Here is a 56,614-nt window from a genome sequence, read left to right on the forward strand (position 1 = left end):
TGCTGCTGGCGGTCGTGGTCAGCTTCGATCCCGCCGACCTGTGGGAACACGCCGAGGCCATCGAGGCCGGCTACCCGCCTGCCGCGCAGGAGCGGCCATGAACCCGGTGCGCACGGCGGAGCAGGCGGGCGTGATGGAGTGCCCGCAGTGTTCGGCCATCCATCCGCGCCGGCGCGGCGGCAGCGCGTGCGACCGCTGCGGCGCGGCGCTGCACCTGCGCAAGCCCGACAGCCTGCGCCGCACCTGGGCCTTCCTGCTGGCCGCCATGGCCCTGTACCTGCCGGCCAACATCCTGCCCATCATGACCACCGGCACGCTGCTGGGCTCGCAGACCAACACCATCCTGAGCGGCGTCGTCTATCTGTGGCAGGACGGCTCCTATTTCGTCGCCGCCGTGGTCTTCTGCGCCAGCATCGTCATTCCCATCTTCAAGCTCGCCGTGTTGCTGATGCTCGTCATCACGGTCCAGGTGCGCTCGATCTGGCGGCCGGTCGAGCGCACCCGCCTGTACGGCATGGTCGAAGCCGTGGGGCGCTGGTCCATGGTGGACGTGTTCGTGGTCGCGCTGCTGGCCTCGCTGGTGCGCCTGGACGCGCTGGCCACCGTCCGGCCCGAGCCGGGCGCGATCGCGTTCGGCGCGGTGGTGGTGCTGACCATGCTTGCCTCGATGAGCTTCGATCCTCGCCTTATCTGGGACCCCCTAGACGCCCATGACAAACAAGCCTGATATCCCTCCCGGCGCGACGCCGGGCGAACCGGCGCGCCGCCGTCCCAGCCGGTGGCTGCCGTCGCTGGTCTGGCTGATTCCCATCGTCGCGGCCATCGCCGGCCTCTCGTTCGCCCTCAACAGCTGGTATGCCCGCGGGCCGACCATCGACATCACCTTCCGCTCGGCCGAAGGCATCGAGGCGGGCAAGACCAAGGTCCGCTACAAGGACGTCGACATCGGCCAGGTGAAGTCCATCGAACTCGCGAAAGACCGGTCGCATGTCATCGTCGAGGTCGAGCTGACCGCCAACGCCTCCGGCTTCGCCGTCGAGGACAGCCGCTTCTGGGTGGTCAAGCCGCGCATCGCCGCCAGCGGCGTGAGCGGTCTGGGCACGCTGCTGTCGGGCGCCTATATCGGCGTGGATGCGGGACGTTCCCAGGAACGCGAGGACTCGTTCACGGGCCTGGAGGTGCCGCCCATCGTGACGGCCGACACGCCGGGCAAGCAGTTCGTGCTGCATGCCGGCGACCTCGGTTCGCTCGACATCGGTTCGCCGGTGTATTTCCGCCGCGTCAACGTGGGCCAGGTCGTGGCCTATGACCTGGACCAGAACGGCAAGGGCGTGACCGTGCGCGTGTTCGTCCGGTCGCCCTACGACAGCTTCGTCACGACCAGCACCCGGTTCTGGCATTCCAGCGGCGTCAACCTCAAGCTCGATGCCGACGGCCTGAAGCTTCAAACCGAATCGATCTCCACCGTGCTGCTGGGCGGCGTCTCGTTCATCGATTCGCCCCATCTGCCGCCGGGGCGGCCGGCGCAGGACGACGCCGTGTTCCAGCTTGCCGGCAACCAGGATGACGCGCTCAAGGTGGAAGACGGTCCGCCGACCAGCGCGGTGATGTACTTCGAACAGTCGGTCCGGGGCCTGTCGCCCGGCGCGCCGGTCGATTTCCGCGGCGTGGTCATCGGCGCCGTCCGCTCGATAGGCATAGAGTTCCGCCGCGACACCAATTCCTTCCGGCTGCCGGTGGTGGTGGACTTCTACCCCTCGCGCCTGGGCCTGCGCCGGACTGGCGAGCCGGGCGCGCTGGATGAGGATGCGGAACGCCGCCTGATGGACGTGCTGGTTCGCCGCGGCATGCGCGCCCAGCTGCGCAACGGCAACCTGCTGACCGGGCAGATGTACATCGCCATCGACTTCTTCAAGGGCGCGCCGCTGCCGGCCAACATGGGCCGCAGCCAGGGCCTGGACGAGTTCCCGACGATACCGGGCGCCTTCGACGAATTGCAGGGCAAGCTGGCGGACATCGTGGACAAGATCGGCAAGGTGCCGTTCGACACCATCGGCCGCGACCTGACGGCGGCGCTGGCCGGCATGCGCGAGACCATGGCGTCGGCCGACAAGCTCGTGAAACGGCTGGACGGCCAGGTCGCCCCGGAGATCGTGGCGACGATGGAGGACGCGCGCAAGACCCTCAAGGCCGCCGAAGGCACGTTCTCGGCCGATGCCCCCATGCAGCAGGACCTGCGGCGCGCATTGCGGGAATTGATGCGCACGGCCAATTCGCTGCGTCAGTTGACCGACTATCTGGAAGAGAACCCGCAGTCGCTGCTGCGCGGAAAGCCCAAGGAAGAACGATGAAGACATTCGTGCTGGCCATGGCGGCGCTGGCCGCGGGACTGTCGGGATGCGCCGCGCCGGTCGCTCCCGACATCTATACGCTACAGGCCCCGTCCCGGGAAGCGGTCGCCGTGCCCTCGGCCGGACCGGCCATGGTGATCGACCTCGCCCCCGTGGCGCTGCCCGAACGCCTGCGCCGCCGCCAGATCGTGCTGCGCGAGAATGGCGCGAAGGTGCAGATGCTGGAGGGGCAGCGATGGTCCGCCACGCTGGGGGACGAGCTGCAGGATGCCCTGTCTTCGGCGCTCCAGGGCCGGCTGCACGCGGTGGACGTGGCCAAGGGCGGCGTGGCGGGCAAGCCCGCCTACCGCATCAACGTCGAGTTCTCTCGCCTGGATGCGCGCCTGGGCGGACCGGTGGAAGCCACGGTGGCGTGGTCGGTCAAGCCCTCGGCGGGTGGCGCGGGGCAGGTCTGCCTGGGCCGCTTCGAGCAGGCCGCGGCCGGCGGGTCGGTCGCCGACGTGGTGGCGGCCCACCAGGGCCTGGTCGCCCTGGTGGCCGATGCCATCGCCGCCAGCGTGCGCGCGGTGCCGAACGGCGGCCAGGCGCCGTACTGCGCGGCGGGATAGGGCCGGCGAACCGGCCCGGGGGCCTCAGGCGATCGTCCTGGCCTTGCGCACGCTGTCGATCAGCGAGCTGCGCAGCAGGAACTGGCGGTGCCGCTGCGGGTCGTCGGCGATCCTGCGGATGTCGTCCAGCGCCTGCGCGCGCACGGCGGGATCCTTCTCCTCCAGGCGCTTCTTGTTGTTGACCGTCTGCTGCTGCACGAACTCGATGTTCATCTGCCGGCGCCGGCGTTCGTAGCGATCGAAGACCGACGCGTCTTCCTCGCCCCGCTCGACGGCGGACAGCATGTCCACCAGCTCCATGGCATCGTGGATGCCGCAGTTCAGCCCCAGGCCGCCGATGGGGTTGTTGACGTGCGCGGCGTCGCCCGCCAGGAACACCCGGCCCTGCCGAAAGCTTGCCGCCACCCGCTGGTGGACCCGGTAGATGCTACGGTGCAGCACCTCGTAGGGCTCGGCCCTGGGGAACACGTGGGCAAGGCGGCGGGCCACCGCTACGTCGCTCAGGGCCTCTTCGTCGGTCTCGTCCACGCCTGACGGAAACACCGCGCGCCAGCGGCCCTGCATGTCGTCTCCCGAGATCTTGAACAGATTGGTCCAGGCGTCCGGGTGGGCAAGGTAGTTGCGATAGCAGCAGCCCATCAGGCGCTCGAAGTCGTCCTTGACCGTGATGACGATGAAGCGCTCGGGCCAGGTCATGCCTTCGAACGGGATGTCCAGGGCCTTGCGCAGCGCGCTGCGGCCGCCGTCGGCCGCGATCACGTAGTCGGCCTCGATGCGCACCTGTCCGTCGGGCGCCTGGGCGGTCAGGGTCACGCCGTCGTCGGTCTGCGCGACCGCCGTGATGCGGTGCTCGAAGTGGACCGCCGCGTCCGCATAGGTGCGCAGCTTCTCGATGCCCATGTTGCCGAGCTTGTGCTGCTCGGTCTGCACGACGAAGGGGTAGGGCGTCTCGTCCTTCAGGACCTCGTGGTCGAACTGGGCCACCATGGTCTGTGCGGCCTGGTCCCAGAACTGGAAGTAGCGCGCCGTCAGGCCTTCCTTGACGAAGCGGTCGATCAGCCCCACGCGGGCGATCATCTCCAGGGTCGAGCTATGAGTGGTGGCGGCGCGGGGGCTGTCGTCCACGCGCGACTCGGCTTCGTACAGCGAGACCCGGAAGCCCTGCTGCACGGCGGCCAGCGCCGCGACGACGCCGACCGGACCGGCACCGACGATGGCGATGTGCTTGCTCATTCAATGGCCTCCGGTGGAGTAGTCCTGGGGAATATCGCAGCGGGCGACGCGGACCGGGCGATTGCCGGCCGGGGTGTTGCGGCTCTTGCCGACGAAGCGCGGGACGCCGTCGGTCACCACGGCCGCCACGGCAGCGATGTCGCCGTTGCGCAGGGCATCCAGCGGATCGTCCTTGGACCCGCCCACGCAGGCGTCCAGCAGGACCACGTCGGCATCCTTGCCCGGCTTCAGGAAGCCGCTGTTGATGCCATAGACCCGGGCGTTGTTGCCGGTGGCCGCCGCGATGGCCCATTCCACCGGCATGTCGGTCAGGCTGGCCAGGTGGGTGATCGTGTACATCATGCCGAGCGGCATGATGCCGCTGCCGGTGGGCGTGTCGGTGGCGATCAGGAAACGGTCGAACTGATCGGCCTTGCGCACCATGTCGCCCAGCATGAGCGTGGTGCGCAGGTTGCCCGCGGTGCAGACCTGCAGCGCGATTTCCGATTCATACACCATCTTGGGAAAGCCTTCGTCGGGCATGGCCACGGGGCCGCCGTTGACGTGGAACGAGACATGCGGGTTCATGGCGATCAGGTGCTCGGCCCAGATGCCCGACGATCCGGGTATGGACGAGCCGCCGGTATGCACGGTGGTGATCATGCCGTGCTTGCGGGCCCAGCCTATGGCCTGCACGTAGTCGTACGGGGTCTTGACCGCGCCGAAGCCGGCCTTGGCCAGCCACACGCCCTGCGCGGCGATGTCGGCGAAGTCCTGTTCCACCAGGCCGGGTTCGATGATGATGGAGCCGGCGTACACGCGCATGCCGCCGGGACGGTAGTCCTGGAAGCAGCGCTGGGCGGCCACCGCCAGCGCCTTGACGCCGGCCGGGTCCTTGGGGCGGCCGGGCGTGTGCACTTCCGAGGCGGTGATGCCGGTGGTGACCCCGCCGTGCACGTAGCTTTCCAGGAAGCCCACGGTCTTCTGCCGCGGCGTGTAGTCGCCGAAGGTGTTGTGCACCTGCGAGTCGATCAGGCCGGGGATGGCGGTGGTGCCGGCGGCGTCGATGACCACGTCGGCGCTCTCGACTTCCGCCGGACTCAGCGTGCCGACCTTGGCGATCAGTCCGTCCTGCATCAGGATGGCGTCGCCCGAGGCGTAGGGCTCGCGCCATTCGCCGGTCAGTATCCGGCCCAGGTTGACGATGGCGAGTTTCATCGTGCGCTCCTTAAACGAGTCCGTCCTTGCCCTGCACGTCCCGCAGTCGCAGGCCGCCCACGCGGGCGTTGAGCCGCTCGCGGTTGGAGACCGCGAACACCAGCGCGATCTCGTCGGGCAGGGGGCCGTCGGCGAAATACAGCGTCATGGCGTTATAAAGCGAGCGCACGTACAGCGCATCCTTGGAGGCGAGCGGCACGTCCAGCACCGTGCCCGGGCCGCCGATCTTGGTCACCGACGAGATCCAGGCCTTGCCGCCGCCGATCTCCTTGCGCAGGGGTTCGGCCGACGCCGTCGTCAGCAGCGCGTTGGCATGTTCCTGTTCGCCGCCCAGCCCGACGACGCCGGCCTTGCCGTACGACAGGATGGGGTGGTCGCCATAGGCCGCGCGCAGCCGGGCGGCCATGCGGGCGCCCAGTTCGGGGCTGGCCTCGATCATCGGCGACAGGTCTTCGACGTATCGGCCGGCGTAGGGGTTTTCCACGAAGGCCACGATGGCCGCCTTGCGCAGCGATGCGTCGGCCGGCCGGCCGGCTTCCTCCAGCTTCTCTTCCACGATCGCCTGCCACCTGCGTACTTTCAATTGCATGTGTCGCTCCTGACGTCAGCCACCCTCGGGGCGAGGGTTCCAAATTCTTGTTGAACCGAATGTTCGACGATGTTATTGTCATACAATCATAAAGTCAATGAAGGCCAGGAGGGCTCTATGCGCGGACGCGCCATTCTGTTCTCGGAGATGAAGCCGGCCCCCGAGTGGGAAGAGAAGTTCAACCGCTGGTACGACACCGAACACATCCCCATCCGCATGGGGCTGCGGGGTTTCGTCAGCGCCCAGCGGTACGCAGCGCCCGAGCGCAACTATCTGGCCGTCTACGAAATGGACGACCTGGCCGCGCTGCGCACCGTCGCCTACCAGGCCATCAAGCAGCACCCGTCCGAGGAAACCGCCTGGATGCTGCGCAACGTCTCCGGCTTCACGCGCTACCTGTGCGAGGAAATCGGCAGCGCGGGCGATGCCTCGCCCGAAGCGCTCGATGCCCCGGTGCTGTATGCCGTCTGGTTCAACGTGCCGGGCGAGCACCTGGCCGATTTCGATGCCTGGTACGAACAGGACCACGTGCCGCTGCTGCTGGAGTGCCCGCAGTGGCGCGCGGTGCGGCGCTTCCACGTCAAGGACGGCGAGCCGGGCCGCTACAACCGGCTGGCGCTGCACTACCTGGACGACGTCGGGGCGCTGGAGTCGCCGGCCCGCGCGAAGGCCCGCGCCACGCCCTGGCGCGCGCGACTGGCCGACCAGCCCTGGTTCAAGGGCGCCTACGACCTGTTCGACCGCCATCAGGCCCGGCAACTGCCGCCGCTGTGACCGGAGACGACACCATGGACCTGAAGATATCTCCGCGCTCGGTGCAACAGGAAACGGTGCGCCTGGTCCGCGAAGCCATCACCAGCGGCTACTTCAAGCCGGGCGAGCGGCTGGTCGAGGCCAAGCTGTGCAGCCTGCTGGGCGTCAGCCGGACTTCCGTGCGCGAGGCGCTGCGGGTGCTGGCAACGGAAAAGCTCATCACCATCGTGCCCAACAAGGGGCCGTCGGTGGCCGAACTGAGCTGGGAAGAGGCCGAGAACATCTATCACCTGCGCGCGCTGCTCGAAGGCGAGGCCGCCGCGCTGGCGGCCGGACGCGTCAAGCCGGACGACCTGCGCCGCATGCGCGAGGCGCTCGACACCTTTGCCGCGGCCGTCGACCAGCAGGATTGGAAGACGCGCATCTCGGCCACGGCTGATTTCTACGAAGTGATCATCCAATGCTGCGGGAACGCGGTCATGGGCGAGGTGCTGCACGGCCTCTTGACCCGCATCAACTTCCTGCGGGCCCGGACCATGGCCAGCCCGGGCCGCGCCAAGCACAGCGTGCGCGAGCTCGAAAGCATCTATGACGCGCTGGAAAAAGGCGACGCCCGCGTGGCGCGCGCCGTGGCCGTGGCGCACGTGAAGGCGGCCGAGGCCGAAGCGCGCGACGTCTACCGGGAAATGAATCACGCAGCCTGATTTTTCAACCACGCACGGCGGGGGATGGCATGAAAATGAAGTGGCGATTTGCAGGAGTTCTTCTTTCACTGGCCATGGCGGGGGCCGCGCACGCGGCATGGCCCGAGCGCGCGATCACGCTGGTCGTGCCATTCGCCGCCGGCGGCAATACCGACAGCATCGCGCGGATCACCGCCGAGTGGCTGACCGCCAAGCTCAAGCAGACGGTGGTGGTCGACAACCGGCCCGGCGCCAATGGCGCGATCGCCGCCGATTACGTGGCGCGGGCCAAGCCGGACGGCTACACCTTGTTCATGGCGACAGCGCCGCAGATGGCCATCGTGCCGTACTTGCAGAAGGTGCGCTACGACCCGATCAAGGATTTCGCGCCGGTGTCGATCGTGGCGACCAACGAGTTCGCGCTGGCGGTGCATCCGAGCTTCGCGGCCAAGACGTTGCCCGAGCTGGTGTCCTACGTGAAGGCGCATCCCGGCCAGGTGGCGTATGCCTCGGCGGGCAGCGGGTCGGTCAGCCATCTGACGATGGCGATGTTCGTCAAGCGTGCGGAACTGTCGATGATCCACGCGCCGTATCGCGGCGGCGCGCCGGCGATCGCCGACGTGGTGGGCGGGCAGGTGCCGATGTATTTCGCGAACGTGGCCGAGGTGCTGCCTTATTCGACCACGAACCGGCTGCGCATCGTTGCGACTTCCGGCACCAAGCCCTCCGCCGACCTGCCGGGCGTCAAGACCGTTGCCGAGCAGGGCTATCCGGGCTTCACGACCGAGACCTGGAACGGCGTGGCGGCCCCGGCCGGCACGCCTGCCGAGATCGTCAACAAGCTTGCCGATTCCCTGGCCGAAGCGGGACGCAATGCCGAGTTCGGCGCCAAGCTCGCCGCCATCGGTGTCAGCGTGCTGTGCAATACGCCCGAGGAGTTCGCCAGGAAGCTGGTCGCGGACAACAAGTTGTGGTCCGCTGCGGTCAAGGAGTCGGGCGCGTCGCTGGACTGAGCCGGCACGCTACTCGGGCTTGATCCCCGCGGCACGGATGACACGGGTCCAGCGTCCGATTTCCTCGCCGATGTAGGCGCGGAAGGCCTCGGGCGTCGAGGGCACGGGCTCGGCGCCGAAGCGGGCCAGTTGCTCGCGGGTCTCGGGCGTGGCGAATCCCTTCTGCAGGATGGCGTTCAACTGCCTGACGACGTCGGGCGGCATGCCCGCCGGTCCGACCACGCCGAACCAGGCCGGGCTGTCGATCTGCGGGAATCCGCCTTCTCCCATCGAGGGGACGTCGGGCAGCAGGGGCGAGCGCAGCTTGCGCGTGACGGCGATGGCCTTGATCCTGCCCGTGGGCAGGTACTGCATGGCGGTGCTGAACGAGGTTTCGATGAACAGCATGACGTCGCCGGCCAGCAGTCCTTGCGCGGCGGGCGTGGTGCCCCGGTAGGGCACGTGCGTCAGCGCGATGCCGGCGGCGTGGTTCAGGGACTCGCCCACCATGTGGCCGACCGAGCCGATGCCGGCGGATGCGTAGGTGACCTTGCCGGGGTTCTGCCTGGCGTAGGCGATCAGGCCGGGCAGGTCCTCGAAGGGGGCGTCCCGGGTCGCCAGGATGATGCCGCTGGTGGCCGACGCGTTGCCGATGGGCGTGAAATCCTTTTGCGCGTCGAACGGCAGTTTCGCCATCAGGCCCGGATTGATGCCGAAGCTGCTGATGGTCCCCATGCCTATCGTGTAGCCGTCCGGCGCCGCCTTCGCGATGACGTCCGTTCCCGCCACGCCGCCCGCGCCGCTGCGGTTGTCGACGACGACGGGCTGCCCCAGCTGGTCGCTGATCATCCTGGCCAGCAGGCGGGCGGTCTGGTCGGCGGGGCCTCCGGCCGCCATGGGAACGATGAAGCGGATGGGCCGGTTGGGATAGGCGGCCAGGGCGCTGCCGGCGGCCAGCGCCAGCGCGATGCCCGCAAGAATGCGTCGGGTAAGGGTCATGATGCTTGTCTCCTGGATGGTCGTGGCGGCGCGTGTCACGCCTGTTCGTATTCGCTGACGAACTTGATGTTCAGGTATCCCTCTATGCCTTCGCTGCCGCATTCGGCGCCGAAGCCGCTGGCCTTGATCCCGCCGAAGGGGACCTCGGGCGTGCTGCTGGCATTGGCGGCGCCGAAGGCAAAGGAGTTGATCGCCACCATGCCGGCCTCCAGCCGCCGCGACAGCCGGTTGGCCCACAGCGTCGAGTTGGTGAAGGCGTAGGCCGCCAGTCCCACCGGCAGGCGGTTGGCTTCGGCCAGGACTTCCTCGACGTCATCGAAGGCATTGATGGGAACGACGGGGCCGAAGGGCTCCTCGTTCATGACCAGCGCCCTGGCCGGGACATCCGTCAGGACCGTGGGTTCCCAGAAGTAGCCCGGCCGATCCAGCCGCCTGCCGCCGCACCGCAGCGTGGCGCCGCGCGCCAGCGCATCGTCGACGCAGTGCTGCATCGCGCCCAGCCTGCGCTCGTGCGCGAGCGGACCCATGTTGACGTCGGGAGAAAAACCGTCGCCGATGACCAGGGCCCGGGTCTCGGCGACGAAGGCTTCGACGAAAGGTTCGTAAAGTTTGCGATGGATGAAGAAGCGGCTGGGGTTCACGCAGCCCTGCGCCGAGTTGCGGAACTTGCGCAGGACCGACGCGCGCACCAAGCCGGCCAGGTCGCGCACGTCGTCCATGACGATGACCGGGGCGTGGCCGCCCAGCTCCATGACCGTGCGCTTGAGGTGCCGGCCCGACATCTCCGCCAGCCTGCGGCCGACGGCGGTCGAACCGGTGAACGAGATACCCCGGATGGCCGGCGAGGCGATCAACTGGCTGGAGATGCGGTCGGGCGCGCCGTAGACGAGATTGAGCACGCCGTCGGGCAGCCCCGCGTCGGCGAAGGCCCTGACCAGTTCCATGGTGGAGGCCGGCGTTTCTTCCGCGCCCTTCAGCACGCAGGTGCATCCGGCCGCCAGGATGGCGCAGACCTTCTTCATGGGGATCACGGCCGGATAGTTCCAGGTCGTGAACGCGGCGATGGGGCCCATGGGCTCGCGCGCCGAGACCTGGCGATGTCCGAGGTCGCGAGCCGGAATGGTGCGGCCATAGACGCGGCGGCCTTCCTCGGCATGCCAGATCAGCATGTCGGGCAGGTGGACGACTTCCTGGCGGGCCTGGTTCAGGGGCTTGCCCTGTTCCAGGGTCATCAACTGCGCGATGCGCTCGACGCGGTCGCGCAGCACTTCCCCGGTCCGGAACAGGATCTTCGCGCGGTCGTAGGCGGACATGTCCCGCCATGCCGGGAAGCTGCGCTCCGCGGCGCGGGCGGCGCGTTCGACGTCGGCCTCGGACGCCACGGGCAACTGGCCGAGCACGGCCTCGGTGGCGGGGTTGATGACCGGCAGCGTCTTGCGCCCCTGGCCGTCCAGCCATTGGCCGTCGATCAGCAGCCTGAGCGGGGTGTATTCCATCGTGTCTCCTTCCTTGAAAAAGCCGTTCTGCACGGCCTTTATTGAATATCGATTATTTTTAAATCATCGATATTTTGATCATTATCGTTTTTCAGGTCAACAACTGGCTAAAATCCCTGGGATCCCATTTCGTGCCGCCCGCCTCATGACAAGACAGATCCCGATCGGCTCCGAGCCCGCCCCCGAACGGGGCCGGGCGACGCTGGCGACATCGCTGGTGGAACGCTTGCGGCAGGAGGTGTTGTCAGGAGAACTGCTGCCCGGACAGCGGATCCGGCTGGAGGAATTGCGCGACCGCTATGGCGTCAGCCTGAGTCCGCTGCGCGAGGCGGTGTCCCGCCTGGGGTCCGAAGGCTTGCTGCTGATCGAGGACCAGCGCGGCGTGCGCGTGGCGCCGGTATCCGCCGAGAACCTGGCCGAGGTGGTCGAGCTGCGGGCCGACCTGGAGCCCAAGGCCTTGCGCGATTCCATCCTGCACGCCGACGAGGAATGGGAGGTCCGGATCACCGGCACGCTGATGCAGTTGTCGCGCCAGGAGAAGACCGACAACGGGCAGCAGCGGGTGGAGCGGTGGGAGCGCCTGCACCGGCAGCTCCACATGAGCCTGATTTCGGCCTGCCGCATGCCGCTGCTGCTGCAGTTCTGTTCAATGCTGAATGACCGGGGCGACCGCTACCGGCGCCTGTTCCTCGCCAACCGTACGGTGGACCAGCGCGTCGTGCTGGAACATCACCAACTGGTCGAGGCCTGCCTGGAGCGCGACGCCGACAAGGCCTGCGGCCTGCTGCGAGCGCATATCGAAGGCGCCGCCGCCTACGTCTACGAGGCGTTGGCCCGGCAGGACCACGACTAGCGGTGGGCGCCGGGGCCGGCCCGCTTGTCAGAACCGTTCGTCGGGCCGCAGATAGCGCCATTGCCCGGGCGGCAGGTCGCCCAGCGCCACGCCGCCGATGCGCACGCGCTTCAGGCCCACCACCTTCAGGCCGACCAGTTCGCACATGCGGCGGATCTGGCGTTTCTTGCCTTCGCGCAGCGTGAAGGACAACTGGTCGTCGTTCTGCCAGCGCACCACGGCCGGCCGCAGCGGCTTGCCGTCCAGCGACAGGCCATGGTTGAGCCGCTTCAGGTCGCCGTCGGGCAGACGCCCAGGGCGCGTGTACTGGACGCGGACCAGATATTCCTTGTCGACGGTGGAGTCCTCGCCGATCAGGTGCTTGGCGATGCGGCCGTCCTGGGTCAGCACCAGGAGGCCGACCGAATCGATGTCCAGCCGTCCGGCCGGCACCAGGCTGCGCAACTGGCTGGGCTGGAAGCGGGTGGGCGAGCGGTCCCCGGTCCAGCGCGTGCTGGCCTTGACCAGGGTCACGGCCGGCTGGTAGCCGTCCTCGGCCTGGCCGCTGACGTAGCCGACCGGCTTGTTCAGCAGGATCGTGACCCGCTGCGCCTGTTCGGCGCTGGCCTGGCGTTCGATGGTGATCTTCTGGCTGGGCAGCACCTTGCTGCCCAGCACCGAGACCACCGCGCCGTCCACGCGCACCCAGCCACGGCTGATCCATTCATCCGCCTCCCGGCGGGAGCAGAGTCCCAGTTCGGACATGCGTTTGGACAGGCGGACGGGTTCGGACATGCTGGCCACGGTAAGGAATCGATGCGGAGGCGCTAGTGTAGTGGATGCGCCGTGGCCGCCGCCCGGCGGGTTAAGCTTGCGCCTTTGCCCGGCTGCCTTCCGCGATTTCCCGTCATGAGCGACATCGATCCCATCCTGTTCCCGAACGACGACCGTGCCCAGGCCGAGGCGGCTATCGCCGCCGTGGAGGCCGCCACCGTCCGCCACGAGGCCGAGCATGCCGGCACGCGCGTCGTCTGGCGCTCGGCCGGGCAGGGAAGGCCGCTGGTGCTGCTGCACGGCGGGCACGGCAGCTGGCGGCACTGGATACGCAATCTGGCGGCGCTCGCGCAGCGTCACACCGTGTGGGTGCCGGACATGCCTTCATTCGGCGAATCCGGAACGCTGGCGCCGCCCGCCGACCTGAACCACCTGGTGGCGACCACGGCTGCGACGCTGGATCAGCTCGTGGGGGCCGACACGCCGATCGACCTGGCCGGCTTCTCGTTCGGCGGCCTGTGCGCGGTCCACCTGGCTGCCCGGCGCGGGCACGTGGCGCGCCTGGCCCTGCTGGGCGCCGCCGGCCACGGCACGCCGCGCCGGCAGAAGGCCGCGATGGTCAACTGGCGGCTGGCAAGCGGCGAGGCGGCGCTGCTCGAGGACCTGCGCCACAACCTGCGCGTCCTGATGCTGCACGACGAACACAGCATCGACGCGCTGGCCGTCGCGGTGCACCGCCAGGCCTGCGAGGCCACGCGCTTTCGCAGCAAGGCCCTGTCGCAGAGCGGTCCCACCAAGGGCATCCTGGACGGCTTTTCCATGCCCATCCTGTTCGCCTGGGGCGAGCATGACGTGACCGCGCATCCGGACCGGGTGGGGCCGTGGTGGGTCGACGGCCGGCCCGAGCGCCAGTGGCGCGTCGTTCCCGATGCCGGGCACTGGGTGCAGTTCGAGCAGGCGGAGGCGACGAACCGGATGCTGCGGGCGTTCTTCGACTGAGGTTGCGCGGACGCACCCTCAGCGCCCGGCCAGCAGCGGATACGGATTGATCGCGCCCCCGGCCGCATAGATGCCGTAGTGCAGGTGCGTAGGGGTGCCGCGCGCATTCCCGCTGTTGCCCACATAGCCCAGCGGCATCCCGGCCTGTATGCGCTGACCCGGCCGCAGGTCGGCATAGCGTTCCAGGTGGGCGTAGTAGTGCATCTGCCTGCCGGGGCCCATGACCCACACCGTGTTGCCGCCCAGCGAGTTGGGGCCGATCCGGGTCACGATGCCTTCCGTGGCCGACAGCACGGCGGTATTGCGGCGGGCGAAGATGTCGATGCCTTCGTGGTGCCGCCCGTCGGCGCGCGGGGCGTTCCAGGTGTCCCGCAGGTCGCGCGAGCGCACTCCCTCGACCGGCACGGGCAGGCGCGATGGGGCGGGCATCGTCGCCAGCCTCAGCCCGTACAGGGGGATCTCCAGCGCCGGGCGTACGATGGGCCAGCCCAGCCATAGCGCCGCGGCCGCCAGCGTCCAGGCCAGCAGCCGGCGGCGCCGCCGGCGGGGCGGTGCCCAGGAGGGGGAAGCGTGCGTAGCCATGGTTTTCCGCCGTCCGCAAGAACGGTGCCCGCCACTTGCCGAAGCGGCCGGCCCCTGCTACGATATATTTTATGAACTACGCTTCCACGTATTTTTACTTTTACTTTTTTGGATTTCCAAAGCCGCTGGCGGAGGAAAGGAAGCGTCGTATCTAACGGATTCCTGCCCCAAAAAAGCCGCCAGCGTCCTGGCGGCTTTTTTTGTGCCTGGACGAAACGGTGGGGCAACCCCCCCAAGACATGTACACCAGACATCATTGAAATCCAGGAGAGGATCGTGTCCCACAACACCGACGACTTGCGCATACGAGAAATCAAGGAGCTGGCTCCGCCTTCGCACCTGATGCGCGAGTTTCCCTGCACCACCAACGTCTCGGAGACGGTCTATTCCACCCGGCAGGCGCTGCACCGCATCCTGCACGGCATGGACGACCGCCTCGTGGTGGTGATCGGGCCGTGTTCCATCCACGACACCAAGGCCGCCCTGGAATACGCCTCCCGCCTGAAGGCCGAGCGCGACCGCTTCGCCGGCGAACTCGAGATCGTGATGCGGGTGTACTTCGAGAAGCCGCGCACCACGGTGGGCTGGAAGGGCCTGATCAACGACCCCGACCTGGACGGCAGCTTCAACATCAACAAGGGCCTGCGCACCGCCCGCCAGCTGCTGCTGGAGATCAACGCCCTCGGCTTGCCTGCGGGGTGTGAATATCTGGACATGATCACGCCCCAGTACATCGCCGACCTCGTTTCCTGGGGCGCCATCGGCGCGCGCACCACGGAAAGCCAGGTCCACCGCGAACTCGCGTCCGGCCTGTCGTGTCCCGTGGGCTTCAAGAACGGGACCGACGGCAACATCCGCATCGCGGTCGACGCGATCAAGGCGGCGTCCCAGCCCCACCATTTCCTGTCGGTGACCAAGGGCGGGGTGTCGGCCATCGTGTCCACCAACGGCAACGAGGACTGCCACGTCATCCTGCGCGGCGGCAAGGCGCCCAACTATGACGCGGCCAGCGTGGAAGCCGCCGCCCAGGACATGGCCAAGGCCGGCCTGGCCCAGCGCGTGATGATCGACGCCAGCCACGCCAACAGCAGCAAGAAGCCCGAGAACCAGCCCCAGGTGCTGGACGACGTGGCGCGCCAGATGGAAGCGGGCGACAACCGCATCATCGGCGTGATGGTGGAAAGCCATCTGGCGGCTGGCCGGCAGGACCTGGTTCCCGGCAAGCCGCTGGTCTACGGCCAGAGCATCACCGACGGCTGCATCGACTGGGATGCCTCGGTGCAGGTGCTCGAACGCCTGGCGCAGGCGGTGCAGGCGCGCCGGCTGGTGGCGACCAGCAGCGGCAAGTAGCAACAGGCCCCGGGGCTAGCCGCCCCGGGTGCGGCCCGAGCGCCACAGGACTTCCGGCGTGCCGGCGTCCTGGTTGATGGCGCGGGCCAGCACGAACAGCAGGTCCGACAGGCGGTTCAGGTATTGCCGTACCGGCGCGTGGACGGTCTCGACGCGGGCCAGCGCCACCACAGCGCGCTCGGCCCGGCGGCACACGGTGCGGGCCAGGTGGGCCAGGGCCGCCGGCCGGCTCCCGCCGGGCAGCACGAATTCGCGCAGCGGCGGCAGCCGGGCGTTGTAGTCGGCCAGCAGGCCGTCCAGGTGCGCCACGCGCGCCTCCGCCAGCAGGGCCTGTCCGGGCATGCTGAGTTCTCCCCCCAGGTCGAACAGGTCGTGCTGGATGTCCAGCAGGTCGTGCGCGATGTCCTGCGGCAAGGCTTCGGTCGCCAGCAGGCCCAGCGCGCTGTTCAGTTCGTCCACGTCGCCGATGGCTGCGATGCGCGGCGAGTCCTTGTCCACCCGCGGCCCGGTCGCCAGGCCGGTGGTGCCGTCGTCGCCGGTGCGCGTGGCGATCACGCTCAATCGATGTCCCATGAATGCTCCATGATCAGGGTGCTTCCGTCTTTTTTCTTTTCAACTGGCCGGGCGAGTAGCCGTAGAACTGCCTGAACGCGTGGGAATAGGCGCCTTCGCTGGAATAGCCCAGCTCGACGGCGATGTCGAGCATGCGGCGCCCCAGGCTGTGCAGCTCGATCGCGCGCGTCATGCGGGCATGGTTGCGCCATTGCTGGAACGACAATCCGGTCAGCTTGACGAAGATGCGCTGCATCGTCTTTTCGCTGGCCCCGGCCTGCGCCGCCCATTCCGCCAGCGTCCGGCCATCCGACGGGTCCGCTTCCAGCGCCCGGCAGATCTGGGCGATGCGCGCGTCCTCGGGAATGGGCAGGCCGGCCGCCACGCGCGGGGCCTGGCGGATCTCGTCCAGGATCACCTGGGTCTTCCAATGGCGCGATGGCGCGTCGGCGTGCGAGGTGTCCCAGCGCCCCGCGTCGAAGATCAGCTCCCGCAGCAGGGGGCTGATGCCGGTCACGGAAAAGGCCGGCTCGGCATACATGGCCGCGTCCACGTACACGCTGTGATACCGGTAGGGGCGCTCCATCAGCACCGCGTGGGGAAGGTCGGGCGGGATCCAGGCGGCGCGGCTGGGGCCGAGCCGGACCAGGTGGTGCTCGGTCTGGAGCAGCGTGGCGCCGCGTTCGGGATACAGCAGTTGTCCGCAGGCGTGCGTGTGGAGCGAGGTCTCGCCCGCCTGGCCTTCGCGCACGACGACGCACAGCGGCTCGCCCGCCATGTCCACGGGCAGGAGTACGGGCAGCGGATTCATGTGTCGGTTCTTCGCCGAAAACTGACGGTTTCTCGCCAGTGGAGGAGGCGGGCGATTCCTATAGTGCCGGCAATACCACGGAGGAACGTCATGTTGAAAATCACTCGCCGGCGGTTGGGCGCGGCCTTGGCCGTCGCGGGGGTCGTCTGGAGCGCGGCCGGCTACGCGCAACGCTATCCGGAAAAGCCTATCACTATCGTGGTCGCCTATCCACCGGGCAGCGACACCGACGTCATGGCGCGCCTCTATGCCGAGAAGCTCGCGCCCCGGGCCGGGCAGCCCGTGCTGGTGGTCAACCGCGCGGGCGCGTCGGGCATGCTGGGCAGCAGCCACGTGGCGCATGCGGCGCCGGACGGTTATACCCTGTTGTTCGCGCCCTCGACCTTCGCCACGGCGCCGCTGGTGCTCAAGCAGGCCGGCGCCGCCGGCTACGATCCCGTGGCGGACTTCAAGCCGGTCATCCAGATGACGACGTCGTCGCTGCTGCTGGTCGCCCATCCCGGTTCGGGCTTCAGGAAGCTGGGCGACATCGTCGACGCCTCCCGCCGCGGCCAGCGGATCTCCTACGGCACCTCGGGATCCGGATCGCCCATGCACATCGTGGGCGAATGGCTGAACCGGTCGGCGGGGACGGGATTGCAGCACATTCCGTACAAGGGCGTCGCGCCGTCGGTGACGGACGTCGTGGCGGGCCACATTCCGGTCGCCCTTGTGACGATCGGGCCGGTCAGGCAGTATCTCAAGGCCGGCAAGCTGACGGCGATCGCGGTGGCGGATCCCGACCGCACGCCGTTCCTGCCGGAAGTGCCGTCCATCGCCGAATCCGGGTATCCCGACGTGCGCCTGCGCGCCTGGAACGCGTTCTTCGCGCCGGCGGGCACGCCGGCGCCGGTGGTGGCGTGGCTGAACGACAAGCTGGGGCAGGTGCTGGCGCTGCCCGAAGTGGGGGAGGCGCTGGCGGCGTTGTCGGCGGTGCCGGCAGGAGGCTCGCCCGGCAAGCTCGGGGCGCAGGTGGCCGCCGACTACCGGCAACTGGGGCGGCTGATCGACGAATTGAAGATCCAGGCCGATTGACGGCCGGCGATCGTTCCATCTTTCCAGGAGGCCTTGTGGCGACCCGAACCACCCAGACCGCTTCGCACTGGGGCGTCTACGACGTCGTGACCGACGAGCAAGGCGCCATCGTCGATACCGTGCCGTTCCATGCGGACCCGTATCCGGCCAGCTTCGTGCGGGGCCTGCCGGAAATCGTGCGGGGGCCGCTGCGGATCGACCAGCCCTACGTGCGGGCCGGCTACCTGCGCCACCGCAACGGCCAGGGGCGCGGCGGCGACGCGTTCGTGCCGGTCGGCTGGGACCAGGCGCTGGGCCTGGTCGCCGACGAACTGGCCCGGATCAAGTCCGAGCACGGCAACGAGGCGATCTACGGCGGTTCGTATGGCTGGGCCAGCGCCGGCCGGCTGCACCACGGACCCAGCGTGCTCAAGCGTTTCCTGGGGCTGCACGGCGGCTACGTGGACAAGCGCGGCAACCACAGCTTCGGAGCCGCGCTGGGCATCATGCCCTATGTCCTGGGGCGCTCGGACATCACCAATCTCGTGGCATCGTGGCCGGAGGTCATGGCCTCGACCGAACTGATGGTGATGTTCGGCGGCGCCGCCCTGAAGAACACGCAGCTCGATCCCGGCGGCGCGGTGGTGCACGACAACCCCGACTGGTACCGGAGTACCGGAAGCGGCGGGCCATTGTTCGTGACCATCAGTCCCTCGCGCGCGGACCAGCCGCCCGCGTCCCGCTCGGAGTGGATGCCCATCCGGCCCCATACCGATACCGCGATGATGCTGGGCATCGCCCATACGCTGGCCTCGGAAGGCTTGCACGACCGGGAGTTCCTGGCGCGCCATTGCGAAGGCTACGAGCGTTTCGAAGCCTATCTGCTGGGCCGCGAGGGCGGACTGCCCCGCAGCGCCGACTGGGCGGCGGCCATCACCGGCGTGCCGGCCGGCGACATCCGCGCGCTGGCCCGCAGGATGGCGGCCAGCCGCACGATGGTGAACCTGAGCTGGTCGGTGCAGCGCGCCGATCATGGCGAGCAGCCGGTGTGGATGCTGGTCACCCTGGCCGCGATGCTGGGGCAGATCGGGCTGCCCGGCGGCGGTTTCAGCATCGGCTTCGGCGCGGTCAACGGCATGATGGCGCCGCGCGTCGAGGGCATGCCGCGCCCGACGCTGCCGCTCGGGCCCAACGCGGTCAAGACCTATGTGCCGGTGGGCCGCATCGCCGACATGCTGCTGCACCCCGGCAAGCAGATCGAATGTTTCGGCCGGGCCATCACCTTTCCGGACATCCGCCTGGTCTATTCCATAGGCGGCAACCCCTTCCATCACAACACCAACCTGAACCGTTTCCTGCGCGCCTGGCAAGCGCCGGAAACGGTCATCGTCCACGAACCTTGGTGGAATCCCGCCGCCCGGCATGCCGACATCGTGCTGCCGGCGACCACCACCATGGAGCGCAACGACATCCTGGCGCACGAGAACTCCCCGTACTGGCTGGCCATGCGGCAGGTGATCCCGCCGGTGGGGCAGGCGCGCAACGACTTCGACATCCTGGCCGAGGTCGCCGGACGCCTGGGGTTCGAGGCGGCCTATACCGAAGGGCGCGACGAGATGGGCTGGCTGCGCCACATGTACGAGGTCGCGGCCGCCAAGGCGCGGGAGTCGGGCTACGCGCCGCCGGAATTCGACGCGTTCTGGCGGGCGGGGCAGTTCGCCTTTCCCCAGCCCGAGACCGGCTGCGTCCTGCTGGACGATTTCCGGCGCGACCCCGAGGGCCATCCGCTCGCCACGCCGTCGGGCAGGATAGAGCTCCATTCGCGCACGATCGAAGGCTATGGCTACGCGGACTGCCCGGCCCATCCCGCGTGGCTGGAACCGGCCGAATGGCTGGGCGGCGCGCAGGCCGCGCGCTATCCGCTGCACCTCCTGTCCAACCAGCCGGCTACCCGGCTGCACAGCCAGCTCGATCCGGCGCAGGCCAGCCGCGCGAGCAAGGTCGCCGGGCGCGAGCCCATCTCCCTGCATCCCGACGACGCGGCGGCGCGGGGCATCCGGGAAGGCGACGTGGTCCGCGTGTTCAACGACCGCGGGGCCTTCCTGGCGGGGGCCGTGCTGGCCGGGCACCTGATGCCGGGCGTTGCCCAGATCGCCACAGGTGCCTGGTACGACCCGCTGCAGGGCGGCGAGTCCGGTTCGCTGGACAAGCACGGCAATCCGAACATGGTGACGCTCGACAAGGGCACCTCGAGCCTGGCGCAGGGTTCGATGGCGCAGACCGCGCTGGTCGAGATCGAGCGTTTCGACGACGCGCCGCCGGTCACGGCTTTCGTGCCGCCGGCGGTGCGGCGGGCCTGATCGGGGCCGGGGCAGGGCGTAGAATCGGGGGATCCACCCTTAGGCTGTCGATTCATGAATGCCCCCGCTTTAGCCCCCTCCCTGCGCCGTCCGGTGCCCCAGGCCTGTCTCGATGCGCTGGCCGCCCGTTTCGGCGACCGCCTGTCGCTGAACGCGTCCGTGCGGGAACACCACGGCCGCGACGAATCCCCCTATCCGGCCGTGCCGCCCGACGCCGTGGTGTTCGCCGAGAGCACCGATGACGTGGTGGCGGCGGTCCAGGCCTGCGCCGCGCATGGCGTGCCGCTGATCGCCTACGGGTCGGGTTCGTCGCTGGAAGGGCATGTGCTGGCGATCGAAGGTGGTATCACGCTGGACGTGTCCCGCATGAACCGGGTCCTGTCGGTCAATCCCGACGACCTGACCGTTACCGTGCAGGCCGGCGTCACGCGCAAGCAGCTCAACAACGAGATCCGCGATACCGGACTGTTCTTCCCCATCGACCCCGGCGCGGACGCTTCGCTGGGCGGCATGGCCGCCACGCGGGCGTCCGGGACCAACGCGGTGCGCTACGGCACCATGCGCGACAACATCGTGTCCCTGACGGTGGTCACGGCCCAGGGCAAGGTCATCCGCACGGCTCGGCGCGCCAAGAAGTCCTCGGCCGGCTACGACCTGACCCGCCTTTTCATCGGCAGCGAAGGCACGCTGGGCCTCATCACCGAGGTCACGGTGCGCCTGTATCCCCAGCCCGAGGCGGTCTCGGCGGCGGTCTGCAACTTCCCCAGCGTGGACGCGGCCGTGGCGGCGGTCATCCAGACCATACAGATGGGCGTCCCGGTCGCCCGGGTCGAACTGCTGGACACCGCCACCGTCCGCGCGCTGAATCTCTACAGCAAGCTGACCCTGCGCGAGACGCCGCTGCTGCTGTTCGAGTTCCACGGCAGCCCGGCGGGGGTCGAAGAGCAGGCCACGACGGTGCAGGAGATCACGCGCGAGCACGGCGGCATGGATTTCGAATGGGCCGTGCATCCCGAGGACCGCAACCGCCTCTGGGCCGCGCGCCACAATGCGTATTTCGCGACCCTGCAATTGCGTCCCGGTGCCCGCGCCTCCAGCACCGACGTCTGCGTGCCGATTTCCCGGCTGGCCGACTGCATCCGGGAAACCAACGCCGACCTGGCCCAGGCCAGCTTCCCGACCTGCGTGGTCGGACACGTGGGCGACGGCAACTTCCACGTGCAGATGCTGCTGGACCCGGACAGCCAGGCCGAATGGGCCGAAGCCGAGACCATCAACCGCCGCATGGTCCGGCGCGCGCTGGACATGGACGGCACCTGCACCGGCGAACACGGGGTGGGCCTGCACAAGATGCAGTTCCTGGCCGAGGAACATGGCGAGGACGCGCTGGCGCTGATGCGGCAGGTGAAGCAGGCCTTCGACCCTTTGAATATCCTCAATCCCGGGAAGATATTGCCCCCCCCTACGCGCTGACGCGCGCCCCCCAGGGGGCCGACGGCGGTGGACCGGCGGAGCCGGATCCACCGTGTCGTGGTCTGGGTGGGGTTGTCTTGGTGCGGAGCACCGCATTCTTGCTTTGATCCTGGGCGCTGCGGATCCGGCTTTGCCGGTCCGCCAGCGCCGCCCCAAGGCGGGTCCCGGCCCCCTTGGGGGGCTGCCGCGTAGCGGCTGGGGGCCCACCACTCTGGGCGCCCGAAGGGCGTAGGGGGGGGTAATCCCACTATTGGGGAAAGCGGGGGCACGCTATCTTCAGAAGTTACTGGAGATGTGCATGAACGCCCCAACAGAAATCGGGCTGGACCCGATCGCGACCGAGCGCCAGGTAGAGGTGGTGCAGGCATTGCGCGATGTGCTTCCCAACTACTGCGTGCTGTTCAGGGAAGAGGACACGCGTCCTTACGAGTGCGACGGCCTGTCGCTGTTTCGCCAGGTACCCATGGTCGTGGTGCTGCCGGAAACCGAAGAGCAGGTGCGGCAGGTCCTGCGGTTGTGCAAGCGGATGGGCGTGCCGGTGGTGGCGCGCGGCGCGGGCACCGGGCTGTCGGGCGGGGCGACGCCGCATGCCGAGGGCGTGCTGCTGGGGCTGGCGAAGTTCAACCGCATCATCCAGGTCGACCCCGAGGCGCGCCAGGCGGTGGTGCAGCCGGGCGTGCGCAACCTGGCCATCTCCGAGGCCGCGGCGCCCCACGGGCTCTACTACGCGCCCGATCCCTCCAGCCAGATCGCCTGCACCATAGGCGGCAACGTGGCCGAGAACTCGGGCGGCGTGCATTGCCTGAAGTACGGCCTGACCGTGCACAACGTGCTGGCGGCGCGCGTGGTCACGATGGACGGCGAGGTGCTGGAGCTCGGTTCGTCGGCGCTGGACGAACCCGGCCTGGACTTGCTGTCCATCATCGTCGGCTCCGAGGGCATGCTGGGCATCGTGACCGAGGTCACGGTCAGGCTCATCCCGCGTCCGGCCGTGGCGCGGGTGGTCATGGCCAGTTTCGCGTCGGTCGAGGCGGCCGGCGATGCGGTGGCCCGGGTCATCGCCGCCGGCATCATTCCCGCCGGGCTCGAGATGATGGACCGGCGCGCCGTGCACATGGTGGAGCCCTTCGTGTGCGCGGGCTACGACCTCGACGCCGAGGCCATTCTGCTGTGCGAATCGGACGGCACCGAAGAGGAAGTGGCCGACGAGATCTGCCGGATCGAATCGCTGTTCGCCCAGTGCGGCGCGACGCGCCTGCAGGTTTCCTGTTCCGAGGCCGAGCGGCTGCTGTTCTGGGCCGGCCGCAAGAATGCGTTTCCGGCGGCGGGCCGGATTTCTCCCGACTATTACTGCATGGACGGAACCATCCCGCGCCGCTGCCTGGGGCGCGTGCTGTCGGCCATTGCCGAGATGGAGCACAAGTACGGCCTGCGCTGCGCGAACGTGTTCCATGCGGGCGATGGCAACCTGCATCCGCTCATCCTGTTCGATGCCAATGACATCGACGAGGTCGAGCGGGCTGAGCGCTTCGGCGCCGAGATCCTGGAGCTGTGCGTGGAGGTCGGCGGCACCATCACCGGCGAGCATGGGGTGGGGGCCGAGAAGATCGACCAGATGTGCGTGCAGTTCGCGCGCGAGGAACTGGACGTCTTCTTCGGCATCAAGCACGCCTTCGACGCGACCGGCCTGCTCAATCCCGGCAAGGCCATCCCGACGCTGGCCCGGTGCAACGAATACGGACGCCGGCATGTGCACCGCGATGCCATCCGTTTTCCCGAAATCCCCCGCTTCTGATTCCCATCCATGGACGTTCTGTTATCCGATCTTCGCGCCCGCGTGCTGATGGCCCATGTGGGCCGCAAGTCGCTGTACATCCGCGGCGGCGGCACCAAAGGCTTCTACGGGCTGCCGGTGGACCACGATGCCGTGCTCGACCTGTCGCCCTACGCGGGGGTCATCGACTACCAGCCCAGTGAGCTGGTGCTGAGCGCCAGGGCGGGTACACCCCTTGCGCAAGTGGAGGAGATGCTGGCGGAGCAGGGGCAGATGCTGGCCTTCGAGCCGCCGCATTTCTCGGACGGCGCGACGCTGGGCGGCTGCATCGCGACGGCGCTGGCCGGGCCGCGCCGGGCCAGCGCCGGTTCGGTCGGCGATTTCGTGCTGGGCGTGCGCCTGCTGGATGCGCAGGGGCGCGTGCTGCGTTTCGGCGGCGAAGTCATGAAGAACGTGGCGGGCTACGACGTATCCCGCCTCGTGGCCGGTTCGCTGGGCACGCTGGGCGCGATCCTGGAAGTGTCGTTGAAGGTGCTGCCCCGGCCCGCCTGCGAGACCACCCTGCGTTTCGAGCTGGACGAGGCCACGGCGCTGCGCCGGATGAATGCCTGGGGCGGCCAGGCGCTGCCCATCAGCGCCACGGCCTGGAGCGGCGGCGACGGTGCCGGGTGCCTGACCGTCCGCCTGTCCGGCGCCGGCGCCGCGATCGCCGCGGCGCGCGCGGCGCTGGGCGGCGAGGCGTTGGCGGACGACGAGGCCGGGGCATGGTGGCGGTCGCTGCGCGACCATACGCATCCCTTCCTGGCCGCGCGCACTCTGTGGCGCTTGTCGGTGCCTTCGGTGACCCGGCCGCTGGGCCTGGGCCCCACGCTGATCGAATGGGGCGGCGCGCAGCGGTGGCTGTGCGGCCCGCAGCCCGCCCAGCGCGTGCGCCAGGCGGCCGCGATGGCGGGCGGGCATGCCACGCTGTTCCGCGCCGTGTCGGTGGACGAGGCGCGGGCGTCGGGCGTGTTCCATCCGCTGTCGACGCCCGTGGCCGCCATCCATCGGCGCCTGAAGAACGAATTCGATCCGGAAGGGGTGTTCAACCCCGGCCGCATGTATCCCGACCTCTAGACACGAACCACCCATTCCATGCAGACACGGTTGACGGAGTCGATCAAGGACACCCCCGATGGCAGGCAGGCCGAGGCCATCCTGCGCAAGTGCGTGCATTGCGGGTTCTGTACCGCCACCTGCCCCACCTATCAGGTGCTGGGCGACGAGCTGGACAGCCCGCGCGGCCGCATCTACCTGATCAAGCAGATGCTGGAGGGCGGCGAGGTCACGGCCAGCACCCAGCTGCATCTGGACCGCTGCCTGACCTGCCGCAATTGCGAGACGACCTGTCCGTCCGGCGTGGAGTACGGGCACCTGATCGACATCGGTCGCCGCATGGTCGAGACGCGCGTGGAAAGGGCGCCCGGCGACCAGCTCAAGCGCGCGGTGCTGGGCCGGACGATGGCCACGCCGGCCTTCGGACTGGCCATGAGGCTGGGGCAGGCGCTGCGCCCGCTGCTGCCGTCCGCGCTGGCGGCCAAGGTGCCGCCGCGGCGGCCGGCGGGTCCGGTGCCGCGGCGCCGCCACGAGCGCCAGGTGCTGATGCTGGCGGGCTGCGTGCAGCCGTCCATGATGCCGGCCATCGATGCGGCCACCCTGCGCGTGCTCGATGCCGTGGGGATCTCGGCCTTGGTCGCGGCGGGGTCGGGCTGCTGCGGGGCGGCGCGTTTCCACCTGAACCAGCAGGCGGCGGCGCTGGCGCAGATGCGCGCCAACATCGACGCCTGGTGGGCCGACATCGACGCCGGCCGGATCGAGGCCATCGTGATGAACGCCTCGGGCTGCGGCGCCACGGTGCGCGAATATGCGCACCACCTGCGCGACGACCCGGCCTATGCCGGCCGGGCGGCGCGGGTGTCGGGCATGGTGCGCGACATCGCGGAGATCCTGGCGCCGCACGCTGGCGAACTCGCGCCGCGACTGGCCGGCCGGCTGGCCGCGCGGCCGGTCTTCCATCCGCCGTGCACGATCCAGCATTGGCAGGGTTTGAGGCCGCTGGTCGAACGCCTGCTGGCGGACCTGGGCTTCGCGCTCCGGCCGTTCGCCGAAAGCCATCTATGCTGCGGATCGGCGGGAACCTACTCGGTGCTGCAGCCGGAAATAGCCGGCGAACTGCGCGACCGCAAGCTGGCCGAGCTGGACAAGGCCGATCCCGATCTGATCCTGTCGGCAAACGTCGGCTGCCTGGCGCATCTGCAAGGCGGCACGGCGACCCCGGTCATGCACTGGGTAGAAGCGGTCGACGCCGCGTTGTCCGGCAAGCGGGTCAACGGCTAGCGGGCCGCGCCCACATCAGCCGCAGCTCGTCCAGCAGCTTGACGGCCGGCTGGGGAAGAATGCCCTTGGTGCGGCGGAACACCATCAACCGGCGTTGCAGGACCACGCCGGGGATGGACAGGGCGTCCACCAGCCCGGCGCCGCGCTCGGCCTCGAACATGGGGTGCGGCATCCAGCTCAGGAAACCGGCGTGGGCCACCATGCTCTTGATGGCGATGATGGAGCGCGTCTCCACCACGATGTCGGGCGGAGGCAGGCCGCGCGAGGTGAACAGGTGCATGAGTTCGTCGAACGGCGCCGTGCCGCGCGGCGGCAGCACCCATTTGTGGCCCTGCGTGTCTTCCAGCCGCAGCCGCGCGCGCTTGCGCAGCGGATGCGTGGACGCGGCGATGATCTGGCTGGTGTCGTGCCATTCGCAGTCGGGGATCACGCAGATGTCGGTCGTGTCCGGCATCGACACGCCGATGACGAGATCGATGTCGTGGGTCAGCAGCGCGTCGGTCAGCAGATCGCCCACGCCTTCGACCAGGTGCACCTGCAGGTTCGGCCACTGGGCCAGCACGCGCCCGATGGCCATGGGCAGCACGAGGCTGACCGCGCTGGCCACCGCGCCGACGCGTATGGTGCCGCGCGAGAGGCCGCGCAGCGCGTCGATTTCCTCGGTGGCCTGTTCGGCCTCGCGCTGCAGCAGCGTGGCGTGGGGCAGCAGGGCCTGGCCGAAGCTGGTCAGCATCATGCCGGTCGCGTAGCGCTCGAACAGCGGGGCGCCGATCTGGTCCTCCAGCCGGCGGATGGTGCGGCTCAGGGCGGGCTGGGTGATGTTGAGCGTTTGCGCCGCCCGGCCCAGCGTGCCGTGCTGGACCACGGCCAGGAAGGCGTTGAGCTGGCGTATGTCGAAGGTCATGCCAAAAGGTAATGACTTTTTCCTGAAAAAGCAATGTTCAGGCAAGGGTGTGCTCGCCATACTCTCGGGATTCGCCGGGCCCCAGCCCGCACCCACCCCTCCGCGGAGACGACCCCCATGACCACCGTCCGCGAAGCCGTGCTCGACCTGCTGCGCGCCTTCGACATGACCACCATCTTCGGCAACCCGGGATCCACCGAGCTGCCGCTCTTCCTGGATTTTCCCAGCGACTTCGACTACGTGCTGGGACTGCACGAAGGCGTGGTGGTCGCCATGGCCGACGGCTACGCGCAGGCCCGCCGCAACGCCTCGTTCATCAACCTGCATTCGGCGGCCGGCGTGGGCAATGCCATGGGCACCATCTTCACCGCCTACAAGAACCGCACGCCGCTGGTCATCACCGCCGGCCAGCAGTCGCGCTCCATCCTGCCCTTCGATCCCTTCCTGCATTCGGCGCAGGCCACCGAATTGCCCAAGCCCTACGTGAAATGGAGCTGCGAGCCGGCGCGGGCCGAGGACGTCCCGCTGGCGATCGCGCGCGGCTACTACATCGCCATGCAGCCGCCCTGCGGCCCGGTGCTGATCTCGGTGCCGGCGGACGACTGGTCGCGTGAATGCGAGCCGGTTCAGGCGCGCCGGGTCGGCAAGCTGCTGCGGCCCGATCCCGATGTCATGACCGAGATCGCCGGCGCGCTGGACGCGGCCCGCCGTCCGGCCTTCGTCATCGGTGCGGCCGTCGACCGCGACGGTGCCTGGGACGACGTGCTGCAACTGGCCGAGCGCCACAAGGCCGGCGTATGGGTCGCGCCCATGTCGGGCCGCTGCGGCTTTCCCGAGGACCATCGCCAGTTCATGGGCTTCCTGCCCGCCATCCGCGAGAAGATCGTCTCGATGCTGGGCGGCTACGACTGCATCTTCGTGATCGGCGCGCCTGCCTTCACCTATCACGTCGAGGGCTTCGGGCCGCACCTGCCGTCCGGCGCGAAGCTGGTCCAGCTCACCGACGATCCGCAGGTCGCGGCCTGGGCGCCGGTGGGCACCGCGGCGGTGGGCAGCATCAGCCTGGGCGTGCGCGAACTGCTGGCACGGACGTCGCCGCCCGTCCGCGAACTGCCGGCCCCGCGGGCGCCGCTGCCGCGCGCCGAGCCGTCCTCGCCCATGTCGGTCGCGTACGTGCTGCAGACGCTGGCCGAGGTGCGCGATCCCGCCTCCATCGTGGTCGAGGAATCGCCCAGCGCGCGGCCGGTCATGCACAAGTACCTGCCCATGCTGCAAAGCGAAACCTTCTACACCATGTGCAGCGGCGGCCTGGGCTACAGCATGCCGGCCGCCGTGGGCGTCGCGCTGGCCAAGCCGCAGAGCAAGGTCATCGGCCTGATCGGCGACGGCTCCAGCATGTACTCCATCCAGGCGCTGTGGACCGCGGCGCAGCTCAAGCTGCCGATCACCTTCGTGATCCTGAACAACCGGCGCTATGCTGCCCTGACGGAGTTCGCCCCCACCTTCGGCTTCAAGCCCGAGGATCCGCTTGCCGGCACCGACCTGCCCGATCTCGACTTCGTGTCGCTGGCGCGCGGGCATGCCTGCCAGGGCATCCGGGTGTCGGATCCCGCCAGGCTGGCCGATGTGCTGCGCGAAGCGCTGGCATCGCCGGTGCCCATCCTGGTGGACGTGGAAATCGCCTGATTCCGCCGTCACTATCCCCATTCTTCCAGAGCAGGAGACTGACATGAAAACCCTGACCATGCTGATCGACGGCCAATCCGCCGAGGCCTCCGGCAAGGCCACCTTCGAGCGCCGCAATCCGCTCGACGGCTCGGTCGCGACCCGGGCACCGGCCGCGGCTCCCGAGGACATGACCAAGGCGGTCGACGCCGCCGCGCGCGCGTTCACGAGCTGGCGCGAGACCGGCCCGGGCGAGCGCCGGGCGCTGCTGCTCAAGGCCGCCCAGGCGCTCGAAGCCAAGGGGCCGGCCTTCATCGAGGCGATGGCCGCCGAGACCGGCGCATCGGCCATGTGGGCCGGCTTCAACGTGCACCTGGCGGCCGGCATGCTGCAGGAGGCCGCGGCGCTGACCACGCAGATCAGCGGCGAGGTCATCCCGTCCGACGTGCCGGGCAGCCTGGCCATGGCCGTGCGCCAGGCTGCCGGCGTGGTGCTGGGCATCGCGCCGTGGAACGCGCCCGTGATCCTGGGCGTGCGGTCGCTGGCCGTGCCGCTGGCCTGCGGCAACACGGTCGTGTTCAAGGGCTCCGAAGTGTGTCCCGCCACGCATGGCCTGATCGTCGAGGCGCTGAACGAAGCAGGCTTTCCCGCGGGGGTGGTCAACTTCGTCACCAACGCCCCGGCGGACGCGGGCGCGGTGGTCGAGGCTGCCATCTCGCACCCCGCCGTGCGCCGGGTGAACTTCACCGGTTCGACCCGCGTGGGCAAGATCATCGCGCAGACCTGCGCCAAGTATCTCAAGCCCGTCGTGCTGGAGCTGGGCGGCAAGGCGCCGCTGGTGATCCTGGACGACGCCGACCTGGACGCCGCGGTCAGCGCGGCCGCCTTCGGCGCCTTCGCCAACTCGGGCCAGATCTGCATGTCCACCGAGCGCATCGTCGTCGACGAGAAGATCGCCGACGAATTCGTCGCGCGCTTCGGCGCCAAGGCCAAGTCGCTGCCGCTGCAGGATCCGCGCAAGGGACCCGCGGTCCTGGGGTCGGTGGTCGACATGGCCACCGTCGAACGCTGCAACGCCATGATCGACGACGCGCTGGCCAAGGGCGCGGTGCTGGTGTGCGGCGGCAAGGCCGAGAACACGCTCATGCCCGCCACCATCCTCGATCGCGTCACGCCCGACATGCGCATCTACGGCGAAGAATCCTTCGGGCCGGTCAAGGCGGTGGTGCGGGTCGATGGCGTCGAGGCCGCCATCGCCAGCGCGAACGATACCGAGTACGGCCTGTCCTCGGCCGTGTTCGGGCGCGACGTGGCGCGCGCCATGCAGGTGGCGCGGCGCATCGAATCGGGCATCTGCCACGTCAACGGCCCCACCGTGCACGACGAGGCGCAGATGCCGTTCGGCGGCGTCAAGGCCAGCGGCATCGGACGTTTCGGCGGCAGCGCCGGCATCCATGAGTTCACCGAGCTGCGCTGGATCACCGTGCAGACCACGCCTCGCCACTATCCGTTCTGATCGCCCCGCGCCGGCCGTCCGCTGCGGTCGGGCGAGGCGCGGGCATCCGTGTTCGTTCATGACAAAACAGGAGACAGACATGAACCGTCAAGCAGGCAAAGCGGCCCTCGCGGCCAGATGGAGCGCGCTCGCGCTGGGATGCGCGGTGGCCTTCGGCGCCATGGCGCAGTCCTATCCGACCAAGCCCGTGAAGGTCGTGGTCAACTTCCCGCCGGGCGGTGCCGCCGACCAGATCGCGCGCGCCATCACCGGCCCCCTGCAAGAGGTGCTGGGCCAGCCCGTGGTGGTCGAGAACAAGGGCGGGGCGGGCGGGAACATCGGCGGCGAGGCGGTGGCCCGCTCGGCGCCCGACGGCTATACCCTGCTGATGAGCTCCGGCGGCATGGTGTCGGTTAATCCGTACATCTATCCCAAGATGTCCTTCGACCCCATCAAGGATCTCGCGCCCGTGGCCGCGGCCGCCAAGGTCAAGGTGTTCCTGGTGGTCAAGCCGGGCAAGCTGCCCACCGACGTCAAGTCGTTCATCGACTACCTGAAGGCCAATCCCGGCAAGCTGACCTACGGCACGCCGGGCAACGGCAGCTCGCCCCACCTGGCCGCGGAAATGTTCCAGAGCCAGGCCGGCGTGAGCGCCGTCCATGTCCCGTACCGCGGCGCGGCGCCCGCGCTGGTGGACCTGCTGGCCGGGCAGATCGACTTCGCCTTCGACCCGGGCATCGCCATGCAGCACGTGAAATCGGGCAAGCTCAACATGCTGGCCGTGGGCAGCCTGACGCGCTCGCCCATGTTTCCCGACGTGCCCACGCTGGACGAGGCCGGCCTGAAGGGCTTCGATGCCGATACCGTGTTCGGGTTCTACGCGCCCGCCGGCACGCCCAAGGACATCGTCGCCAAGCTCAATACCGAGATCAACAAGATCGTGAGCACGCCCGCCTTCCGCGAGCGCCTGGTGGCCCTGGGCGGCGACCCCGCGCCGATGACGCCCGAGCAGTTCCACGAGCGTGCCGAATACGATGCCAAGCGCTTCGGCGCCATCATCCGGGACCGCAAGATCGTCGGCGATTGACCGCCTCTTCCGCGCCCGGCCTGGCCGGGCGCGGCGGTGGCGGCACCTCGGTGGGAATGGATCTTCTTGATTATTAAATAAGAACAAGTATCATTATCATTAAGATCCATAAAAGCGGGGCGGGCGATTCTCCATGGATGCCGTCAACACTTCACCGTCGCCTCAGTCCATATCGACGCTGTACAGCGAGAACCAGCGGTGGCTACAGGACTGGCTGCGGCGCAAGCTGGGCGATACGCACATGGCCGCCGATTTCGCCCAGGACACCTTCCTGCGGATACTGGCGGGCGTGGCTAAAGGGCAGTTGCCGGTGCTGCATGAACCGCGCCACTACCTCGTCACCATCGCCAATCGCGTCATGGTCGACCATTTCCGGCGCCAGGCGCTGGAGCGGGCGTGGCTGGACGCGCTGGCGCTTGCTCCCGAACCCGTCCAGTTCTCGCCCGAGACGCAACTGGCCGCGATCGAAACGCTGTGCGAGATCGACGCGATGCTGCAAGGGTTGGGCGCGAAGCCGCGGCAAGCCTTCCTGATGTCGCAGCTCGAGGGACTGGGCTATGCCGAGATCGCCCTGCGCCTGGAGGTCACGGTAAGTTCCGTCAAGAAGTACATGGCTCGTGCAACGGAGCAATGCCTGCTCTTCCTGGTGCGGGCGGGCGAGTTCTCCACGTGACGGCGGCCGGCCCGGCGGGTGCCGTTTCCGCCCCTCGTCTGCTGGCGCTGCGCGAAGCCGCGCAATGGCATGCGCAATTGTGCGCGGAACCGCCGGATGCCGCGCAGCGCGAACGATGGGCCCAATGGCACGATGGCAATGCCGACAACAAGTGGGCCTGGGACCAGCTCGAACGGCTGCAACGCCGGTTGGGCAGCGTGCCGGGCAAGATGTCGGCGGCGGCGCTGGACCTGGCCGGATCGCGGGCAGGCAGCCGCCGAGCCATGCTGCGGGGCCTGGGCGGGCTGGCCATGCTTGGCGGGGGACTGCTGGTGGCCCGGCAGCCGGTGTTTTCCAGCGCCGACTATCAGGCGGCCAAGGGCGAGATCCTCCCCCTCGTGCTCGAGGACGGCACGCGTCTGGTCCTCGACAGCCAGGCCGCCGTCGACGTCCGTTTCGACGCTAGCCAGCGCCTGGTCTGGCTGCGGACCGGCAACGTGCTGGTCGAAACGGCCGCCGATCCGGCGCGGCGTCCGTTCCGGGTCGGGACCCTCCATGGCCTGGCAACGTCGGTCGGGACACGCTACACCGTCCGGCTGGAGGCGCGCGCCACGCGGGTCGCCGTGCTCGAACATGCGGTCCTGCTGCATCCCGCCCGGGCGTCCGCGCCGGCGCGCCTGATCCACGCGGGGCAGGAGGCCGTCATGTCGGAGCGGGAAGTCCAGGCAGTGGCCCGGGCCGATCCCGCGCGAGCGCTGTGGGCCAAGGGCGTGCTGGTCGTTTCCGACTGGCCGCTGGGCGATGTGGTCGCGGAGCTGGCCCGTTACCGCCCCGGTTGGCTGGGCTGTGATCCGGCCGTCGCCGGCTATCGGGTCTCCGGCTCGTTTCCCCTGAAAGACAGCGATGCCGCGCTGGCCGCCCTGCGGCGCACCTTTCCGGTGGAGGTCCGGCGCCGGACCCGCTATTGGACGCGGATCGTCCGTCGCTAGCGGGCCGCGGCCTTTTTTTCCGGGTGATTGTCCTTTTGGGCGCGTTCGTTCGACTCCCTATCAGGAGCACGTATTTCACGAACGTCTTGGCGAAAGGATGACCATGTTGCAGGGCCGCGCGTGCGCGTTCCGGCGCACTCTCGCGCGTCGGTTGTTGTGGAGCTTGATGCTGGCGGCCAGCCTGCCGGCGATGATGCCGACGGGCACCGCCGTGGCGGCCGAGGCGCGCCACTACGAGGTGCCGGCCGGACCGCTGGGGGCGGCGCTCAGCCAGTTCGCGGGCATGGCGGGCGTGGTGCTGTCGTTCGATGCCTCCTGGCTGGCCGGCATGCGCAGCCCCGGGCTGCGCGGAATGTTCACGGTGCAGCAGGGCTTCAACACCTTGCTGGAGGCCAGCGGCTTCGAGGCCGTCCATGACGCGGGCATCTATTCCCTGCGGCGCAGCTCGATCGGCCAATCGATGTTGCCGACCATCACGGTCGAGGGCACGCGCGACCAGGATCCCAAGGACGAGGCCTACCGGACCGCCGGTTCTCGCAGCGTGCTGACCCGCGAAGACATCGAGCGCAATCGCGGCACGTCGGTGGGCGACATCTTCCGCGACACGCCCGGCGTGCTGGTGGGCGAGCTTCGCAACAGCGGCGGACTGGACATCAACATCCGCGGCATGCAGGGGCAGGGCAGGGTGCCCGTCCTGGTGGACGGCGCCCGCCAGGAAACCACGGTATACCGGGGATACTCCGGCGCGGTCTCGCGCAGCTACATCGATCCCGACCTGATCGGCGGCATCCAGATCGACAAGGGCCCGACCCTGTCGGCCGAAGGCACCGGCGCCACCGGCGGGCTGGTCAGCATGCGGACCATCAAGGCCGAAGACATCGTGCGGCCCGGCCAGGATTTCGGCCTGCGCGTGCGCGGGCAGGCCATCGGCAACAACAGCGGCTCGCCCGTGGCGGCCGATACGCCGGCCGGGCTGTATACCGGCGGCACGCTGGGCGTTGCGCCGGTCTACCGCGCCGATTGCGTGACGGCCGCCGCCTGCTCCGGGCGATACGCCCTGCCCGAGGAATGGGGCAACCCCGAGGGGCTGGACCGGCCCGGCACCTTCCGGCCCAGGAGCTATGCCGGCAGCCTGGCCATCGCCAAGCGCTGGGAGAAATTCGATCTGGTCGCGGCCTATGCGCAACGCGAGCAAGGCAATTACTACGCCGGCGCGCACGGCCCCTCGGCGTGGGTCGATGTTTCGAACCGGCGCAAATTGCCGTTCTATACCGAGGTTCGCCCCGAGGTCCGCGGGGCCTCGTATTTCCAGGCCGGCGAGCGCATTCCCGGCACCAACTACGAAAGCAGGTCCGCGCTGCTCAAGGGCACCGTCTACCTGCCGCAGGACCAGGAGCTCGAACTGAGCTACCTGCGCTATCGCAGCGTGTACAGCGAGATCATGCCTTCGCAGATCGTCCGTTTCGCCAACTTCGCGCCGATCACGCAGCCACGCAACAGCGACGTCACCGTCGACACCTACAGCAGCCGCTACCACTGGAATCCGGCCGGCATGCCCCTGCTGGACCTGCGCGCCAATCTTTGGCACACCCGCACTCGCGCCACCAACAACAGCCCCAGCGCGATCCAGCCCGATCTCTACAACAACGAGCGCGAGAAATACCGGCGCTGGGGGCTGACCCTGGAGAACACCTCCAGCCTGGATCATCGCGCCTGGGGCGAAAGCCAGTTGCGCTATGGCGTGGCCGGACAATGGGAGGATGTCGGCACCACGCCCCTGGCGCCGGACTTCCGGGGACTTGCGGGGCGGCAGGGCAGCCGCGACGAATACAGCGCGTTCGTGGCCTGGCTGTACAAGCCCGTGGAAACGGTGGCCCTGGACGTGGGCGTGCGCCATACCCGTTTCAAGTCGCATGACGACAAGCCCATCACGGTCCATGACCCGCAGAGCCCGAACTGCGTGGATGCCAATGGCGATGGCGCCTGCGATCCGCTGCCCAACCGCAACAAGCAAAGCGGCACCGCGCCGGTCATCAGCCTGAGCTGGGAGCCGGGCAAGCACGGCCTGCAGTTCTACGGCCGTTATGCCGAGGCCTACCGCATGCCCAGCCTGTTCGAGAGCACCTCCGGCTTTTCGTTCGATGCCACGTCCGACGTCATCCTCAAGCCCGAACACACCAGGAGCAAGGAAGTCGGCGTCAACTATCTCAAGGACGGCATCCTGGCTGGCCACGACAGATTGCGCCTGAAGCTGGCCTACTTTCGCAACCACACCAAGGACTACCTGACGCGTACGACTCCCAACCTGTGGGAAGAGGGCGGCGCGGGCGGCGAGCTGAGCCAGGCCTCCAACTTCACCATGCGCAACATCGACAGCGCGACCTTCAACGGGCTGGAGTTGTCGGGTTCGTACGACCTGGGCGTGGTGTTCACGCAATTCGGCGCCACCAAATACAACAAGATCGAGATCTGCCATACCGGCAGCTATCGGGCTGAGCGCTGCAACGACTACGGTATCGCCGGCAGCTACATCAACAACATGGTGCCGCCCAAGTGGCACGGCAGCATCACCCTGGGGGCGCGCCTGCTGGACTACCGGCTCGTACTGGGCGTGCGCGGCACCTTCATGGGCCGGCGCACCAATGCGCCGCAATACAACGACGACACCCAGCGCAGCTTCCTTTCCATCGTGCCCTGGCATGCCTACCGGGTGTTCGACCTGTTCGCCAGCTACCGGGTCAACGATCGCGTCAGCATCGATTTCAACCTCGACAACATCACCGACCGCTATTACCTCGACGCCCTGAGCCTGGGACTGATCCCCGCCCCGGGTCGCACGGCGCGAGTCAGCGTGACCTTGAGGTATTGAGACCTTGGATATTCCATTCAACCACCAGAGGGTTCCACAGCCATGATTCTTTCCTTGCGCAACCTCAGGGCGGGGCTGGCGGGCATCGCCGTCATGCTGCTTGCCGCATGCGGCGGTGGAGATGGCGGCGGCGCCGGCTCCGGCACCGCGCGGCCCACCGCCATCGCCACCGCCGACCGGACCAGGGTGCCCATCGGCACGGCCGTCACGCTCGACGGCAGCGCCAGCACCACGCCCAATGGCGGCACGCTGAGCTATGCGTGGACCTTGTCGGCCAAACCCGAGGGCAGCGGCGCGGTATTGTCCAACAAGGCCAGCGCCAGGCCGACCTTGACCCCGGACCTGCCGGGCGACTACGCGGCCGACCTGATCGTCAGCGACGGCACGTCCAGCGGCAGCGCGCGCGTGACCATCACGGCGACCAGCGTCAATCCGCTGGCAGTGGCCATTCCCGCGGAACAGACGGTATTACGCGGCGCCACCGTCGTGCTGGACGGCAGCCACAGCCTCGCGCCCACCGGCGCGGCCGTGGGCGAGCTGCGGTATCAATGGACCCTGGTCGAGCAACCCGACAATGAGCTGATCACCGCCCTGAGAGACGCGACCAGCGCGAAGGCGGGTTTCCTTGCCGACCGGGTCGGCATCTACCGCGCCAGTCTCGTCGTGCGCCATGGAGACAAGACCAGCGAGCCGGCCGACGTCAGGATCACCGTCAATACCGGCAACAGCCTGCCGGTCGTTTCCATCACCGCGCCGGCGGATGCCGCGTACGACCGCAACGGCTACCTGGTCTTTGCCGGCACGCTGCGCCGGCCCGTGGTGCTCGACGGCAGCGGCAGCAAGGATCCCGACGGCGATGCGCTGGGCTACCGCTGGCGTTTCCCGACCACCGCCGCCATTCCGGTCGGCAGCAAGGCCACGATCGCCAATGCCGATAGCGCCAAGGCCGAATTCGTTCCCGACGTCGTCGGCAAGTACACCTTCGACTTCATGGCGTACGACGGACACGCCGCCACCACGCAGCGCGTGATCGTGAACGTCGCGAAAGCCGCGGACGATACCGTCAATACCGCTCCGGTGGCCGGCATCTCGGGCACCGGCGAATGCGAGCTCGGCGGAACCTCCATCTACTACCCCTATTGCACGATTGCCGCCTATGCCTCCCACGATCCTGAAGGCGATCCGCTGACCTACCAGTGGACCTACTGGAACCAGGCCACCCCGGGCGAGCGGCTGACGTCGACGGCCAGCTCCGTGGTGCTGGATGGCAGCAAGACGGGCAACTGGCGGTTCGAGCTCGTCGTCAGCGACGGCAAGCTGGACAGCGCGGTCGCGGACTATGCGCTCAGCATCAAGACGGGCGCCAATGTCGCACCGGTGGCCAGCGCCAAGGTGGACGTGGCCAAGATCCTGGTCGGCCAGACCATCACCTTCGACGGCAGTGCCAGCTCCGACAAGAACGGCGACCAGCTTTTCTACACCTGGACCCTGGAGCGCCCGGCCGGCAGCAGCGCCGTGCTGACCCAGAGCCAGAACGATCCCACCGCCAGCGTGGTGGCCGATAAGCCCGGTCCGTACATCGCCTTTCTGCAGGTCAAGGATTCCAAGGGAGCGATCAGCAACCGGGTGGGGGCGACGACCAGCGCCAGCGCCTTCGCCAAGGTGGGCAACAACCCGCCGGTACTGACGCGCCTTTCGCTTCAGAATCACTACATCTGGTATCCGAACGGCAATGGCGGCCTGGACAGCGGAACCACGCCGGGCCAACCGGTGATCGCCGAGTCCGCCCCGATGTTTCTTACCTCGAACGTCCAATACATGTTCGACCCGGATCAGGACTCGCCGCTGTACTACGACATTTCTGTCATCAAGCAGCCCGAAGGCGCCAATTTCCCTTCCTATTCGTGCTCGACGGCCGCCGGGGAAAAGTGCCACCCCAATGGAAACGGCTTCGACCTTACTGTGCCCGGCGATTACGTGGTGGAGGCAAGGATCAGCGACGGGGTCGCCGTTTCCGACCCCAAACGCGTAGCTTTCACGGTCATCAAGGGACGTGAGAACTACCCGACGCTACTGTTGGAGCGGCTCCTGGCCAATGACCGCGATTCGGACGTGGAAGGCAACATCCAGTTGTTCTTTCCCTTCACGGCCGCCGCGAATGCGCGCTTCAGCAATGTCCAGCCGGTGGAAAGCGGCGCTACGTCATTGGCCGTCGAACGCTTTCGCCTGACGGCCTTCGACCGCGACTACACCATCGTGGACCTGGGCACGTCCTCGGTGGTCGAGGGCTATCAGCCCGTCTTCAACGGTCTTCGGAACAACCAGGTGATTCGCAAGGGCGACTCGGTGGAGTTTTCCCTGGAGCGTCCGCCCATCGCCAATGAAGCACAGCTCCATGCCGCATGGACGGCGTTGGGCAATACGGCCGAGGGCAATGCGGAGGGAGCGCGCCTGCAAAAGATCGTGGATGCCTATCAGTTCACGTGGTCCTTCCGGGTTGCGGAAAAGGAAGGCTACACCTTGCATCGGGGGCCGCTCAATTGAACGTTCGCGGCCGACTGGGGAGGCCGCGGCCCGGCGGGCGCCGGGCCGCCTGTCCGCGGCATTCCGCCACGGGCGTCCCGTGTGCCTGGCACACATCCAAGGAGTGATGATCATGAAGCAAGCACTGATTGCACTGGCCATTCTCGCCGTCTCCGGCGCGGCACAGGCGCAGACCTACGAGGTCGTGAGCGACAAGGCGGGCGTGGTGAATCTCGTCAACCTCGGACCCACCACCGTGGGTGGATTCCATGGCCCGATCGGCGCGCCGGGCATCGCGGCCGCCGGCACCAGCGACTACATCAGCCTGCAAAGCATCGAGTCGTTCACCCACGTCTCCGCGCTGGACCAGACCCTGGCCGGCACCAGCACCAACTGGGTCTTCACCTACCATCAGTTGGCGCCCGGCTTCATCCATACCGAGCCGGAACACGAGGGAGAGGAACCGCTGGCGGTCGGCCTGGACGGCATCAAGATTCCCGGCCTGGCCAAGAGCGTCTACTTCGGCATCGCCAGCGCGGATTCCGCCACGCCCGGCCTGGTCGACCACCAGGCGTGGTACGTGGGCGACAAGAAGGACCGCGTCCTGCCGTCGTCGTCGACCGACTATGTAGGCGTGGCCCTGGTGGCCACCCCGAGCACCGCCGTCAACGCACCGAGCGTCCTGCCTGGCCAGTTGACGGTGTCGTCGGGCGCCACATCCATTTCGGGGCAATTCACCGCGGGGAGCGGCACGGGCAAGAAAACGCTGGAAATCGCCGCTACCGGCGGCGCGGTTTTCAGCGGGACTGCCAAGTACTACGTGGGCACGACCGCTCCGGGCGCGACGAACGGCACCAGCCAGGGCCAATTCTTCGGTGATGCCGGCGCGAACGCCAGCGCGCTGGCCGGGGTTGCCAGCGGCACCTATCTCGGCACGGGCTATGTCGCTTCTTTCGGCGCGCGCCAGAAGTAAGCGGCGCCCGTCTTTCCTGATGTCCACCAAAAAAGAAACCGCCGCCTGAGACGTTGGCGCGTGGTTTCTCCAGGCCCCGCTTTCCTTTCGGATGGGGCCTGGTCGACTGGTATCGCGCCGGCCCCATGACCGTTTCATTTCCTCGCTTTCTCCGCTGGACCGCCTGGCTGTGGTGCCTGGGCCTGGGCTCCGCCTGGGCCCAGCAGGACACGGCTGACCGGCTCTGGCAGGGTGCCGAGCAGCAATCCCGGCAAATCCGCCGCCAGGCCGCGCCGTCCCGTCCCGATGGCCAGGGAGGCTGGGTCCACGAGTCCATGCTGTCGGCCTGGCAGGTTCCCGAAGCCCGGGTAGGGCAGCTTACGCTCGCGATCCTGAACGCCGTCAATCAGCACGACTGGTTCGGCGCGGACCGGCTGCTGCGCCAGTACCAACAGGTTCCCAGGCACGATCCGGCACTGTTCACGTTCGTCGAGGCCAGCCGCCTGGCGGCCCAGGGCGATCATGCCGACGCCATCGACCGCTACCGCCAGGTGCTGCAGGCAAACCCCTTGTTTACCCGAGGCGACCTGGACCTGGCACGCGTGCTGTTCATCGACAATCGCCTGCGCGATGCGCAGGCGATCTTCCAGCGGCTGCAGGCCCGGCCGCTTCCGCCGGAAATCGAGCGGCACGTCGCCGACTATCTGGCGGCCATCGAGCAGCGCACGCGCATGCGGATCACGCTGTCCCTGTCGGCGGTACGCGAGGACAATCTGAACAATGCTTCGACGATCGTGGACCCGTGCGCCCTGCGGTTCCTGGACGCATGCTTCGAGAACGTGCCGGGCCGCAAGGCCGCCGACACCGGCGCCTATTTCGAAGGCACCGTCAACAAGCTATGGCCGCTGGCGGGCAACCACGCCTTCATGCTGCGCAGCCTCAACTATGGCAACCGCTACCGGAACGAAGACGATTACGGCAACCTCGCATCGACCACTTACTTCGGTTACCAGTACGGGTCGGCGCGCAATCAGTTCCAGTTCCTGCCGCTGTTCGAATACGACCGCGAAGGCGGGCATAAGGCCTATCACGCCTTTGGTTTTCGAACCAGCATCAGCCGGCAGGTCAGCCCGCGCGCGATGCTCGAAGCCAGCTACGAATATAAGCATCGCCATTTTGCGCAGCGGCTGGAGAGCCTGCAAGGCGACTTTCGCAGCATAGGGCTGTTCGGGCAGTACGCCGTCCGCCCCGATCTTCTGGTGTACGGCAGCCTGTCCTGGCGCGAGAGCGAGGCGAACCTCGGCATCTTCGCCTACCGCGAAAAGAGCGCGCGTCTGGGAATCTACAAATCGTTCGGCGGCAAGGTGGCGGTCAACATGGCCTACGGCTACCGCCAGCGGCAGGCGGACGAGGCCGTCGCGCTATTCGGGAAGCGCCAGCGAGACCACGAGGGCAGCCTGTACGTGAGCGTGTCGCTGCCGGGCTACGCCTGGCAGGGGATGACGCCCACCATGAGCTACGAGTACCGCAAGAATCGCAGCAGCATCCCGCACCTTCATACCTACGAGAAGAACCGCCTCACGCTGGGCTTCACCAAGGTTTTCTGACGATGCTTCAACACCCTTTAACGGAATCCCCAACATGAAGATCCAACTCCGACACCTGCTTTTCCCGTGTCTGCTGCCCGTGCTGCTGGGCGGCTGCCTGTCCACCGCCCACGTTCGCGCCGTGCCGGACGAAAAGCGTCCGCAGGTTATCAGCCATGCCGAAGGCCTGGAGCGCGACCGGCAGGCCATCCTGGCGATGGTGGGCGAGTACCGGGTCGGCTTCAATTTCGAGGAAAGCGATCCCGCGCCTGGCTACGAGCCCAAGCGGCGCTACCGCAGCGGCGCCTACGAGATGGTGCTGGTGGCCGAGGACCAGGGCGACCGCATCGTGCTCCAGCACCTGCTGGTGCATCGCACCGCCGGCTTCGTGGTCAAGCACTGGCGGCAGGACTGGCACTACCAGGCGCCGGCGCGGCTGGAGTTCACCGAGAACCAGACCTGGCGCCTGCGTCCCATCGATCCGGCCATCACCAAGGGAGCCTGGACGCAGTGCGTCTACGAGGTCAGCGATGCGCCGCGCTACTGCGGCACCGGCAAGTGGACCTACGAGAACGACATTCCGACGTGGACCTCGGATGCCGGGTGGCGGCCGCTGCCGAGGCGCGAATATACCCGGCGCGCCGACTACAACGCGTTGGGCATCGTCAACACGCACCGCATCACGGCCGAGGGCTGGCTGCACGAACAGGCCAATCGCAAGGTGGTGCGCGAAGGCGAGCGGGAACGCGCAACACTGGTGCGCGAGACCGGCGTCAACGACTACCGCCGCATTACCGGCTTCAACTTCCGCAGCGGCCAGGTCTATTGGGACAACACTTCGGACTACTGGCGCCGCATCCGTGCCGAGTGGAGCCGGCGCATCGCCCTGGGGCAGGGGGTCAGGCTGAACTATCCGGTCGATGGCATGAAGATGATCATGAGCATGTACATCCAGTCCCAGCAGGCGTACAACGGCGTCGCGATCGGCGACGCCGACATCCGCGAGCTGTTCGATCCGTGGGTGTCGGCACCCTAGTCGGGGGCAGGGGCGCGGGGCGCCCGTCCGTTCAGGCGTACAGGCGCTCGCGCTCTTCGCCGCGGACCACGCGCAGGCGGCTGGCCGCCACGCCGGCGTTCAATTCGCGCACGCTGGCGTGCAGCCGGTCGGCGATCTCCGCCGAGAGCTGGTAGCCGGTCACGGCGTCGCCCGAGATCTGCGCATCGGCGGCAAACACCGCGCTCAGGATATGGCGCGCGCCCAGCGCGTTCAGCACGGGCCGCAGGGCATAGTCCACGGCCAGCAGATGAGCCGGCGAGCCTCCCGTGGCCAGCGGCAGGACGACCTTGCCCTGTAGCGCGGTCTGGGGAAGCAGGTCCAGGAAGGTCTTCAGGATCCCGCTGTAGGCTGCCTTGTAGATGGGCGTGGCGATGACCACGGCATCGGCCGAAGCCAGGGACCGGAGCGCGGCGGCGATGCGGGTATCGGCGGTGTCGGCCGCCAGCAGGGCCTGGGCGGGCAGGTCGCGTACGTTCAGCGAGCGGATCGCGTAGCCCGCCTGTTGCAGGTGCGCGTCCAGGGTCCGGGCCAGCAGGGTCGAACGCGAGACGGCCGAGGGGCTGCCGGTAATGGTCAGGATCGAGTACATGGCGGGCTGCTGAATGTCGAGGCTGTCACCATAAGCCCGCGCCCGCCGGAACCCAACCAAGAAATTCGCATTTGCTCAGAAGCTGAACGCACAAGCGGCGCGTTCACATCTGCTCACGAACCGAACCATCCGCTTGCGATGCCCGGCTTGTGTCCGTCCCGCGGCGCTCATATCTTCCGGTTATTGGCTTATGTGGAAAACGCCGATGGATCTCGTCGTCGCCACCCGCGACGGGCTGTATTGCCCGCCCGGTCGCTTCCATATCGATCCGTGGCGCCCCGTCGAGCGGGCGGTGATCACCCATGCCCACGCCGATCATGCCCGCCCGGGGCACGGCGCCTACCTGGCCGCCGCGGCGGGAGAACAGGTGTTGCGCATCCGGCTGGGCGACATCCCGCTGCAGACACTGGAATATGGGCGGGCGGTGGAGCTGGACGGGGTCAAGGTATCGCTGCATCCCGCCGGCCACGTACTGGGTTCGGCCCAGGTACGCATCGAGTACCGCGGCGAGGTCTGGGTGGCCTCGGGCGACTACAAGCTCGAGGCCGACCCGACCTGCGCGCCCTTCGAACCGGTGCGCTGCCATGTCTTCATCACCGAGTCGACCTTCGGCCTGCCCATCTATCGCTGGCCTGGCCGCGAGGCGCTGTTCGGCGAGGTGAACGACTGGTGGCGGCGGAACGCCCAGGCGGGGCGCGCCTCGGTGCTGTTCTGCTACGCCTTTGGCAAGGCGCAGCGCATCCTGGCCAGCGTGGACCCTGCCATCGGACCTGTCGTCGCGCATGGCGCCGTGGCCGCCATCGACGACGGCTATCGCCGTAGCGGCGTCCGGCTGCCGCCCGCCTTGCGCATGGCCGATGTCGCCAACAAGTCCACGCTGCGGCAGGCGCTGGTGCTGGCGCCGCCTTCGGCCCAGGGTTCGCCCTGGATCAAGCGTTTCGGCGACCATTCCGACGGCTACGCCAGCGGCTGGATGCGGGTGCGGGGCAACCAGCGGCGCAAGGGCGTGGACCGTGGCTTCGTGCTGTCCGACCATGCGGACTGGCCTGCCCTGCAGCGTGCCGTCGACGCCACCGGAGCGCAGCGGGTTTTCGTTACCCATGGCAGCGCGCATGCCATGGTGCGCTGGCTGCGCGAGCGCGGCCTGGATGCGGAGACGTTCGCTACCGAGTACGGCGATGAAGACGACGGCGACACCGGCGATCTCGTGGCAGGGGCGGACGAAACATGAAGGCCTTCGTCGATCTTTATGTCGCGCTCGAGGCCACGACCTCCAGTCTGGGCAAGCGCGCGGCCATGCTCGACTATCTGCGCCAGGCGCCGCCGGCCGATGCCGCCTGGGCGGTGTATTTCCTGGCGGGCGGCAAGCCGCGGCAACTGGTGCCGGCCAAGCTGTTGAAGGACTACGCGCGCGAGGCCGCCGGCATTCCCGAATGGCTGTTCGAGGAAAGCTACCAGGCCGTGGGAGACCTGGCCGAGACCATCGCCTTGCTGCTGCCCGACACGCCGCATGCCGACGATGCCAGCCTGGCCGCATGGATGGAGCACAGTCTGCTGCCGTTGCGCGGCATGGATCCCGGACCCTTGAAGCCCCGCTTGCTGGAGGCCTGGGGCCGGCTCGACACGCGCGGCCGGCTGGTTTTCACCAAGCTCATTACCGGCAGTTTCCGCGTGGGAGTGTCGCGGCTGCTGGTGACGCGCGTCCTGGCCGAGCTGGCCGGGGTGGATGCCAAGGAGGTCGCCCAGCGCATGGTGGGCTATACCGATCTGAACGCGCGGCCGTCGGCCCAGGGCTATCTGGCCCTGATCGCCGCCGAGGCGCCGGCTGGCCGCCAGGAAAGCGGAATGCCGTATCCGTTCTTCCTTGCCCATTCCTTGCAGGCGGACATCGCGGATTTCGATCGCCTGCTGGGGCCGGCGGCCGATTGGCTGGTGGAGTGGAAGTGGGACGGCATCCGGGCGCAACTGGTGCGGCGCGCGAGTGGAGCGTGGCTGTGGTCGCGCGGCGAGGAGCTGGTCAGCGACCGTTTCCCCGAGCTGCTCCAGGCCGCGGCGGCCTTGCCTGAAGGAACCGTATTGGACGGCGAGATCGTCGTCCGCAAGGAGGGCAGGGTGCAGCCCTTCGCGCAATTGCAGCAGCGGATAGGCCGCAAGACGCTGACGCCGCGAATCCTGCGCGACGTACCCGTGGCGCTGCTGGCCTACGACCTGCTGGAACGGGAGGGCCAGGACTGGCGCGCCCGGCCCCAGCGCGAGCGGCGCGCCGCGCTGGACGCGCTGCTGGCCGCCGCGGGAGTTCCCGTGTTGCTGCCCAGTCCGCTGCTTGGGGAAAGTTCCTGGGAAGACTACGCCCGGCTGCGCGAGAGTTCGCGCGAGCGCGGCGTGGAAGGCATGATGCTCAAGCAGGCCGGCGGCAGCTACGGCGTGGGGCGCAGCAAGGACGTGGGGCTGTGGTGGAAGTGGAAGGTGGACCCCTATTCGATCGACGCCGTGCTGATCTACGCCCAGAAGGGGCACGGCCGCCGCGCCAGCCTGTACACCGACTACACCTTCGCCGTCTGGGATGCGCCGCCGGGGACGCCCGGGCGCGGGCTGGTGCCGTTCGCCAAGGCTTATTCCGGCCTGACCGACGACGAGATCCGCCAGGTGGATGCCGTCGTGCGCAAGACCACGCAGGAAACCTTCGGACCGGTCCGCAGCGTGCTGCCTACCCTGGTATTCGAATTGGGGTTCGAAGGGATCGCGCGCAGCGCGCGCCACAAGAGCGGCATCGCCGTGCGCTTTCCGCGCATGTTGCGCTGGCGGCAGGACAAGCCGGTGGAGGAGGCCGACACGCTGGAAACGCTGTCCGCGCTGCTGCCCTCGGCGCCGGCCGGGACGTGATGCCCGGGGGCTCATTCCAGGGAGCCATAAGCGTCTGCCCAAAAATTCGTTGACCGAACCAGGCGCCGCGCATAACCTAATCCTGAATCGCACAGGTTGTCCATATTGCGAACAATTGATCGAGGATGCCGGAATGCAGAATGCGTTCATGATGATGAAAAGAATGACGGCAGGCGCGACAGCTGTCCTGGCTCTCGTGGCGGGACAGGCGTCGGCGCAGGGATTCCCTGTCAAGCCGGTGCGGATCGTCGCCCCTTATGTGCCCGGCGGAACGGTGGATGCCCTGTCGCGCGCGCTTGCCGCGCAGTTGTCCGAGGAGTTCGGCCAGCAGGTGGTGGTCGAGAACCGGGCGGGGGCGTCCGGCAACATCGGCGCGGAATATGTCGCCGGCGCCGAGCCCGATGGCCACGTGCTGCTTCTGACGGCCAGCACGGTCATCGTCAATCCGCTCGTGATGAAAGAGAAGCAGCGCTTCGACCTGCACAAGGACTTCACGCCCATCGGCATGGTGGCCAGCACGCCGCTGGTCTTCGTCGTTTCGCCGCAGAGCGGCATCGAGACCGTGGGCGATTTCATCAAGCAGGCCAAGGCGCATCCGGACAAGATCAACTTCGGTGTGGGCGGCTTCGGCTCCGGCGGCCACCTGGCCATGGAAACCTTCAACGTCCGCGCCGGCACGTCGATCCCCATGGTGATCTACAAGGGATCCGCTCCCGCGCTGACCGACATCGTGGGCGGCCAGCTCAGCGCGATCATGGATCCCGTGTTGACCACCTTGCCCTTCGTCAGCACCGGCCGCCTGAAGGCCATCGCCGTGACGGGCGAGCGCCGCAGCGCGCTGCTGCCTTCGGTGCCCACCCTGAGCGAGGCAGGGGTGCCGAACATGGACTTCGTTTCGTGGTACGGCATGTGGGGGCCCGCCGGCATACCGGAGGCCGTGTCCCGGCGCGTCCAGGCCGGCCTGACCAAGGTGCTGGGGTCGCCGCAGTTCAAGGCCTGGCTGGACAAGCAGGGGATGGTGGCCGGCACGGTCACGGGCAAGCAGTTCGGCGACTACGTCCGGCAGGAAAGCAAGAAGTACGCGCAGGCCGTCGCGGACGCGAAGATCGAACCCAAGTGAACGGGACGGAGGAAGCAAGGGTGGCCGGACGCAAGAAGACCTTCCACGGCGTGTCCGTCGGGATCCTGATGGTCAAGACCGGGTTTTGCCGCCTGCCGGGCGATGTCGGCCACGCGGGCACCTGGGACTTTCCCGTGCAGTACCGCGTCGTCGAGGGCGCGACGCCGGACAAGATGATGGCGCTCGAGTCGTCGGGGCTGCTGGACGAGTTCAAGGCCGCGGCGCTGGACCTGGTCGCCGGCGGGGTGGACGGCATCGCCACGACCTGCGGTTTCCTGGCCTTGTACCAGCGGGAACTGACTGCCGCCTGCGGCGTGCCGGTAGCCTCCAGCAGCCTGCTGCAGGTGCCGCTGGCGCAGCGCCTGATCGCGCCGGACAAGCGGGTGGGGATCCTGACCTTCAGCCGCGAGAGCCTGCATGCCTCGCATCTGGAGGCGGTGGGCGTGGCGGCCGACACGCCGGTGGAGGGCATGCCGGCCGACTCGGTGTTCGTCACGTCCATCAAGTCGGGCGATACCGTGCCGCGCTTCGAGGCGATGCGCGCCGAAGTGCTCCAGGCGGCGGAGCGCCTGCTGGGCAGCCATCCGGACGTGGGCGCCATCGTGTCCGAGTGCGCCAACATGACGCCGTTCAGCGCCGACATCGCCGAACGCTTCGGCATCCCGGTGTTCGACGGCGTGTCGATGATCAACTGGTTCCAGGCGGGGCTGCGGCCGCGCCGCTACCCCTCGGTCTAGCCGGTGCGTGTCAGCCGTGCTGCAGCGCGGCCGACACGTTTTCGCAGGCCCGGTACAGGTGCTGCGCCAGCGACGAACCCGTGTCCAGGCAGTCGTCCAGGTCCAGGCCGGAGACGACGATGGCGCCGAGCGCCGCCGGGCCCCGTCCATGGAAGGGGCAGGCGAGCGAGGCCAGTCCGCGCTTGTAGTGGCCGACGGTGGCGCAGAACCCTCCCGCCTGGCGGATTTTCCGCAGCGCGGGGCGGACCTTGTCGTAACGGGCCTGGCCCAGCGTGGCCAGGCACAGATCATCGGGATACGTGGACAGGATGGACTTGCCGCTGGCGCAGTCGTCGATGGGGAACTGGTTGCCGATGTCGATGATGACGTTCATCGGCGTGCGCGGCGTCCAGATGCGTTCGACGATGATGATCCGGTCGCGCGCCGGCACCGAGATCGACACCAGCGCCGAACGTCCGTGCAGGACTTTTTCCTGCAGTTCGACCGCGTAGGGCAGCGCCGCGCGCCGCACGTTGAGCCGGCTGGCATGCGCCGTGGCGAACAGCAGGCACTCGGGGCCCAGCGCATAGACGCCGTCGTCGGCCGTGACCATGTCCCAGTGCACGAGCGTCTTGAGCAGGCGATGGACGGTGGTTCGTTCTATGCCCGTGCGGCGGGACAGGTCCAGCGCCGTGGCGCCTTGCGGCGTGCTGGCCAGTTCGCGCAGCACGATGAAGGCACGGTCTACGGATTGCACGCGGCCGGTGCCTTCGGCGTCCGGCGGGCGGTGTTCTGGCGTCGTCTGCAAGGCTAGGGCCTGTTCACGCTAAAGGAGGTTCAGTCTTGGCGGGCGGCGATCGCGTCCTGGATCTTCCGGGTCAACACTTTACCGTAATGGGAGCGCGGCAGGGCGTCCATGAACACCAGGCGCTTGGGGCGCTTGTGCGCGGACAGGCGCTCCCGGCAGAAGGCCGCCAGCTCGTCGCCGCCCGGATGGGTGCCGGGCCGCGCGACGACGGCCGCGGCGACGATCTCGCCCCATTCGGGGTCGGCGATGCCGACGACGGCGGCTTCGAGGATGGACGGATGGCTGCACAGCACCTGTTCCACCTCGGCCGGCTGCACCGATTTGCCGCCCGTGCGAATGATGGCCTTGGCCCGTCCCTGTATGCGCAGCCGCCCCTGGCCATCGAGGCAGCCCAGGTCGCCGGTATGGAACCATCCGTCGTCCAGGACGGCCGCCGTCAGCCCGGGCTGGTTCCAATAGTCTCGCATGACGTGGGCGCCGCGTATCAGCACTTCGCCGACCGTTCCCGGTGGCAAGGGGGCCTGGCCGTCGCCGATGGCGATGTCGGCGCGGTCGGTGGTGGGGCCGACCAGGCCGAGCGTGCCGGCCGGATCGGCCAGCAGTTCGGAGGCGGCGGGCGGAGGCCGGTAGCAGGTCCACGGCGCTTCGGTCAGGCCGTAGATGACGGAGAAGACGGGGCCGAAAGCGGCCACCGCCTGTTCGAACAGTTCCGGCGGCATGGCGGCGGCGCCGATTTCGATGCACGACAGCGAGTCGAGACCGGCGCGCTCGCCGGACAATACCCGGAGGATGCGGACCAGGTGCGTCGGAACCAGCGAGGTGCAGGTCGGCCGGTAGCGTGCCACCAGGTCGAGAAAACGCCGGGGCTCGAAGTGTGCGCCGAGGATGAGCGTGCCGCCCTGCAGCAGATGGGCCAGCAGCGAAATCGCCGCGATCGGCCAGAGCGGCCGCACGTTCAGCATCCGGTCGCCCGTCCACGGCGCGCGTGCCGCGATGATGTTGTGGAGCGCCGCGCAATAGCTGCCGTGTGTGTGCACCACGGCCTTGGGCAGGCCCGTGGTGCCGCCCGTGTAGTTCAGCGCCGCGACCCAGTCCGGCTCGCAGCAGACGGGTGGGGGCGCATCGGGCGGGACGGACCCGGCGGCGTCGGCCAGGCTGTCGAGCGGACGAGCCTCGACCCCGCAGGCGGCCAGATCCGGCCGCAATGCTTGCACGCGATCCGCATGGGAAGGGCAGTACAGCAGCACTTTTGCGCCGGCGTCGCGCAACTGCGCGAGCTGTTCGGCCGGATCCAGAGCGGGATCCAGCGAGACCCTGACGCGGCCCGCGCTCATGACGCCATAGTCCGCGAACAGGAAGTCGGGCGTGGCGTCTCCCAGCAGCGCGATACGGTCGCCCGGCCGGGTGTCGCAGGCCGCGAGCAGCCGGCGCGAGAAGGCGAACACTTCGTCCACCAGCTCCGGAAAGCCATAGCGCCGGCCGCTGTCCGCATCGATCAGGGCACAGCGGTCGGGCCAGGCCCGGCGGGCTTGTTCGAGAAGCGCAGGAAGGGTCATAGCGGCGGATGGGAGAGGGTATGTTCATAATAAACACAAGTTGTGCTCTATACAAACTATTCCTAGAATCCCGTCTGAACCTGCCTCGACGCGCGCGGCATGGAAAGGAGCATCGATGAGCATCGAATTCGAAGCCGCCGGCGACGGCGTATTCGTCGTCACCCTGAATCGTCCCGAACGTTTGAATGCCCTGGATGCCGCGCACAAGGCGCGGCTGGGCGACATCTGGCGCGAGGCCGAGGCGCGCGACGACGTGCGCGCGATCATGCTGCGCGGCGCGGGGCCGAAGGCATTCTCGGCGGGGTCGGACTTCAAGGAAATGAAAGCCACCGGACGGACGGTGGACACCGACACCCTGGCCAACGCCATTCCCTCGGTGGGCGTGGAGCTGACCAAGCCGGTCGTGGCGGCGCTGCACGGCTATGTGATCGGCTTCGGACTGACGCTGGCCATCCATTGCGACATGCGCGTGGCCGCGCCGGACGCGCGCCTGGCCTTTCCCGAGGTCGAGCACGGCATGCTGTCCGGCATCAGCGACATCACCTTGCCGGGCCTCGTGGGCGAGGCCGCCGCGCTGGAGATCATGCTGACGGGGCGGCCCTATACGGCCGATGAAGCGCGCGAGATCCGGCTGGTCAACCGGATCGCGCCGGACCCCCATGCCGAGGCGCTGGAACTGGCGCGCGCGCTGGCGGGCAATTCGCTCAGCGCCACCAGGCTGACCAAGAAGCTGGTGCTGGCCGAGCGGCGCGCGGCCATTGCTCGCCATCTGCAACTCGTTGCCCAGGCGCGGGTGGATATCGCGCAGTCCGGCCGCCATGCATCGGTGGTGGACGGCGGCGGCGCGCAGCCGCGAGCCAGGATGGATTGACGGTGACGGAGAAAACGAAAGCACCTGCCTGGTTCGAGCACGCGCTGGCCCAGCGCCCCGAATCGCGTTTCGTCCTGGCGGACGGCGCGCGGCTGCACTACCTGGGATGGGGACTGGAACACGCCTCGCGGCCGGGACTGCTGTTCGTCCACGGTTACCGGGCGCATGCGCACTATTGGGATTTCATCGCGCCTTGCTTCGCCGACCGCTATCGCGTGGCCGCCATCGACCTTGCCGGCATGGGCGACAGCGAGCGCCGCCCGGCGTACAGCGCGGCAAGCTTTGCCGCGGATATCGCCGCGGTCATCCACGATGCCGGGCTGGGGCCGGCGGCCGTGGTCGGGCACAGCTTCGGCGGTGCCCGCGCGTTGCGGGCCGCGGCGGATTTCCCGGACCGCATCCGGCACGTGGTGGCGATCGACAGCATCTGCCGGTTCGCCGACAGTCCGCCCAGTTCGGCGGCACCGCCCCGGCGGCCGCGTCTCGATCCCTATCCGGATTTCGCCAGCGCCAGGGCGCGCTATCGGCTCACGCCGGAGCAGCCGTGCGACAACGATTTCCTGCTGGATCACGTGGCGCGCTTCTCGCTGCGCCCGCAAGGGCAGGGCTGGATCTGGAAATTCGATCCCGGCTTGCCGCCTGGTCCGCACGAGCCCGACATGGAGGGCCTGCTGCGCGGACTGGAGATTCCCGTGGACTACGTGCGCGGCGAGTTCAGCACCGTGATCCGCCCACAGGACGCGGAACGCATCGTGGCCTGCCTGCGGCATGGGCGTGGGCCCGTCGTGATACCGCAGGCCTATCACTATCTGATGCTGGACCAGCCGCTGGCGCTGGTGGCGGCGCTGCGGGCGCTGCTGGCGCGGCCGTGAAGCGCGCCCCGCGCGTTGCACGCGGGGCGCGGATGCCGCTTACTCGACAGCCTTGACCATGTCCTCGACGACCTTCTTCGCGTCGCCGAACACCATCATGGTCTTGTCCAGGTAGAACAGCTCGTTGTCCAGGCCCGCGTAGCCCGCCGCCATCGACCGCTTGTTCACGATGATGGTGCGCGCCTTGTAGGCCTCGAGGATGGGCATGCCCGCGATGGGGGACTTGGGATCGTTCTTCGCGGCGGGGTTCACCACGTCGTTCGCGCCCAGCACCAGCACCACGTCGACCTGGCCGAACTCGGAGTTGATGTCCTCCATTTCGAACACCTGGTCATAGGGCACCTCGGCTTCGGCCAGCAGCACGTTCATGTGCCCGGGCATGCGGCCGGCCACCGGGTGGATCGCGTACTTCACGTTCACGCCCTTCTCGGTCAGCTTGGTGGTGAGTTCCTTCAGCGCATGCTGCGCGCGCGCCACGGCCAGGCCGTAGCCGGGCACGATCACCACGGTTTCGGCGTTGGTCAGCATGAACGACGCGTCGTCGGGGCTGCCCGACTTGACGCTGCGCTGCTGCTGCTCGCCCGCCGCGGCGGCCGCCGAGGCGTCGCCGCCGAAGCCGCCCAGGATCACGTTGAAGAACGACCGGTTCATCGCCTTGCACATGATGTAGGACAGGATCGCGCCCGACGAGCCCACCAGCGAACCGGCGATGATCAGCATGGGGTTGTTGAGCGAGAAGCCGATGCCCGCCGCGGCCCAGCCGGAATAGCTGTTCAGCATCGATACCACGACGGGCATGTCGGCGCCGCCGATGGGGATGATGATGAGCACGCCCAGCACGAAGGCAATGGCCGTCATGATGACGAACGGGGTCCATTCCTGGGTGACCGCGAACCAGATGCCGCATCCGACCATCACGAGGGCCAGCAGCAGGTTCAGCATGTGCTGGCCGGCGAACACCACCGGCGCGCCGCGGAACACGCGCAGCTTGTAGCGCCCCGACAGCTTGCCGAAGGCGATGACCGACCCCGAGAAGGTGATCGCGCCCACGAAGGTGCCGATGAACAGCTCGATGCGGTTGCCGGTGGGGATGGGAATGCCCGGATCGGCGATGCCGAAGGCGTGCGGCTCGGCCACCGCCGCGATGGCGATGAACACCGCGGCCAGGCCGATCATGCTGTGCATGAAGGCGACCAGCTCGGGCATCTTGGTCATTTCCACGCGCTTGGCCATGATGGTGCCGGCGGTGCCGCCGACCAGCAGGCCCAGCACGACCCAGCCCAGGCCGGCCAGGGGCTCGGCGGCGAGCTTGCCGATCAGGGCGGCGGTGGTCAGCACGGCGATGGTCATGCCGACCATCCCGAAGGTATTGCCCATGCGCGAGGTCGTGGGGTGCGACAGGCCCTTGAGCGCCTGGATGAAGCACACCGAGGCGACCAGGTAGAGCAGGGTGACGACGTTGAGCGATAGCATCAGCGGGCCTCCTGCTTGGCGGCGTCGGCCGGGGCGGCCTTGGGCTTCTTGCGGAACATCTCGAGCATGCGCCGCGTGACCAGGAAGCCGCCGAACACGTTGACCGCGGCCAGCGCGACGGCCAGCACGCCCATGGTCTTGCCCAGTCCGGTGTCGGTCAGCGCCGCGGCCAGCATGGCGCCGACGATGATGATGGCGGAGATGGCGTTGGTGACGGCCATCAGCGGCGTGTGCAGGGCGGGCGTGACGTTCCAGACGACGTGGTAGCCCACGTAGATGGCCAGCACGAAGATGATGAGGTTGATGATGGTGTGGTCGATGAGTTCCATTACTTGTTCCTCAGCACGCGGTTGGCATCGCACACCATGCAGGCGGCGACGATCTCGTCTTCGCGCTGGATGGCGGGGGCGCCGTCCTTGGCGACCACCAGCTTCAGGAAGTCCAGCAGGTTGCGGGCGTACAGGGCGGACGCGTCGGTCGCCACCTGCGCGGCGAGGTTGGTGTAGCCGACGATCTTCACGCCATGCGCATCGACCACCTGGTCGGGCCGGGACAGCGGGCAGTTGCCGCCGCGTTCCACGGCCAGGTCGACGATGACCGAGCCCGGCTTCATGCCGGCCACGGTTTCCTCGCTGACCAGCACGGGCGCGGGGCGGCCCGGGATCAGCGCGGTCGTGATGACGATGTCGGCCTGCTTGCAGCGTTCGGCCACCAGCGCCGCCTGGCGCGCCATCCATGCCGGCGGCATGGGGCGAGCGTAGCCGCCCACGCCCTGGGCGATCTCGCGTTCCTCGTCGGTCTCGTAGGGCACGTCGATGAACTTGGCGCCCAGCGATTCGATCTGCTCCTTGGCCGCGGGGCGCACGTCGGAGGCCTCGACCACCGCGCCCAGCCGCTTGGCGGTGGCGATGGCCTGCAATCCCGCCACGCCCGCGCCCAGCACGACGACGCGCGCGGCCTTGACGGTGCCGGCGGCGGTCATCAGCATGGGCATGAAGCGGCCGTAGTGATCGGCCGCGACGATGACCGCCTTGTAGCCCGCGATGTTGGCCTGCGAGGACAGCACGTCCAGGCTTTGCGCGCGCGTGATGCGCGGCGCGGCCTCGAGCGAGAAGCCGGTCACGCCGGTGGCGGCCAGTTTTTCCAGGCCTTCCGCGTCGAAGGGGTTGAGCATGCCCAGCAGGATCTGGCCCGCACGCAGCAGCGCGAGTTCGGACTCCTGCGGGGCCTGGACCTTCAGCACCAGTTCTGCCTGGGCGTAGACCTGCGCGGCGTCGGGCACCAGCGTGGCGCCCGCGGCGGCATAGGCTTCGTCGGGGAAGCTGGCCTGTCGCCCGGCGCCGGCTTGCACCAGCACCTGGTTGCCGCCTGCCGACAGTTTTTTCACGGTTTCCGGCGTCGCGGCAACACGTGTCTCCCCCGGCCGGATTTCAGTCGGGACCCCAATCTTCATGAGATTCTCCTCGTTGCGTTGTGGCGGTAGAACGCAAGGGCGTTGCCGTCTTGCGCGGCCAATGGCGATTCCCCTCGCGTCCCCCGGAGCATCCTAGCATGCCCTGTCAAATCGGCCGCGCACGGCCAGGCCGGCGCGTCCGGCCTGGCGGTCATCCCCTGGTTGACGGGTTGTATGATAACCGGGCAATATGTGCGCCTGGTTTTTTTCACGCTTACGTCGTCGCATGTCATCTACTCCCTTGCGCAGCAGCAACCTGGCCGAACAGCTCAGCGAAGTGCTCGCCACGCAGATCGTGTCGGGCGAACGCGAGGCCGGCAGCCGCCTGCCCACCGAAGAACGCCTGGCCGCCGATTTCGGCGTCAGCCGCACCGTGGTGCGCGAGGCCATCGCGCGCCTGAAGTCCGACGGCCTGGTCACCACCCGCCAGGGGCTGGGGGCCTTCGTCGCGGCCACGCCCGCGGGCCGGCCGTTCCGCATCGGCGGCGACCGGCAGGAGGCGAACGCCGTCGTGCAGCAGGTGTTCGAACTGCGCATAGGCGTGGAGACCGAGGCCGCGGCGCTGGCCGCCGCCCGCGCCACCGCGGCGCAGATCAAGGACATCCGCCAGGCGCTCAAGGTCCTGAACCAGGCCAGCCAGCGCGGTGGCGACGGCGTCGAGGAAGACATCCTGTTCCACCGGGCCATCGCGCGCGCCGCCAACAATCCGGTCTACGACGATTTCTTCGAGTTCCTGGAGCGCCACACGCGCAACCAGCTTTCCATCAGCCGCCGCAATTGCGAGCTGGCCGGCTGGCTGACCGATATCACGATGGAGCACGAGGCCATCTACGAGGCCATCGCCGCGCACGACCCCACCGCCGCCCGCCAGGCCGCCCATGCGCACATGAGCAACGCGATGGCCCGCCTGCAACGCATCCAATCTCATTGACCCAAGGAAGAGAGACATGTCCGCACCTCCCCGCCTGCAAGGCCTGCTTGCCCCGGTCGTCACGCCGTTCCAGCCCGACATGCTGCCCGATGCCGGCCGCTTCGCCCGCCACTGCCAGTGGCTGCTCGACAGCGGCTGCGCCGGCCTGGCCATCTTCGGCACCAACAGCGAGGCCAACTCGCTGTCGGCCGCCGAGAAGATCGAATTGATGGGCAAGCTCGTCGCCGACGGCATCCCCGGCGCCAAGCTGATGCCCGGCACCGGTGCGTGCTCGGTGCCCGAGGCCTCGCAACTGACCGCCGCCGCCGTCAAGCACGGCGCGGCCGGGGTCCTGATGCTGCCGCCGTTCTTCTACAAGGGCGTGCCCGACGAGGGCCTGTTCCGCTACTACAGCCAGGTCATCGAGAACGTCGGCGACTCGGCGCTGCGCGTCTACCTGTATCACATCCCGCCCGTGTCGCAGGTACCCATTTCGCTGCCGCTGATCGAGCGCCTGATCAAGGCCTACCCCGACACCGTCGTGGGCCTGAAGGATTCGTCCGGCGACTGGAATTACTCCAAGTCCGTCATCGACGCCTTCGCCTCGACCGGCTTCGACGTCTTCCCCGCCAGCGAAACGCTGCTGCTGCGCGGCCTGCGCGCGGGCGGCAAGGGCTGCATCACCGCCACCGGCAACATCAACCCGGGCCCCATCAGCCAGCTCTACGCCAACTGGCAGGGTCCCGACGCCGAGGCCCTGCAGCAGAAAGTCACCCAGACCCGCGAGCTGGTGCAGAAGTATTCGATGATCCCCGCGCTCAAGGCGGTCATCTCGTACTTCATGCAGGATCCGGCCTGGCGCGCCGTGCGTCCGCCGCTGGTCGAGATGCCCGGCCAGCAGGAAGCCGAGCTGATCGGCAAGCTGGAAGAACTGGGCTTCGACATGCCCGGAATCCGATAGGCGCTTCCAGATCCCGGGCGCGGCGGGGAAGGCGTCAGTTCGCAACGATCCCCGCGCCGCGCACGAAGGGGGTGAAGACCTTCAGGTCGTGCTCCACCGTCGCGGTCAGGCGGCCCGGCTTTCCTCCCACGACCTGTTGCAGTCCGTTGTCCTCCAGGCGCCCGCGCACCTCGGGCATGTGCAGGACGGCGTCGATCTCGGCATTCAGGCGGTTGACGATATCCGGCGCGGTGGCCGAGGGGGCAAAGATCCCGGTCCAACTGCGGACCGAATAGGACGAATAGCCCTGCCGGGCGACGGGCACGACGGAGGCATCGGTGGGGTGGGGGGTGTCGTCCAGCAAGGCGACGGGCAGCAGGGCGCCGGCCTTGAAATGGGGGGCCAGGTCCTGATAACCCGCGATGATGAACTGGATGTGCCCGCCTATCGTGTCCGCCAGCGCGGGCGCGGTCCCGCGATGGGGCACGAACGTCATGTCGACCTTCAGCTCATGCTTGAGCATTTCCCCCGCGACGTGCATGGTTGAACCGGCTCCCGAGCCGGTATAGGTCGTATTGGCGTGGGTCGTGGCGAACTGCTTGAGCTGTGCCAGGGAGCGTACCTGGGTGGACGGATGCGCGGCCAGCACCAGCCAGCTCGTCGTGGGCTGGATCACGGGAACGAAATCGCGCCGGACGTCGTAGGGCACGACTCCCTTTTGCAGGACGAGCGGAGCCAGGCTGAACGTGCTCGGTGTCAGCAGCAGGGTATGGCCGTCGGCGGGAGCGCGGAAAACATGTGCCGCTC

At 68.3% G+C, this 56,614-nt stretch carries 51 protein-coding genes (2 of these 51 cut by a window edge); 34 read left to right on the forward strand and 17 right to left on the reverse strand.

Going from position 1 to position 56,614, the window contains the following annotated elements; all coding sequences use genetic code 11:
• The 4 genes in view from WKR98_RS11475 to WKR98_RS11490 are tightly spaced (each overlapping or abutting the next) and all read left to right on the forward strand, a layout consistent with a single transcriptional unit that may run on beyond the window.
• On the forward strand, positions 1-101 hold the 3' end of the coding sequence (locus WKR98_RS11475) for a paraquat-inducible protein A (RefSeq protein WP_124688214.1). 559 nt of this gene lie to the left of the window's left edge; only the last 101 of its 660 coding nucleotides appear in the window; its start codon lies off the left edge, out of view; its stop codon occupies positions 99-101.
• The gene (locus WKR98_RS11480) at positions 98-727 is read left to right on the forward strand and encodes a paraquat-inducible protein A (protein WP_124688215.1); all 630 of its coding nucleotides are present in this window, start codon (positions 98-100) and stop codon (positions 725-727) included. Before WKR98_RS11475 ends, WKR98_RS11480 begins: the two co-directional genes overlap by 4 nt.
• Positions 711-2,351, forward strand: coding sequence for a PqiB family protein (locus tag WKR98_RS11485; protein ID WP_341433103.1), 1,641 nt, complete (start codon positions 711-713; stop codon positions 2,349-2,351). Before WKR98_RS11480 ends, WKR98_RS11485 begins: the two co-directional genes overlap by 17 nt.
• On the forward strand, positions 2,348-2,959 hold the full coding sequence (locus WKR98_RS11490) for a PqiC family protein (protein ID WP_124688217.1): 612 nt from the start codon (positions 2,348-2,350) through the stop codon (positions 2,957-2,959). Before WKR98_RS11485 ends, WKR98_RS11490 begins: the two co-directional genes overlap by 4 nt.
• 24 nt (positions 2,960-2,983) lie before the next feature.
• Here WKR98_RS11490 and WKR98_RS11495 read toward each other — a convergent pair whose 3' ends face one another.
• From WKR98_RS11495 to WKR98_RS11505, 3 genes are read right to left on the reverse strand one after another with little or no spacing between them, the layout of a single operon-like run.
• On the reverse strand, positions 2,984-4,192 hold the full coding sequence (locus WKR98_RS11495) for an FAD-dependent oxidoreductase (RefSeq protein WP_341433106.1): 1,209 nt from the start codon (positions 4,190-4,192) through the stop codon (positions 2,984-2,986).
• Positions 4,193-5,389: an amidohydrolase family protein gene (locus WKR98_RS11500; protein ID WP_124688219.1), complete on the reverse strand. Its 1,197-nt coding sequence runs from the start codon at positions 5,387-5,389 to the stop codon at positions 4,193-4,195.
• 10 nt (positions 5,390-5,399) lie between these two features.
• Positions 5,400-5,978 carry an amino acid synthesis family protein gene (locus WKR98_RS11505; RefSeq protein ID WP_124688220.1) on the reverse strand — a complete coding sequence of 193 codons (579 nt, stop codon included), beginning with the start codon at positions 5,976-5,978 and terminating at the stop codon, positions 5,400-5,402.
• 117 nt (positions 5,979-6,095) lie between these two features.
• Between WKR98_RS11505 and WKR98_RS11510 the strand changes: the two genes are divergently transcribed.
• From WKR98_RS11510 to WKR98_RS11520, 3 genes are read left to right on the forward strand one after another with little or no spacing between them, the layout of a single operon-like run.
• Complete coding sequence (locus tag WKR98_RS11510) at positions 6,096-6,752, forward strand: DUF4286 family protein (protein WP_124688221.1); 657 nt, start codon at positions 6,096-6,098, stop codon at positions 6,750-6,752.
• A 14-nt stretch (positions 6,753-6,766) separates the two neighbouring features.
• A complete protein-coding gene (locus WKR98_RS11515) occupies positions 6,767-7,435 on the forward strand; it encodes a GntR family transcriptional regulator (RefSeq protein WP_124688222.1) in 669 nt (222 codons plus the stop codon).
• A 35-nt stretch (positions 7,436-7,470) separates the two neighbouring features.
• Entirely contained in the window at positions 7,471-8,427 is a 957-nt protein-coding gene (locus WKR98_RS11520; RefSeq protein WP_161567716.1) for a Bug family tripartite tricarboxylate transporter substrate binding protein, read from the forward strand.
• 9 nt (positions 8,428-8,436) lie between these two features.
• On the opposite strand, the gene WKR98_RS11525 is transcribed toward WKR98_RS11520, so the two are convergent.
• Both WKR98_RS11525 and WKR98_RS11530 read right to left on the reverse strand, forming a co-directional pair.
• Complete coding sequence (locus tag WKR98_RS11525; RefSeq protein ID WP_341433112.1) at positions 8,437-9,405, reverse strand: Bug family tripartite tricarboxylate transporter substrate binding protein; 969 nt, start codon at positions 9,403-9,405, stop codon at positions 8,437-8,439.
• A 35-nt stretch (positions 9,406-9,440) separates the two neighbouring features.
• A complete protein-coding gene (locus WKR98_RS11530) occupies positions 9,441-10,901 on the reverse strand; it encodes an NAD-dependent succinate-semialdehyde dehydrogenase (RefSeq protein WP_341433114.1) in 1,461 nt (486 codons plus the stop codon).
• A gap of 145 nt (positions 10,902-11,046) precedes the next feature.
• Between WKR98_RS11530 and WKR98_RS11535 the strand changes: the two genes are divergently transcribed.
• Positions 11,047-11,754 carry a GntR family transcriptional regulator gene (locus WKR98_RS11535; protein WP_341433116.1) on the forward strand — a complete coding sequence of 236 codons (708 nt, stop codon included), beginning with the start codon at positions 11,047-11,049 and terminating at the stop codon, positions 11,752-11,754.
• 27 nt (positions 11,755-11,781) lie between these two features.
• Here the strand turns inward: WKR98_RS11535 and WKR98_RS11540 are convergent, their stop codons facing one another.
• Entirely contained in the window at positions 11,782-12,528 is a 747-nt protein-coding gene (locus WKR98_RS11540; protein WP_124688224.1) for a pseudouridine synthase, read from the reverse strand.
• Positions 12,529-12,642: 114 nt separating this feature from the next.
• Here WKR98_RS11540 and WKR98_RS11545 point away from each other — a divergent pair, with 114 nt between their 5' ends.
• A complete protein-coding gene (locus WKR98_RS11545) occupies positions 12,643-13,506 on the forward strand; it encodes an alpha/beta fold hydrolase (protein ID WP_124688225.1) in 864 nt (287 codons plus the stop codon).
• Positions 13,507-13,524: 18 nt separating this feature from the next.
• Here WKR98_RS11545 and WKR98_RS11550 read toward each other — a convergent pair whose 3' ends face one another.
• Entirely contained in the window at positions 13,525-14,088 is a 564-nt protein-coding gene (locus WKR98_RS11550) for a M23 family metallopeptidase (RefSeq protein WP_124688226.1), read from the reverse strand.
• Positions 14,089-14,364: 276 nt separating this feature from the next.
• On the opposite strand from WKR98_RS11550, the gene aroG reads away from it, so the two are divergent.
• Positions 14,365-15,438 (forward strand): 3-deoxy-7-phosphoheptulonate synthase AroG, encoded by a 1,074-nt coding sequence (aroG, locus tag WKR98_RS11555; RefSeq protein WP_124688227.1) that lies wholly within the window; start codon positions 14,365-14,367, stop codon positions 15,436-15,438.
• Positions 15,439-15,453: 15 nt separating this feature from the next.
• Here the strand turns inward: aroG and WKR98_RS11560 are convergent, their stop codons facing one another.
• The gene (locus tag WKR98_RS11560; RefSeq protein ID WP_341433120.1) at positions 15,454-16,011 is read right to left on the reverse strand and encodes a cob(I)yrinic acid a,c-diamide adenosyltransferase; all 558 of its coding nucleotides are present in this window, start codon (positions 16,009-16,011) and stop codon (positions 15,454-15,456) included.
• A 13-nt stretch (positions 16,012-16,024) separates the two neighbouring features.
• Positions 16,025-16,801, reverse strand: a complete 777-nt coding sequence (locus WKR98_RS11565; protein ID WP_341433122.1) for a helix-turn-helix domain-containing protein — start codon at positions 16,799-16,801, stop codon at positions 16,025-16,027.
• 90 nt (positions 16,802-16,891) lie between these two features.
• On the opposite strand from WKR98_RS11565, the gene WKR98_RS11570 reads away from it, so the two are divergent.
• The 6 genes from WKR98_RS11570 to glcF all read left to right on the forward strand — a co-directional run bounded on the left by WKR98_RS11570 (position 16,892) and on the right by glcF (position 25,837).
• On the forward strand, positions 16,892-17,875 hold the full coding sequence (locus tag WKR98_RS11570) for a Bug family tripartite tricarboxylate transporter substrate binding protein (RefSeq protein ID WP_124688230.1): 984 nt from the start codon (positions 16,892-16,894) through the stop codon (positions 17,873-17,875).
• A 35-nt stretch (positions 17,876-17,910) separates the two neighbouring features.
• The gene (locus tag WKR98_RS11575; RefSeq protein WP_341433124.1) at positions 17,911-20,214 is read left to right on the forward strand and encodes a molybdopterin-dependent oxidoreductase; all 2,304 of its coding nucleotides are present in this window, start codon (positions 17,911-17,913) and stop codon (positions 20,212-20,214) included.
• A gap of 54 nt (positions 20,215-20,268) precedes the next feature.
• Entirely contained in the window at positions 20,269-21,687 is a 1,419-nt protein-coding gene (locus tag WKR98_RS11580; RefSeq protein ID WP_341433126.1) for an FAD-binding oxidoreductase, read from the forward strand.
• A gap of 298 nt (positions 21,688-21,985) precedes the next feature.
• Complete coding sequence (locus tag WKR98_RS11585) at positions 21,986-23,482, forward strand: FAD-linked oxidase C-terminal domain-containing protein (RefSeq protein WP_341433128.1); 1,497 nt, start codon at positions 21,986-21,988, stop codon at positions 23,480-23,482.
• 9 nt (positions 23,483-23,491) lie between these two features.
• Positions 23,492-24,577 (forward strand): glycolate oxidase subunit GlcE, encoded by a 1,086-nt coding sequence (gene glcE, locus WKR98_RS11590; protein ID WP_341433130.1) that lies wholly within the window; start codon positions 23,492-23,494, stop codon positions 24,575-24,577.
• Positions 24,578-24,595: 18 nt separating this feature from the next.
• A complete protein-coding gene (gene glcF / locus WKR98_RS11595) occupies positions 24,596-25,837 on the forward strand; it encodes a glycolate oxidase subunit GlcF (protein ID WP_341433131.1) in 1,242 nt (413 codons plus the stop codon).
• Here glcF and WKR98_RS11600 read toward each other — a convergent pair.
• Positions 25,827-26,741, reverse strand: a complete 915-nt coding sequence (locus tag WKR98_RS11600; RefSeq protein WP_341433133.1) for a LysR family transcriptional regulator — start codon at positions 26,739-26,741, stop codon at positions 25,827-25,829. The two genes, glcF and WKR98_RS11600, sit on opposite strands and share 11 nt — an antisense overlap.
• Before the next feature lie 117 nt (positions 26,742-26,858).
• On the opposite strand from WKR98_RS11600, the gene mdlC reads away from it, so the two are divergent.
• The 10 genes from mdlC (at position 26,859) to WKR98_RS11650 (ending at position 41,595) form a co-directional block, all read left to right on the forward strand.
• Complete coding sequence (gene mdlC / locus WKR98_RS11605) at positions 26,859-28,427, forward strand: benzoylformate decarboxylase (RefSeq protein ID WP_238160311.1); 1,569 nt, start codon at positions 26,859-26,861, stop codon at positions 28,425-28,427.
• A 43-nt stretch (positions 28,428-28,470) separates the two neighbouring features.
• A complete protein-coding gene (locus tag WKR98_RS11610; RefSeq protein ID WP_341433136.1) occupies positions 28,471-29,922 on the forward strand; it encodes an aldehyde dehydrogenase in 1,452 nt (483 codons plus the stop codon).
• Between the two features lie 79 nt (positions 29,923-30,001).
• Positions 30,002-30,988: a Bug family tripartite tricarboxylate transporter substrate binding protein gene (locus WKR98_RS11615; RefSeq protein ID WP_341433138.1), complete on the forward strand. Its 987-nt coding sequence runs from the start codon at positions 30,002-30,004 to the stop codon at positions 30,986-30,988.
• 133 nt (positions 30,989-31,121) lie between these two features.
• The gene (locus WKR98_RS11620) at positions 31,122-31,661 is read left to right on the forward strand and encodes a sigma-70 family RNA polymerase sigma factor (RefSeq protein WP_124688240.1); all 540 of its coding nucleotides are present in this window, start codon (positions 31,122-31,124) and stop codon (positions 31,659-31,661) included.
• On the forward strand, positions 31,658-32,629 hold the full coding sequence (locus WKR98_RS11625; protein ID WP_341433140.1) for a FecR domain-containing protein: 972 nt from the start codon (positions 31,658-31,660) through the stop codon (positions 32,627-32,629). The genes WKR98_RS11620 and WKR98_RS11625 overlap by 4 nt, the downstream gene beginning before the upstream one ends.
• A gap of 97 nt (positions 32,630-32,726) precedes the next feature.
• Positions 32,727-35,498: a TonB-dependent receptor gene (locus WKR98_RS11630; RefSeq protein ID WP_341433142.1), complete on the forward strand. Its 2,772-nt coding sequence runs from the start codon at positions 32,727-32,729 to the stop codon at positions 35,496-35,498.
• A gap of 42 nt (positions 35,499-35,540) precedes the next feature.
• Positions 35,541-38,042, forward strand: a complete 2,502-nt coding sequence (locus WKR98_RS11635; protein WP_341433144.1) for a PKD domain-containing protein — start codon at positions 35,541-35,543, stop codon at positions 38,040-38,042.
• 112 nt (positions 38,043-38,154) lie between these two features.
• Positions 38,155-38,994: a hypothetical protein gene (locus tag WKR98_RS11640; protein WP_124688243.1), complete on the forward strand. Its 840-nt coding sequence runs from the start codon at positions 38,155-38,157 to the stop codon at positions 38,992-38,994.
• 125 nt (positions 38,995-39,119) lie between these two features.
• Positions 39,120-40,580, forward strand: coding sequence for a porin family protein (locus WKR98_RS11645; protein WP_124688244.1), 1,461 nt, complete (start codon positions 39,120-39,122; stop codon positions 40,578-40,580).
• A 34-nt stretch (positions 40,581-40,614) separates the two neighbouring features.
• Positions 40,615-41,595, forward strand: coding sequence for a DUF6607 family protein (locus WKR98_RS11650; RefSeq protein ID WP_202865594.1), 981 nt, complete (start codon positions 40,615-40,617; stop codon positions 41,593-41,595).
• 31 nt (positions 41,596-41,626) lie between these two features.
• On the opposite strand, the gene ssuE is transcribed toward WKR98_RS11650, so the two are convergent.
• Positions 41,627-42,205: an NADPH-dependent FMN reductase gene (gene ssuE / locus WKR98_RS11655; RefSeq protein ID WP_341433149.1), complete on the reverse strand. Its 579-nt coding sequence runs from the start codon at positions 42,203-42,205 to the stop codon at positions 41,627-41,629.
• A 205-nt stretch (positions 42,206-42,410) separates the two neighbouring features.
• On the opposite strand from ssuE, the gene WKR98_RS11660 reads away from it, so the two are divergent.
• The 4 genes from WKR98_RS11660 (at position 42,411) to WKR98_RS11675 (ending at position 46,945) form a co-directional block, all read left to right on the forward strand.
• Positions 42,411-43,436: a ligase-associated DNA damage response exonuclease gene (locus WKR98_RS11660; RefSeq protein ID WP_341433150.1), complete on the forward strand. Its 1,026-nt coding sequence runs from the start codon at positions 42,411-42,413 to the stop codon at positions 43,434-43,436.
• Positions 43,433-45,088 carry an ATP-dependent DNA ligase gene (locus WKR98_RS11665; RefSeq protein WP_341433151.1) on the forward strand — a complete coding sequence of 552 codons (1,656 nt, stop codon included), beginning with the start codon at positions 43,433-43,435 and terminating at the stop codon, positions 45,086-45,088. Before WKR98_RS11660 ends, WKR98_RS11665 begins: the two co-directional genes overlap by 4 nt.
• 133 nt (positions 45,089-45,221) lie before the next feature.
• Positions 45,222-46,208 (forward strand): Bug family tripartite tricarboxylate transporter substrate binding protein, encoded by a 987-nt coding sequence (locus WKR98_RS11670; protein WP_124688248.1) that lies wholly within the window; start codon positions 45,222-45,224, stop codon positions 46,206-46,208.
• A gap of 20 nt (positions 46,209-46,228) precedes the next feature.
• A complete protein-coding gene (locus tag WKR98_RS11675) occupies positions 46,229-46,945 on the forward strand; it encodes an aspartate/glutamate racemase family protein (RefSeq protein ID WP_124688249.1) in 717 nt (238 codons plus the stop codon).
• 10 nt (positions 46,946-46,955) lie between these two features.
• Here the strand turns inward: WKR98_RS11675 and WKR98_RS11680 are convergent, their stop codons facing one another.
• Together WKR98_RS11680 and WKR98_RS11685 are read right to left on the reverse strand one after the other, a co-directional pair.
• A complete protein-coding gene (locus WKR98_RS11680) occupies positions 46,956-47,681 on the reverse strand; it encodes an IclR family transcriptional regulator (protein WP_341433154.1) in 726 nt (241 codons plus the stop codon).
• 80 nt (positions 47,682-47,761) lie between these two features.
• Entirely contained in the window at positions 47,762-49,288 is a 1,527-nt protein-coding gene (locus tag WKR98_RS11685) for a class I adenylate-forming enzyme family protein (protein ID WP_341433155.1), read from the reverse strand.
• A 115-nt stretch (positions 49,289-49,403) separates the two neighbouring features.
• Between WKR98_RS11685 and WKR98_RS11690 the strand changes: the two genes are divergently transcribed.
• Together WKR98_RS11690 and WKR98_RS11695 are read left to right on the forward strand one after the other, a co-directional pair.
• Complete coding sequence (locus WKR98_RS11690; protein ID WP_341433157.1) at positions 49,404-50,159, forward strand: enoyl-CoA hydratase/isomerase family protein; 756 nt, start codon at positions 49,404-49,406, stop codon at positions 50,157-50,159.
• A gap of 2 nt (positions 50,160-50,161) precedes the next feature.
• Entirely contained in the window at positions 50,162-51,031 is an 870-nt protein-coding gene (locus WKR98_RS11695; protein WP_341433159.1) for an alpha/beta fold hydrolase, read from the forward strand.
• Between the two features lie 39 nt (positions 51,032-51,070).
• Here WKR98_RS11695 and WKR98_RS11700 read toward each other — a convergent pair whose 3' ends face one another.
• From WKR98_RS11700 to WKR98_RS11710, 3 genes are read right to left on the reverse strand one after another with little or no spacing between them, the layout of a single operon-like run.
• Positions 51,071-52,504, reverse strand: coding sequence for an NAD(P)(+) transhydrogenase (Re/Si-specific) subunit beta (locus WKR98_RS11700; RefSeq protein WP_341433161.1), 1,434 nt, complete (start codon positions 52,502-52,504; stop codon positions 51,071-51,073).
• The gene (locus WKR98_RS11705; RefSeq protein WP_124688255.1) at positions 52,504-52,833 is read right to left on the reverse strand and encodes an NAD(P) transhydrogenase subunit alpha; all 330 of its coding nucleotides are present in this window, start codon (positions 52,831-52,833) and stop codon (positions 52,504-52,506) included. Before WKR98_RS11705 ends, WKR98_RS11700 begins: the two co-directional genes overlap by 1 nt.
• The gene (locus WKR98_RS11710; protein WP_124688256.1) at positions 52,833-53,957 is read right to left on the reverse strand and encodes a Re/Si-specific NAD(P)(+) transhydrogenase subunit alpha; all 1,125 of its coding nucleotides are present in this window, start codon (positions 53,955-53,957) and stop codon (positions 52,833-52,835) included. Before WKR98_RS11710 ends, WKR98_RS11705 begins: the two co-directional genes overlap by 1 nt.
• Positions 53,958-54,183: 226 nt before the next feature.
• Between WKR98_RS11710 and WKR98_RS11715 the strand changes: the two genes are divergently transcribed.
• Both WKR98_RS11715 and WKR98_RS11720 read left to right on the forward strand, forming a co-directional pair.
• Complete coding sequence (locus WKR98_RS11715; RefSeq protein ID WP_341433164.1) at positions 54,184-54,888, forward strand: FadR/GntR family transcriptional regulator; 705 nt, start codon at positions 54,184-54,186, stop codon at positions 54,886-54,888.
• Positions 54,889-54,904: 16 nt separating this feature from the next.
• Positions 54,905-55,828 carry a dihydrodipicolinate synthase family protein gene (locus tag WKR98_RS11720; protein WP_124688258.1) on the forward strand — a complete coding sequence of 308 codons (924 nt, stop codon included), beginning with the start codon at positions 54,905-54,907 and terminating at the stop codon, positions 55,826-55,828.
• Between the two features lie 34 nt (positions 55,829-55,862).
• Here WKR98_RS11720 and WKR98_RS11725 read toward each other — a convergent pair whose 3' ends face one another.
• Positions 55,863-56,614: the 3' portion of a Bug family tripartite tricarboxylate transporter substrate binding protein gene (locus tag WKR98_RS11725; protein ID WP_341433167.1), read on the reverse strand. 235 nt of this gene lie beyond the right edge of the window; only the last 752 of its 987 coding nucleotides appear in the window; the start codon falls outside the window, past its right edge — the gene reads right to left on this strand; its stop codon occupies positions 55,863-55,865.

This window comes from Pigmentiphaga sp. YJ18, assembly GCF_038066655.1.
Classification (GTDB): domain Bacteria; phylum Pseudomonadota; class Gammaproteobacteria; order Burkholderiales; family Burkholderiaceae_B; genus Pigmentiphaga.

Coding starts and splice junctions, on each gene's coding strand:
- WKR98_RS11530 (WP_341433114.1), bottom strand. CDS start 10,901: ATGGAATACACCCCGCTCAGGCTGCTGATCGACGGCCAATGGCTGGAC.
- WKR98_RS11535 (WP_341433116.1), top strand. CDS start 11,047: ATGACAAGACAGATCCCGATCGGCTCCGAGCCCGCCCCCGAACGGGGC.
- WKR98_RS11480 (WP_124688215.1), top strand. CDS start 98: ATGAACCCGGTGCGCACGGCGGAGCAGGCGGGCGTGATGGAGTGCCCG.
- WKR98_RS11630 (WP_341433142.1), top strand. CDS start 32,727: ATGACCATGTTGCAGGGCCGCGCGTGCGCGTTCCGGCGCACTCTCGCG.
- WKR98_RS11635 (WP_341433144.1), top strand. CDS start 35,541: ATGATTCTTTCCTTGCGCAACCTCAGGGCGGGGCTGGCGGGCATCGCC.
- glcF (WP_341433131.1), top strand. CDS start 24,596: ATGCAGACACGGTTGACGGAGTCGATCAAGGACACCCCCGATGGCAGG.
- WKR98_RS11510 (WP_124688221.1), top strand. CDS start 6,096: ATGCGCGGACGCGCCATTCTGTTCTCGGAGATGAAGCCGGCCCCCGAG.
- WKR98_RS11570 (WP_124688230.1), top strand. CDS start 16,892: ATGTTGAAAATCACTCGCCGGCGGTTGGGCGCGGCCTTGGCCGTCGCG.
- WKR98_RS11610 (WP_341433136.1), top strand. CDS start 28,471: ATGAAAACCCTGACCATGCTGATCGACGGCCAATCCGCCGAGGCCTCC.
- WKR98_RS11560 (WP_341433120.1), bottom strand. CDS start 16,011: ATGGGACATCGATTGAGCGTGATCGCCACGCGCACCGGCGACGACGGC.
- ssuE (WP_341433149.1), bottom strand. CDS start 42,205: ATGTACTCGATCCTGACCATTACCGGCAGCCCCTCGGCCGTCTCGCGT.
- WKR98_RS11580 (WP_341433126.1), top strand. CDS start 20,269: ATGAATGCCCCCGCTTTAGCCCCCTCCCTGCGCCGTCCGGTGCCCCAG.
- WKR98_RS11495 (WP_341433106.1), bottom strand. CDS start 4,192: ATGAGCAAGCACATCGCCATCGTCGGTGCCGGTCCGGTCGGCGTCGTC.
- WKR98_RS11490 (WP_124688217.1), top strand. CDS start 2,348: ATGAAGACATTCGTGCTGGCCATGGCGGCGCTGGCCGCGGGACTGTCG.
- WKR98_RS11700 (WP_341433161.1), bottom strand. CDS start 52,504: ATGCTATCGCTCAACGTCGTCACCCTGCTCTACCTGGTCGCCTCGGTG.
- WKR98_RS11540 (WP_124688224.1), bottom strand. CDS start 12,528: ATGTCCGAACCCGTCCGCCTGTCCAAACGCATGTCCGAACTGGGACTC.
- WKR98_RS11600 (WP_341433133.1), bottom strand. CDS start 26,741: ATGACCTTCGACATACGCCAGCTCAACGCCTTCCTGGCCGTGGTCCAG.
- WKR98_RS11645 (WP_124688244.1), top strand. CDS start 39,120: ATGACCGTTTCATTTCCTCGCTTTCTCCGCTGGACCGCCTGGCTGTGG.
- WKR98_RS11545 (WP_124688225.1), top strand. CDS start 12,643: ATGAGCGACATCGATCCCATCCTGTTCCCGAACGACGACCGTGCCCAG.
- mdlC (WP_238160311.1), top strand. CDS start 26,859: ATGACCACCGTCCGCGAAGCCGTGCTCGACCTGCTGCGCGCCTTCGAC.
- WKR98_RS11585 (WP_341433128.1), top strand. CDS start 21,986: ATGAACGCCCCAACAGAAATCGGGCTGGACCCGATCGCGACCGAGCGC.
- WKR98_RS11550 (WP_124688226.1), bottom strand. CDS start 14,088: ATGGCTACGCACGCTTCCCCCTCCTGGGCACCGCCCCGCCGGCGGCGC.
- WKR98_RS11525 (WP_341433112.1), bottom strand. CDS start 9,405: ATGACCCTTACCCGACGCATTCTTGCGGGCATCGCGCTGGCGCTGGCC.
- WKR98_RS11485 (WP_341433103.1), top strand. CDS start 711: ATGACAAACAAGCCTGATATCCCTCCCGGCGCGACGCCGGGCGAACCG.
- WKR98_RS11665 (WP_341433151.1), top strand. CDS start 43,433: ATGAAGGCCTTCGTCGATCTTTATGTCGCGCTCGAGGCCACGACCTCC.
- WKR98_RS11505 (WP_124688220.1), bottom strand. CDS start 5,978: ATGCAATTGAAAGTACGCAGGTGGCAGGCGATCGTGGAAGAGAAGCTG.
- WKR98_RS11520 (WP_161567716.1), top strand. CDS start 7,471: ATGAAGTGGCGATTTGCAGGAGTTCTTCTTTCACTGGCCATGGCGGGG.
- glcE (WP_341433130.1), top strand. CDS start 23,492: ATGGACGTTCTGTTATCCGATCTTCGCGCCCGCGTGCTGATGGCCCAT.
- WKR98_RS11720 (WP_124688258.1), top strand. CDS start 54,905: ATGTCCGCACCTCCCCGCCTGCAAGGCCTGCTTGCCCCGGTCGTCACG.
- WKR98_RS11705 (WP_124688255.1), bottom strand. CDS start 52,833: ATGGAACTCATCGACCACACCATCATCAACCTCATCATCTTCGTGCTG.
- WKR98_RS11515 (WP_124688222.1), top strand. CDS start 6,767: ATGGACCTGAAGATATCTCCGCGCTCGGTGCAACAGGAAACGGTGCGC.
- WKR98_RS11650 (WP_202865594.1), top strand. CDS start 40,615: ATGAAGATCCAACTCCGACACCTGCTTTTCCCGTGTCTGCTGCCCGTG.
- WKR98_RS11710 (WP_124688256.1), bottom strand. CDS start 53,957: ATGAAGATTGGGGTCCCGACTGAAATCCGGCCGGGGGAGACACGTGTT.
- WKR98_RS11500 (WP_124688219.1), bottom strand. CDS start 5,389: ATGAAACTCGCCATCGTCAACCTGGGCCGGATACTGACCGGCGAATGG.
- WKR98_RS11660 (WP_341433150.1), top strand. CDS start 42,411: ATGGATCTCGTCGTCGCCACCCGCGACGGGCTGTATTGCCCGCCCGGT.
- WKR98_RS11690 (WP_341433157.1), top strand. CDS start 49,404: ATGAGCATCGAATTCGAAGCCGCCGGCGACGGCGTATTCGTCGTCACC.
- WKR98_RS11640 (WP_124688243.1), top strand. CDS start 38,155: ATGAAGCAAGCACTGATTGCACTGGCCATTCTCGCCGTCTCCGGCGCG.
- WKR98_RS11565 (WP_341433122.1), bottom strand. CDS start 16,801: ATGAATCCGCTGCCCGTACTCCTGCCCGTGGACATGGCGGGCGAGCCG.
- WKR98_RS11715 (WP_341433164.1), top strand. CDS start 54,184: ATGTCATCTACTCCCTTGCGCAGCAGCAACCTGGCCGAACAGCTCAGC.
- WKR98_RS11620 (WP_124688240.1), top strand. CDS start 31,122: ATGGATGCCGTCAACACTTCACCGTCGCCTCAGTCCATATCGACGCTG.
- WKR98_RS11670 (WP_124688248.1), top strand. CDS start 45,222: ATGCAGAATGCGTTCATGATGATGAAAAGAATGACGGCAGGCGCGACA.
- WKR98_RS11615 (WP_341433138.1), top strand. CDS start 30,002: ATGAACCGTCAAGCAGGCAAAGCGGCCCTCGCGGCCAGATGGAGCGCG.
- WKR98_RS11685 (WP_341433155.1), bottom strand. CDS start 49,288: ATGACCCTTCCTGCGCTTCTCGAACAAGCCCGCCGGGCCTGGCCCGAC.